Origin of the sequence: Vibrio aquimaris (genome assembly GCF_009363415.1) — a bacterium.
GTDB lineage: Bacteria > Pseudomonadota > Gammaproteobacteria > Enterobacterales > Vibrionaceae > Vibrio > Vibrio aquimaris.
In genome coordinates, this window is sequence record NZ_CP045350.1 from 230687 (window position 1) to 288357 (window position 57671).

A 57671-nucleotide genomic window follows, 5' to 3' on the forward strand; every position below is an offset into this window, starting at 1 on the left:
TCAACTTTTTTTACCGCTTCATAAATGAATGCGAAAAAACCTTTCATGTCAGCGGTGCCGAGCCCATAAAAGCGATTGTCAGCTTGGGTCAGTTTATGTGGATCGAAATTCCAACGCCCTTGGTCAAAAGGAACCGTATCGCTATGACCAGCAAGTAGCAGTCCGCCCTCGCCCGTTCCCTTTTTAGCCAGTAGGTTGAATTTCCCTGTCGAGACTTTGATTACGTCAGTTTCAAAGCCGAGTGATTGCATCCACGAGTCTAGTTTTTCAATCACATGTGCGTTGCCCTCATCCCAGCTTGGGTCAGTCGAACTGATTGATGAGGTGGATATCAGGCCTTGATAGACCTCGATAAAACTGGGTAGTTGCATAATTAGTTTCGCTTTGCCTGTTGACATAAATGATTAATGAAGGTAAAACACATAATAAATCAATTTATATGAATAAAAAACCGATATTGATGGTTATTTTAAGATTTATAATCATTAGTAACTGTAATTTTTAAAGGTTAGTCGGATGTTAGATATGCTCAAAACCACAATTATTGGTGCCAGCGGTTATACAGGGGCTGAGCTCGCCCTAATGGTGCATAAACACCCACAGCTTACATTATCGGGTTTATATGTCTCAGCCAAGAGTGTAGACGCAGGTAAATGTATTTCCCAATTGCATGGCAAGTTATCAGGCGTAGTGAACCACACAGTAGAAGCTTTGCACGATCCTGAGCTCGTGGCTGCTCAAAGTGATGTGGTATTTCTGGCAACCGATCACCAAGTCAGTCATGACTTAGCACCTATTTTCCTCGCTAAAGGTTGCCAAGTTTTTGATTTATCGGGTGCATTTAGAGTTAAGCAAGAAGGTTTTTATGAGCAGTTTTATGGCTTTGAGCATCAGCATGAAAATTGGTTAGATACTGCGGCTTACGGTCTGGCTGAGTGGAACAGCAATAGCATTAAGCAAGCTCAGTTGATTGCTGTGCCTGGGTGCTATCCCACAGCTTCACAGCTTGCGATAAAACCGCTGGTTGATGTGAAGCTTTTAGATGTTAGACAGTGGCCAGTAATTAACGCAACTAGCGGTGTATCGGGGGCTGGTCGTAAAGCATCCATGACCAACAGCTATTGTGAAGTTAGTTTGAAGCCTTACGGCGTATTTTCTCATCGTCACCAACCTGAGATTGCGACCCACCTTGGTACTGACGTTATATTCACTCCTCATCTTGGTAACTTTAAACGCGGTATTTTAGCAACAATCACCATGAAGTTGGCTCAAAGTGTGACTCAAGAATGCGTCGAAAAGGCATTTCAAATCGCCTACCAAGATAAACCTGCGGTTCGCTTACTATCTGCAGAATTACCCAGTATTCAGAATGTGGAGAATTCGCCATTTTGCGATATCGGCTGGAAGGTTCAGGGTGAACACATCATTGTTGTTTCTGCGATAGATAACTTACTTAAGGGTGCTTCGAGTCAGGCGATGCAATGCCTCAATATCCACTATGGATTTGCAGAATTAACTGCCCTTGTATAAACAAGCAGGCAAAAGGAAAAGTAATGACAGAGAACAAACAAACTCCATTGGTTATAAAGCTCGGCGGCGCTGCATTGTCATGCTCTAAGACATTGAGTCAGGTTTTTGGTGCGATTGCAGATTATCAAAGTTCGGCTCAGCGACCGATAGTCATTGTCCACGGAGGTGGCTACTTGGTGGATGAACTTATGGACAAGTTACAGCTGGAAACGGTCAAAAAAGACGGCTTGCGCGTAACACCCTATGAACAAATCCCTTTGATTACAGGCGCTTTGGCTGGGACCGCGAACAAGATGTTGCAAGGCCAAGCGATTAAGGATGGCTTGAATGCGATTGGCTTAAGCCTTGCCGATGGTGGTTTGTGTCAGGTTGAAGAGTTGGATCCCGAGCTTGGTGCAGTTGGTACAGCGACTCCGGGAAGCTCAATCCTATTACAAGCGGTTCTCGATAGTGGCGCTTTACCCATTATTAGTTCGATTGGCATCACGGCTAATGGACAGATGATGAATGTCAATGCCGATCAAGCAGCAGTCGCGGTGGCTGGAGCCTTGAACGCTGATCTTGTATTGCTATCGGATGTGAGCGGTGTACTTGATGGTAAAGGGCATCTTATAAATAGCCTTGATGATAAAGAAGCCCAAAGCCTTATCAATGGCCATGTGATCACCGATGGCATGATTGTCAAAGTTCAGGCGGCATTGGAAGCTGCCAATACGCTCGGACGCTCTATTGAGGTAGCAACTTGGCGCTATCCAGAGAAGCTCGCACAGCTATTTGCTGGGGACAGTATTGGCACCCAGTTTTTACCGAATAATTAAAGAATGATCGACAGCACTGACCGCCATGTGCAGGGCTGAAATTTTGGAGAGAAGTAGAAATGAATAAAGTAAAAGTCAGTAAAGTTGTTGTCGCATACTCTGGCGGTCTTGATACCTCGGTAATTATCCCGTGGCTGAAAGAAAACTATGATTGTGAAGTGGTAGCTTTTGTTGCTGATGTGGGACAAGGTGCTGAAGAGTTAGAGGGTATTGAAGCAAAAGCCAAAGCATCTGGGGCCTCTGAATGTTATGTTGCTGATCTTAAAGAAGCTATGGTTGCGGATTACATCTATCCGACCTTAAAAACAGGGGCTTGTTATGAAGGTAAATACTTACTCGGTACTTCAATGGCTCGTCCTATTATTGCAAAAGCGCAGGTAGAGGTTGCACGCAAAGTAGGTGCGGATGCTTTGTGTCATGGATGCACTGGCAAGGGTAACGATCAAGTGCGTTTTGAGGGTGCATTTGCAGCCTTAGCTCCTGATCTGCATGTTATTGCTCCGTGGCGCGAATGGGATCTTGTTAGTCGTGAAGAGTGTCTTGATTACCTTGCGGAGCGTAATATCCCCTGTACTGCTTCTCTAACTAAAATATATTCAAGAGATGCGAATGCTTGGCATATTTCAACGGAAGGCGGCGTACTTGAAGATACTTGGAATCACCCTAATGAGGATTGCTGGGTTTGGACTGTTGACCCTGAACAAGCGCCAAATGAAGCAGAGTATGTCACTTTAAAAGTAGAGAAGGGTGAGGTGGTAAGTGTCGATGGTGAAAATATGACGCCATACAATACCCTTGTTTACCTGAATCAAAAAGGCGCCAAGCATGGTATTGGCCGCATTGATATCGTTGAAAACCGTTTGGTTGGAATGAAGTCTCGCGGCTGCTATGAGACCCCTGGGGGCACTATAATGATGGAAGCTCTGCGTGCGGTGGAGCAATTGGTGCTTGATAAAACCGCTTTTGAATTTCGTGAAGAGCTTGGTGTAAAAGCTTCGCACCTAGTATACGACGGCCGTTGGTTTACGCCTTTATGCAAATCAATTTTGGCCGCATCAGAAGAATTGGCTCAGGATGTTAATGGAGAAGTAGTGATCAAACTGTATAAAGGCCAAGCCACTGTAACGCAGAAACGTTCTGAAAACAGCTTATACTGTGAAGAGTTTGCAACTTTTGGTGAGGATGAAGTGTATGATCAGAGTCATGCTGAGGGCTTTATTCGCCTTTATTCTTTGTCCAGCCGTATTCGCACACTTAAACATCAGAATAATTAATAGCAGATAATTAACACAAGCCCATTTGCTTTGCGAATGGGCTTTTTTGTTTACTTTATCTCGGTTCAAAATAAATTTATTTGAATAAATATGTATAAATAATGAATTTATACTTTATTTTTTGCTCGAATTGCCGTAACTTTGCAGAATATGATTAAAACTGGGTAGAACCCAGGTTGATGTAGAAAACGAAGCTGTTCATCGAGTAAATGAGCACTGGTAATCAGGAGAGACGCAATGGCATTATGGGGCGGAAGATTTACCCAAGCAGCAGACACAAGATTCAAGGAATTTAACGATTCATTGCGCTTTGATTACCGATTGGCAGAGCAAGATATCGTTGGCTCTATTGCTTGGTCTAAAGCATTGTTATCTGTCGGTGTTTTATCTGAGCAAGAGCAACAAAAGCTAGAGTTAGCCTTGAATGAGCTAAAACTGGCGGTTATGGAAGATCCGCATCAGATCCTAAGCTCTGATGCAGAAGATATCCACTCTTGGGTTGAGCAGCAGTTAATTGGCAAGGTTGGCGATCTCGGTAAAAAACTTCATACCGGCCGGTCTCGTAATGATCAGGTGGCGACTGACCTCAAATTATGGTGTCGTCAACAAGGCCAGCAGCTACTTATGGCTTTGGACCGTTTGCAATCACAAATGGTTTCTGTGGCTAAGGAGCACCAAGCGACTGTGTTGCCTGGTTACACGCATCTGCAACGTGCTCAGCCTGTCACTTTTGCACACTGGTGCCTAGCTTATGTCGAAATGTTTGAAAGAGACTATTCACGCCTGCAAGATGCGATTAAACGTTTAGATACCTGCCCCCTAGGTTCTGGCGCGTTAGCTGGAACCGCGTATCCGATTGACAGGGAAAAGCTGGCTCATAACTTAGGTTTTCATCGTGCAACTCGTAATTCACTTGATTCAGTATCTGATCGCGATCACGTGATGGAGCTGATGTCAGTGGCCTCCATTTCTATGCTGCACTTATCTCGTCTGGCCGAAGATATGATCTTTTATAATTCTGGTGAGTCCAACTTTATTGAGCTTGCAGATACAGTAACCTCAGGCTCATCTTTGATGCCACAAAAGAAGAACCCAGATGCATTGGAATTGATCCGTGGTAAGACTGGCCGCGTTTACGGTTCACTTGCTGGCATGATGATGACAGTAAAAGCGCTTCCGCTTGCCTACAACAAGGACATGCAAGAAGACAAGGAAGGATTGTTTGACGCTTTAGATACTTGGAACGATTGCATGGAGATGGCTGCTCTGTGTTTTGATGGGATAAAAGTTAACGAGCAGCGTACGTTAGAAGCGGCTAAACAAGGGTATGCGAATGCGACTGAGTTGGCGGATTATCTTGTAGCTAAAGGTATTCCGTTTCGTGAGGCTCATCATATTGTTGGTGTTGCGGTTGTCGGCGCAATTGCTAAGGAATGTGCGCTTGAAGAACTATCAATCTCAGAGCTGAAGGAATTTTCCCCTGTCATCGAAGATGACGTTTATGACATCTTAACCATCGACTCATGTTTGGAAAAACGCAGTGCCTTAGGCGGAGTATCACCAAAGCAGGTTGCTCATGCGGTTGAACAAGCCGAAGGTCGTTTGATTGCTCGTGATGCCTACGCTGTGAATGTTCGTCCAGCGCGTTTAACGGATATAGAATCTTTGGAAGGTATGGTGGCGTATTGGGCAAACATGGGAGAAAACTTGCCACGTTCTCGCAGCGAGTTGATTCGTGATATTGGGTCATTTGCGGTAGCCGAGCATCACGGTGAAGTGACAGGATGTGCTTCTCTTTATGTGTATGATTCAGGATTGGCAGAAATACGCTCATTAGGTGTTGAGGCTGGCTGGCAGGGCCAAGGCCAAGGGAGTGCTATTGTACATTACTTGGTTGAGAAAGCCCGCCAAATGGCGATTAAGAAAGTATTTGTCCTGACCCGAACTCCAGAGTTCTTTATGAAGATACAATTTTTGCCAACCTCTAAATCCTTATTGCCTGAAAAAGTCTTGAAAGACTGCGAGCAGTGTCCTCGTCAGCATGCGTGTGATGAAGTCGCACTGGAGATTAACTTGGTTGAGAAATCTATAGCGCGAGCGAATGTTGCATAATAAGTCGCGTAGTTTTTAAAAAGATCAAAAAAGATCGCATTTTTGTGGAACCTTATCCAAAAAGCAGGGTCTATTAAAATACCACTGCTTTTTCTTAGAATTATCTAAGAGAGCCCCAAGACCGAAATTGGTTTTGGGGCTTTTTTTCGCTTGTTGCTTCGAAAAATGAGCTCAAGTTTTGATGTTAAATTTGCTTCTTCGCCAAGGGAGAATAACAAAGCGCATCCAGAGATGAAGAAAGAGTAGGGAGTGAAAAGCAAATCCTGCTACCAGTATCGATATAGATTCGATGGATTTAGGGCTGTGCTTTCCTAGATACCACCAGAGTACCCAAGTTATTATCGAAAGACAGGCTAGCTGGATCATGCAGCGCTGACATCGCCCCACCTTTTTCCAAAACCAAGGTTTCTCACAGTATTTGCATGCCATAAGGTAGATTGCTTACCAGTTTCACTAAAATCATTTGTTAGCTTAGTTGAAAGCGATTTTTGAGTAAATTTTTACCTGTATAAGATAAAAATAAAGCGAGCCATGTGGCTCGCTAACAATGTATTGGTTATACGAGTTCTAACAACCAGGCCCACAGTCAAGGCAGTGCTTGATCATCTCTGGCCCTAGGTGCAGTTTCGCATTGAGATCACGTAACGCAGTCCTAACACCTTCTTCTATCACTGGGTGGTAAAAGGGCATATCCAGCATTTCGGATATCGTCATTTTGTTTTGGTGTGCCCAAGCGAGTAGGTGGGCTAAATGTTCGGCGTTTGGCCCAATCATCTCTGCTCCAAGGAAGCGTCCCGTCCCTTGTTCACCATAAACATGTAATAGACCTTGATTGCGCAGCATGACTCGCGAGCGGCCTTGGTTTTCAAAAGATACCGCACCGGTCGCAAAGCAGCCGCAGTTTCCTAGCCGAGTTTCAAGCTGCTTGAAACTTTCTCCTACCATAGCGATTTGAGGGTCGGAGAACACAGCCGAAATGGATGAACGGCGAAGTCCTGCGCGGATGTCTGGGTAGCGTCCGGCGTTATCGCCTGCTATGCGTCCTTGATCGGCGGCTTCGTGTAACAAAGGGATTTGGTTACTTGCATCACCAGCAATAAATATATTGTCTGCCGAGGTTTGCAGTGTGTAGTGGTCAGCCGTAGGTACACCACGTTCATCTAACTCAATGGATGTATTTTCGAGTCCAAGCTTATCCACATTTGGTCGACGACCTGTTGCGGCAAGAACGTAATCAACGATAAAGGTCTCAAGTTCACCATCATGGTTGATAAATTGGATTTCAACTTTATCTTCTTTCGAACCATCGGAAGCTGCGATACGCTTCATTTGTTCCACTTTGACGTCGGCATCCAAATAAAACTCTTGTTTAAATGCTTTATCAGCATAGCTCATCACTTCTGGGTCAGTCAGTGGACCAACTTGGCCGCCGAGACCAAACAACTTAATCTCAACACCGAGGCGGTGTAAAGCTTGGCCAAGCTCCAATCCAATAACACCAGGACCAAATACAGCAACAGATTTTGGTAAGTCATCCCAGTCAAAAACATCATCGTTAATGACTAGGCGATCTCCCAGCTCATTCCAAACATTTGGGTAAGCAGGTCGAGAACCTGTTGCAATTACAATACGCTTGGCGGTTACTTGAGTGTGTCCATCGATATTTAGCGTGTTGTTATCAACAAACTGAGCATAACCAACAATTTTGTCTTGGGCGGGTATTTCATCGACCCCTTCTAGAACAAAGCCAACGAAACGATCGCGTTCCCTTTTGACCCTGTCCATCACTTCACGGCCATTGATAGTAATATTGCCTTGTGGATGAACACCAAACTGTGGTGCTTTCTCAATTTGGTGCACACTTTCGGCTGCTGCTATCAGAAGTTTCGATGGCATACAACCGACTCTAGCGCAAGTGGTGCCGTATGGGCCACCTTCAATCATAACCACGCTTGAGGTATGCGCTTTGGCCGCGCGATAGGCACCTAAACCAGCAGTTCCACCGCCAATCACTGCAACATCGACATTAAGCTGTTTCATTTTCTATTCCTGTCAGATAAACCACCGAAGCAACTTATTGCTTCGGTGATGATATTGAGTATCGCGCTTGGCACTGGAGCTCAGAGCGCAAAGGTAGTGAGGTATACCCCCAATAGATTGTTAGCCTAGGTAAGACTCGAGCTCTTCACTGCCGCCTATATGTTTTCCACCAATGAAAACTTGTGGTACGGTTGCGCGACCTGAGATAGCACGTAAGCTGACCGTAGTTGCATCTTTGCCCAAGATAACTTCTTCGTATTGAAGATTATGGTCGATCAAACTCTGTTTTGCTTTAGCGCAGAAAGGACAGCCAGGTTTACTGAAAACAGTAATAGATTCTTGAGTCTTGTGATCAGGGGCAATATAGCCAAGCATGGTATCTGCGTCAGAGACTTTGAATGGGTCGCCAGGCTCATTCGGTTCAATGAACATTTTTTCAACCACGCCATTTTTGACTAGCATGCTATAGCGCCATGAGCGTTTGCCAAAGCCGATGTCATTTTTCTCAACAAGCATTCCCATACCATCAGTGAATTCGCCATTACCATCAGGTAAGAAGGTGATATTGGTCGCTTCTTGATCGGCTTTCCAAGCATTCATTACAAAGGTGTCATTGACAGAAACACACAAGATTTCATCTACGCCATGCTCTTTGAACACTGGAAATAATTCATTGTAGCGTGGCAGGTGGCTTGAAGAACAAGTAGGAGTGAAGGCACCTGGTAGACTAAATACAATCACAGTCTTGTCTTTAAAAATATCGTCACTGGTGACGTTTACCCAAGCATCGCCTTGACGAGTTGGGAATGTGACTTGTGGTACTGCATGGCCTTCTTTCGATGTAAACATTACTGATTCCTTTGAAAAGATTAAAAATTGTATCAGCAGCTGATGTGCTTGATGTCGATGGAGCTATTATTTGAAATTTACTTTGATAGCTCCAATCGTTAGATGCTATGGTATCGATAGGTTTTTTCTATTTTTATAGGTAAATGAAAAAATGAATATCCGTGATTTTGAGTATTTGGTGGCTCTGGCAGAACATAATCATTTCCGTAAAGCCGCGGAAGCGTGCTTCGTCAGTCAACCGACCTTGAGCGGCCAAATTCGTAAATTGGAGGATGAGATAGGCACGGCCTTATTAGAGCGAAGCAGTCGGCGCGTTTTATTCACTGACGCCGGTCTTCAGTTGGTTGGGCAAGCCAAGCGAGTTTTATCTGAGGTGAAAACCTTCCGTGATATGGCGAGCGGCCAAGGAAAAGCCATGACAGGCCCTATGCATATCGGCTTTATCCCAACCGTTGGCCCTTACTTACTGCCTAAAATTGTCCCTGTACTAAAAGAGCAATTTCCTGAGCTTGAATTGTTTTTACATGAGGCTCAGACTAATCAACTGGTTAGGCAGTTAGAAGATGGTAAGTTAGATTGTTTAGTTTTGGCTTCTGTAGCTGAAACCGAGCCATTTAAGGAAATTGAAGTTTATGAAGAGCCACTGAGTATTGCCGTTCCTTGTGATCATCCATGGGCAAAGCTAGATAAAGTCGATATGTTGGAGTTGAATGGTAAAACGGTATTAGCTTTAGGTGATGGGCATTGTCTTAGAGATCAAGCACTAGGCTTTTGTTTTGCTGCTGGAGCAAAAGATGATGAGCGTTTTAAAGCGACCAGCCTTGAAACATTGCGTAACATGGTCGCTGCAGGTGCGGGTATTACCTTGTTACCTGAATTATCTTTACCCAAAGAAAAATATAAAGATGGGGTGTGTTATGTGAAAGCGACAAACCCAGTGCCTTCTCGAAGCATTGTCGTCGCTTATCGCCCTGGCTCTCCACTACGAGCTCGTTTTGAACAATTAGCTGAAGCTATAAAGCAGCAGTTAGAGAAGAAATAATCTCTAGGCGTGAAAAGATACTAATCTTTTTAACGCGGCTTGTTGGAATACTCCCGATAGTTTTATATCGGGAGATATCACTTAGAAGAGTTCTTCGTTTTCTGCTGAGGTATAGATACTGTCTGTCACTTCATCGCTGACAAAGTCTTTTGGTTCTGTACCTTCCAGGAAATACTCAAACATCGAACTTGCATCAAACTTATTAGTCAATAAGCCTGAGTTACGATCGATTCTCACCCTGACAATATTGGCAGGAATTTCTTTTTCCTGAGATGGAACGCCAGCCAAAGCGACTTTCATAAAATCGACCCAAGCGGGCTGGGCTGTTCTAGCACCAGCTTCTACGCCCGAATTTTGATCTTTACCAAGATTGCTGTTGGGTACAGTGCGTCCTAGCTTACGAGTATGGTCGTCAAAGCCTACCCAAGAAATTGCCACCATACCGGGACCATAGCCATTATACCAAGTGTCCTTGGAATCGTTGGTTGTACCGGTTTTACCACCAATATCTCGGCGTTTGAGCGCTTGCGCTCTCCATCCAGTTCCGTTCCAGCCGGTACCTTCACTCCAGTTGCCTCCCCCCCAAATGTTGCTGTACATCATCTCTCGGACCAAAAATGCGGTTTGCTCTGAAATGACTTGAGGGGCATATTGGGCACTCTGCTCAACATCAATGGGATCAATGTCCTGCTCTAAAAACTCATTACTTTGCTCATCTGAGCCTTCAGAAAAGCATGAGTCACGACAAATTATTTTAGGCTTCGCCTCAAACTCTAAATCACCAAAAGGGCCTTCGACTTTACTGATGTAATAGGGCTCGACATAGTAGCCACCGTTGGCAAATACCGAGTATCCTTGCGCCATCTTCATCGGAGTTAAGCTGCCTGCGCCGAGCGCTATAGTCTCAGAGCGAGGTAACTGATCAATGTCAAAGCCAAAGCGAGTCAAATATTGGCGTGTTTCATCGAGTCCAACCTCTCGTAGCACTCGAACAGCCATGACATTTTTGGATTGAGCAAGGCCAATTCGTAAGCGGGTCGGTCCTATATATGTTGGCGGGGAGTTTTTCGGACGCCACGCTGTACCTTGGCTTTTATCCCACTGGTTAATCGGGGCATCGTTCACTAAGGTTGCGAGAGTTAACCCTTTATCTATAGCTGCGGAGTAAATAAAAGGTTTAATACTTGAGCCAACTTGTCTTACTGATTGAGTGGCACGATTAAACTTATTGTGGACAAAGTTGAATCCACCAATAAGAGAGAGAACAGCACCATTTTCAGGGTTCATTGCGACAAAGGCAGTATTCGCATTGGGTACTTGGCTTAGATGCCAGGTTGTACTTTGCTCTTGGTTATCAGTAAGTGTCTCAATTGGGCGCACCCAAATCTGTTCTCCTGCCGTAAGCAATTCAGTGGCTGAGCTTGGGGCTGGTCCTTGTCGCTCATCAGTCAAAAACTTACGAGCCCACTTGATACCGTCCCAATCTAGGGTTTGAGCGCCTTGATTTTTTACCCAAACTTTAGCTTGCTGAGCTGTGACACTGGTTACTACCGCAGGAGTTAGCTCACCGTATGTGGGAACTTTGGATAGTATCTTATCCATTTCTTGAGTGTTTAGTGGTGTCTGACCTTCTTGCCAAAGAACTTTTTCTGCACCTCGGTAGCCGTGTCTTTCATCGTAGGCAATTAAGTTGTTGATACTGGCCTCATTCGCGGCTGACTGCAGCTTAGAATCGACGGTAGTATAAACATTCATGCCTGATGTATATGCTTCTTCTCCATATCGAGACACCATCCAAGCACGCGCGAGTTCGGCAACATAAGGTGCATTAAGCTCTATTTCTGCGCCGTGATAACGGGAAATAATGACCTCATTTCGTGCTTGGTCGTATTCGGCTTGAGTGATGTATTCTTCATTCAACATGCGCTGGAGGACAACATTTCTCCGATTGGTTGCACGCTCAATGGAGTAGATCGGGTTCATAGTCGAAGGTGCTTTTGGCATGCCTGCAAGAGTTGCAACTTCGCTCAGGGTGAGATCCTTTAAATCTTTGCCAAAGTACGTTTGTGCTGCTGCGCCAAAACCATAAGAACGGTAACCCAAGAAAATCTTATTGACATACAACTCCATAATCTCTTGCTTGCTGAGTAGTTGTTCAATATGAATAGCAATAAAAATCTCTTTAATTTTACGCATAATCTTCTTCTCGTTTGAGAGGAAAAAATTACGTGCCAGCTGCTGAGTAATAGTACTTGCGCCCTGTTTTGCTGAGCCTGAAACGGCGACGACAAGTGCAGCACGGGTAATACCAATTGGATCAATGCCCGGGTGTTCGTAGAAGCGACTGTCTTCAGTTGCTATCAGTGCTTCGATTAGGTGAGGTGGAGTTTCGTCATAAGTGACAGGTATGCGTCGCTTTTCCCCAAACTGAGAGATGAGTTTGCCGTCTTGACTAAATATCTGCATAGGCGTTTGCAGTTTTACATCTCTTAATGTTGCAACATCGGGCAACTCAGGTTTGACATAAAGATAGAAACCAAAAATGGTTCCAATCCCAAGCAGTGTGCAAACCAATACGAAAATAAACAATCGCTTTATGAACTTCACCGGAGAATCCCTGATTAATTACGCTTACGTTATGCAAACTCTTACAGTTTAAGCTAAAAACGTAGCTCATATGTGTTTATGTTCCCACAAAATCAATGATTTAAATTAGTGGGTGACGCTAACCTGACGGAGCTGAGCTGCATGAGTCAATCATTCATTACGGGCGTTGATATTGGCCACAAGTTTATTAAAGCTGTGGTTTTAAAGCCCGGAAAAAACACTTGCAAACTTGTTGGTTGTTATCAAGTGTCGGTTGACGCGGACATTCTTACTGATAATGACAGGTCAAATTATCAGGAAATTGTAAAGAAACTCAAAGAACTAAGAAAGGCTTTACCATTATTTAGTCGTAAAGTTTGTCTGAGCATTCCAGATAATATGGTAATAACTAAGCAATTACAGTTAGATAGCCGATTAAATCAAGATGAATTTCAATTTGCTATCAAGCAGGCGCTCTCTGAGCATTTAGTGATAGACCCAAACCAACTCTACTTTGATTTTGTAGCTTTGCCCAGTCATAGCGAAACGCATAGCAGGGTTTATCAAGTATGCGCTGCTCATAAACATAATATTGACGACCTGATGTCCGTTTGTTCTCAAGCAAGATTGAAACCTTTATTCATTAACCCATGCTCATTCAATCTGATGCAAATTTGGCGAAATGCGGTTGCTCACTATCAACAAGATAGCTGGTTACTTATTGAGTTAAATAGTTTCCAGTTGGCAGTTTATTTTGAATCTGAGCTGCAAGGTTGTGTGTATCATGAGTTTGAGGCTGGCAGCACGAAAGTCACACTGAGCAATGGGCTTAGAAGCTTATATCTGCATATACAGCTATCGAATATCAAGCCTGAAGGCGTATGGCTGACAGGTGAATCTCGCTTGAGTTCTGAGTTAGTACTAGAGTCGATTCCTGAGTGGAAGCTTACCTGTATCGTTCTGCCTTTGTTGAAATTGGTGGAGTCTAATATCAACAACCAACCCCTATTATTCGGTGAATTTTCTCGAGCTTTGGGACTGGCTCTTAGCGGTAAGCAATGGTTGGAGAGCCTCGATGATACATAACATCAACCTTGTTCCTTGGAGAGAGAGGCATCATAGAGAACAATTGCGCCGGCTGATCCTTGGTTTGTGTTTGGTTACAGCGTTGGGCATTTTTATCAGTTGTGAACTGACATATTACCTTGCATCACAAGTCGCCATTCAGCAGTTAAGGGTGTTGAAGCTGAATGAGCGAATTCAATGGCTTGAGCAAAGAAAAAAGCAAGTCTATTCGCTGCGTCAGGATATAGACACAATTAAAGCTAACATTAATCACTTGGCGAGATTAGATGCTAAGCGCTCTTATCCTCTTATTACTATGCATACTTTAGCGGAGTTGATACCAGAAGACGTTTATTTCAATCATATTAGTTTGAGCGGCGCACGAGTTGATGTTCAAGGGGTTGCTACAACCGTGAAGGGAATTGACACGCTTCTTACCAATCTTAGTGAATCTTCTCAAACGCATTCGGTACGGATGTCAGAGCTGCGTTCTTATCAGCAAGATGCTCGACTCGGCTATCAATCATTTTCGCTGCAATTTTCTTTGGTTGAAGATGCTTATGATTGAGTCAAATTACTTTGCCTCTCTTTCGATTACTAAGCTTAGCCGAGTAGTCCGAGTCTGTTTGCTTGGTGGCTACCTAGCCTTTGTCTTAATGGTTGGTTTTTTGCTTTATATGCGGCCACATATGGTCTTACTCGGCTCTTTGCTAAGTAAAGAGCGTCTATCAAAGCAAACGCTAGACTCAACCAGTAGCACTGTGTTGCCCTATGAAAAACTACAGAGTGAGCTAAGAGCACTGCAAAAAATAGAAAGTCGATTGAAGGAGCAATTATCGTCTCCTGCAAGGCTGCCAGAAGTGGTTAAAGATTTAAGCGCGTTAGCAGAGCAAAATTCTTTGCAGATATCGAGCATTATTCAAACCGGCATAGAAAAAGCCAATGATAGGTTTAATCCAGAACTTGAAATTGAGCTTTATGGTGAGTATCGAGATTTAGTCGCCTTTTTTCATTTTGTCTCTAATGCCCCTTCTTTTATTCAGTTTAAAAGTATTGATTGGACTAGGCGTAAGGGAGAAGGTGATGGCCTGCGTATGAAGGGGACACTTACTCTTTGTATGGGGAGTTTTGAACTTGATAGCAAGAGCTAAAATTGTTGTGTTGTTGTGTGGTTTTTTATTTGGCTGCAAAGCGAGTCAAGAACCTTTGTTATTAGAAGTCAGTGATACACCGATAGATGTATCTGAACCTATTAGTGACGTTGCGCAGCTGCATAGTGGCTTTCCCCGTTATAGTTTGGATGCATCCTTTGAACTAAAACGCGATCCTTTTTCTATTCCAGAGTCGATTAATAAAGCCACCCACTCAAGTAATCAATGCCCGCAGTCTGATAACTTTTCAAATAACAATTCGATCAATTTGCCATTGGATGATTTGAGATTAGCTGGGGTTATCGGGCGAAAAACAGACTATATCGCTTTAATTGAGCTTCCTAGTGGAGGTGTAATAAGAGTAGTTATTGGACAGAGGATTGGTCTTGAACAGAACATAATAACCGACATTAGTTCAAAGGTACTCACGATAAGCCGATGGACTCTGGAGGATGGGCAATGTCAATTGGTAGTAGACACTAGATTAAAAATCTCACGTTAGGATTAACTAAATGGAGAAAAACAGAATTGGTAAAAGTTGGCCCTTATTGATTGGCTTATTTTTCTATTGTCAGTTTGTCCACGCGAAGGAACATTCCCCTTCTTATCAAGATAACATTCAAAAAGTGGATATCAGTGACCGCAGGCTATCGGTTAACTTTGAAGATATTCCTGTACGGAGTGTGTTGCAGCATATAGCTGATTACAGCGACGTTAATATCGTGGTGTCTGATTCTGTATCTGGGTCTGTGACGTTAAGGCTCAACGATGTTTACTGGTCGCAACTGCTCGATATGATTCTGTTGGTTAAGGGCCTTGATAAACGCCAGATTGGTGATGGTTTGTTGGTATTTAAAAAATCAGATGCAAATTTCATTGATAATGCATTAGTGTCTGAACCGCAATCATTGCAGTCTGCAATTATTGCCATGCGGTTTGCCAATGCCACAGAGATCGCCGCAATATTAGGAGGTGATGCGGCAACCTCCATGCTGTCAGAGCACGGCGCTATTTCTGTAGATACAAGAACCAATGCGCTCTTGATTCGCGATCAAGCTACTCATATTGAGGCGATGAAAGTCATTATCTCGGCACTCGATGTACCTGTAAAACAAGTACAAATAGAAGCGCGTATTGTGAGTTTGAGTGAAGGTGATGTTCAAGAGCTGGGTGTTCGTTGGGGAATCAATACGATTAAGGGCAATTATACTCTTGGTGGTTCGATAGAAAATAATTTATCAAACATAAGATTATATTCAGAAGGTGAATCCAGCATTGATGACTTCCTTAATGTTGATCTTTCAGTTGCATCTAACACTGCCTCGACAATTGCTTTTCAAGTCGCTAAATTGAGTAGTGGAGTCTTGCTTGATCTTGAGTTATCGGCGCTGCAAAGAGAGTCAAGAGCTGAGGTTATTTCTAGCCCACGTTTGATTACTACCAACAAGCAAGCTGCGTACATAGAACAAGGTACAGAAATTCCTTATTTGGAAGCAGCTTCGAGTGGTGCTACCAGCGTTAACTTTAAAAAGGCGGTATTAAGCCTCAAGGTAACGCCTCAGATAACCGCTGATAATCGCCTGATCCTTGACCTTAAGGTTACGCAAGATAGGCCGGGCCAAGTTGTGAAAACAGGCACAGGTGAAGCTGTCGCCATAGATACTCAACGCATTGGTACTCAGGTACTGGTTAATGATGGCGAGACGATAGTGTTGGGCGGCATTTATCAACATAGTGTGTCAGATGCCGTTGATAAAGTGCCACTTTTGGGCGATATTCCGTTATTAGGAGGGCTTTTTCGTCGGAGTTATCAGCAAATGGGAAAAAGTGAACTGCTTATTTTTGTCACACCGACTTTGATTACTCCTTAAGACAATAGAGCAAATTAATAGGGTGTTAATTGCATGAAACTTAAGCATAAATAATAATTATCCCCTAACAAATCCAAAATGAGATGAAAATAAATTTGCAATAGTGTCACCTTACCTAGATAATTTCGGGTCTTATCACGAATTATCTGTGAGGAATTGGTGCCACAGGCATATCTTGGGCTGGATTTATCCGGCTTTCTTGTGGCGATGTCATTGAATTAACGTTGTAAATTACTGCTAAACATGGCTGAAAAACGCAATATTTTTCTTGTTGGACCTATGGGTGCTGGCAAAAGTACAATTGGTAGACATCTCGCTCAACAGCTTCATATGGAGTTTGTGGATTCGGATACCGTAATTGAAGAACGAACAGGCGCTGATATCGCTTGGGTATTTGACGTAGAAGGTGAAGACGGCTTTCGTGTGCGCGAAGAAAGGGTGATCAACGATCTGACCGAAGAGCAAGGTATTGTTCTGGCGACAGGTGGAGGTTCAATCAATAGCAAAGAAAACCGTAATCGTCTTTCTGCGCGCGGAATTGTTGTTTATCTGGAAACAACAATAGAAAAGCAACTTGCACGTACTAATCGTGATAAAAAACGTCCTTTATTACAGACGGATAACCCGCGAGATGTGCTAGAGTCGCTAGCTGGTGAACGTAACCCTCTTTATGAGGAAATTGCGGACTACACAGTACGAACTGACGATCAAAGTGCAAAAGTGGTAGCCAACCAGATTGTAAAAATGCTAGAAGAACGTTAATACGTTAAATATTAGCAACTGGAGAATACCCATGGAAAGGATTACGGTCAGCTTAGGTGAGCGTAGCTATCCAATTTCAATTGGCGCCGGATTATTTAGTGATCCGGCCCACCTTTCATTTTTATCTGCCAAACAAAAAGTGGTTGTGATCACTAACGTCACGGTTGCTCCATTATATGCACATAAAATACTAACTCTTCTTGAACACATTGGCTGTGAGGCATCAGTGCTTGAATTACCTGATGGTGAGCAATATAAATCACTGGATACCTTCAATACCGTCATGAGCTATTTGCTCGAAGGTAATTATGCTCGTGACGTGGTGGTAATTGCTCTTGGTGGCGGGGTTATTGGTGATCTTGTTGGGTTTTCGGCAGCCTGTTATCAACGTGGCGTTGATTTTATCCAGATCCCGACGACTCTGCTATCTCAAGTTGATTCATCTGTTGGCGGCAAAACTGCGGTCAATCATAAGTTAGGCAAGAATATGATAGGAGCTTTCTATCAGCCTAAATCTGTTATTATTGATACTGATTGTCTGAAAACCTTACCAGCGAGAGAGTTTGCTGCAGGCATTGCTGAAGTGATTAAATACGGGATTATCTACGACGAGGCATTTTTTGTCTGGTTGGAAGATAACCTTGACGACTTATATGCGTTAGATGAGCAAGCTTTGACCTATGCGATTTCACGTTGTTGCCAAATCAAAGCTGAGGTGGTTGCAAAGGACGAAAAAGAGTCTGGTATTCGCGCCTTGCTTAATCTTGGCCATACATTTGGCCATGCGATTGAGGCTGAGTTGGGTTATGGTAAGTGGCTCCATGGTGAGGCGGTGTCTTCCGGTACCTTGATGGCGGCGAAAACAGCTGAGCTGCAAGGGCTTATTACACCACAGCAAGTGGAGCAAATTCTCTCTATACTAAAAAAAGCACAATTGCCTGTGCATACACCAGACACCATGACTTTTGACGACTTCATGAAACACATGATGCGTGACAAGAAAGTACTTTCTGGTGAGCTGCGTTTAGTGTTACCTACTGGAATTGGTAGCGCCGAAGTTGTGAAAGGTGTGCCTGAATCGATTATTCGACAAGCGATCGATTTTTGTCGCGATATTTGAGTTGTTTGCTTTAGACAGTAGACTGTCATTAGGATGGTTTGAATGAGTTTGACGCATGAATCCCGTGTGTTGGAGTTAGATACTCAGGTAGAACTGCTTGAGCGCATGCAATTGCTAACCAATTTTGGTTCTAATTTAGTCACGGTTGGTGGTGCGCCCGGTGCAGGTAAATCATGGTTAGCCCAACGTTATTTGGAAGCTTGGGCGTCGGATAAAAACCAATCTTTGTTAATGTGTCATCCTAATCAGGATGACCAGCAACGCAGAACCATGGTTTTGACTCAGCTTTTTTCTGAGCCGATGTTTGATCCTACTGACCCTTTAACTGACAGCTTTGCTCGCCAAATAGGTGAAGAGGGCTGTGATGTTGTCATCGTTATCGATGACGCTCAGCAGTTGAAGGAGGCGTTTGTTTCAGAGTTATGGATGTTGGTTCTTGAGGCACAGGACAAACCTAGTTGGACAATCAATGTGGTATTATTTACCCAATCTAATTCGCTTGATGTACTGTTGACGCGTTTGAGTTATGGCCAAGACCACAAGCCCATAGATTTAGAAATAGATCCATTGACTCAGGATGAAGCCGACCGCTTTTTTGAACACCTTGTGATTCGTTTTGTCGAAGATGAAAGAGAAAAGCGTGTACGTAACGCATATCGGACTGTTGCCCTTCGGCCGGGCGACATTATGGCTTTAGGGGATCATAAAGTGGAAAAAAGGATTATTATCCGTTCAATCATTGGCTCACCAATGAATATCGCTCTGTTAGTCATCGCTATACTTCTTCTTATTGGAGGAGGATATTGGTGGCTTATGGTACAGCCTTCGCCCGAAGATAAGATGCATCAAGTTGAGGACACTCAGGATAAGACAGTACTTCCAGCCTCGCCTGTTAATACTGAAGCTGATACATCATTGTCTAATCTTGATACCGACAAGAGTAGTGACATGGACAGCGCAGTAATTTCTGCAGAGGATGACTCTCAGGCACTACCGCCTAAAGTGACAGAGCAAGCCTCTAGTGTCGGTAGTGGTCAAGATGGGCAACAGCGTGTTGTGATCACATCAGATGTGGTTGATGCTCTGATAGAAGGTAAACCTGAAAATGCCAGCACAGCTGAAAATCAAAATGTGGTGAGTAAATCCGGTATTCGTATTTTGCCAGCCAAGACAGAAAATGCTCCTGTTGCTGTCGTATCTGAACCAGAAAAGCCCACTAAACCTGTTGTTTCCTTTTCATTTACTAAGGATGAACTAAAGAATTTTTCTGTGCGCAGCTACACATTGCAACTAGCCGCTATTCAGTCTTTAGAAGAAGTACAAGAATTTCTGGATAAACATAAGCTAGCAGGGAGCGTATATATCTATCCTACAGTGCGAAACGGCGCTGATTGGTACATCATCACTTACCAAAACTACCCAACAATTCAAGTTGCTAGAGATGCCGTGGAGTCCTTGCCTGCCGATATACAGCAGTTGGACCCTTGGGCTAAGTCACTTAGTCAGGTACATAGAGAAATCGATCGAGTGAAATAACGCTGAGCCGAGATGGAAAATATGTTACATTTCGCAGCCTTAATTTTTGTTTGATTGATTTAGAGCATTAGATGAAGAAGCAGCGCGCCTTTCTCAAATGGGCTGGTGGAAAATACGGTTTAGTTGAAGATATCCAGCGGTACTTACCAGAAGGTCGTAAGCTAGTGGAACCTTTTGTTGGAGCAGGGTCAGTGTTTCTTAACACTGACTATGACCACTATTTTCTTGCCGATATCAATCCAGACCTGATTAACCTTTACAATTTGTTGAAAGAGAGGCCACAAGAGTATATCTCTGAAGCTAAGCGCTGGTTTGTGGCTGAAAATAATCGTAAGGACGCTTATCTGTCGATACGAGCCGAGTTTAATGGTACAGATGATGTGATGTATCGTTCCTTGGCTTTTTTATACATGAATCGATTTGGCTTTAATGGTTTGTGCCGCTACAACAAAAAAGGCGGTTTTAATGTCCCGTTTGGCTCGTACAAAAAACCATATTTTCCCGAAGCGGAATTGGAGTTTTTTGCTAGCAAATCGAAAAAAGCTACCTTCGTTTGTGAAAGCTATCCAGAGACATTTAGGCGTGCCCGTAAGGGAAGTGTGGTTTATTGTGACCCACCTTATGCGCCGTTATCGACCACAGCAAACTTCACTTCTTATGCTGGAAATGGATTCACTCTAGATGATCAAGCTGCTTTGGCTGATGTTGCCGAAAAATCAGCCAAAGAGCGCCATATTCCAGTGTTAATTTCCAATCACGATACAACCCTAACTCGTCGTCTCTATCATGGGGCAGAGCTTAATGTGGTCAAAGTAAAGCGCACCATTAGCCGCAATGGCGCAGGACGCAATAAAGTCGATGAGCTACTGGCTTTGTTCAATCCCAGTCATGATGACTAAGCCCACTAACTCTGGCGATATTTCTCTCATCTAAGCTATCTTATCTGTCTTTGCTTGGGTAGAATGTGCTCAAATGGTCTTTTGGGTTTACCTACATTCAAACAGAGGTCTGGTATGAAAGATTTTCTTATTGCTCCATCCATTTTATCTGCTGATATGGCACGTCTTGGTGAGGACGTTGACAAAGTCCTCGCTGCAGGGGCAGATGTGGTTCACTTTGATGTGATGGATAATCATTACGTACCTAACCTAACATTTGGTGCCCCTATTTGCCAAGCTTTGCGTGATTACGGCATTACTGCGCCAATTGATGTGCATTTGATGGTAAAACCTGTTGATCGCATTATTCCAGACTTTGCCAAAGCGGGCGCTTCTATGATTACCTTTCATATCGAAGCTTCTGAGCATGTTGATCGCACCTTACAGCTCATCAAAGAACATGGATGTAAAGCAGGGGTCGTGCTAAACCCAGCCACACCACTTTCTCACCTGGAATATATTATGGATAAGCTGGATATGATTTTGCTTATGTCAGTTAATCCTGGTTTTGGTGGGCAATCATTTATCCCTAAAACGCTTGATAAACTCAAAGCGGTGCGTCGCCTAATCGATCAGTCTGGACGCGATATTCGGTTAGAAATTGATGGTGGGGTTAAGGTCGAAAATATCAAAGAAATTGCTCAAGCAGGCGCGGACATGTTTGTTGCAGGTTCGGCGATTTTTAATCAACCAGATTATAAGCAAGTGATTGATCAAATGCGTGAAGAGTTAGCAAAGGTAAGATAGTTAGATGAGTAATATAAAATTGATCGCGTTTGATCTTGATGGCACTTTACTTGATAGTGTGCCAGATCTCGCTGTAGCAGCTGATCAGACAGTGCAAGCCCTTGGTTTTCCTCGTGTTACCGAAGAGCAAGTGCGTGACTACGTTGGTAATGGTGCCGATGTGCTTATCGCGAGAGCCTTGAGCGCTAGTATTGAAGTTAACCCCGATTTAGATCCTGATCTCCAAGCTAAGGCTCGTCAGCTATTTGATGATTATTATGAGAAAACTGGACATCAACTGAGTCACTTGTACGCAAAAGTTAGCCAAACCCTCGAGCAGCTTCATCAAGCAGGGTTTGTAGTGGCTTTGGTGACCAATAAGCCGTCTAAGTTTGTTCCTGAGGTGCTTAACAAGCATCAAATTGATATGTTTTTTGCTGAGATCATTGGTGGTGACACTTTCCCAGATAAGAAGCCCAATCCCATGGCTCTTAACTGGTTACTTGAGAAATATGAGTTACAGCCGGAGCAGATGTTGATGGTCGGAGATTCAAAAAATGATATTTTAGCTGCAAAAAATGCTGGCTGCTTATCATTTGGACTTACCTATGGTTACAATCATGGTGAGCCAATCTCGGATTCAAAGCCCGACTTTGTATCTGATTGCATTGCTGATTTGCTCGATGTTACTCAGGTTTGTCCGCAGTTGTAACAAAAGATCTTCCAAAATACTCGTTAATGAGTACACTGAGTACGCCGCGTGGTAGACAAGCTATGCGGTTTTTTCATTTTTTAGATTAAGAAGTCAAGGAATCATTCTCATGAGCAAGCCCATTGTATTGAGTGGTGTTCAACCCTCAGGTGAACTAAGTATCGGTAACTACTTGGGTGCTCTACGTCAGTGGCAACAGATGCAAGACGATTATGATTGCCAATACTGTGTGGTTGACCTTCATGCGATTACGGTTCGCCAGGACCCTAAAGCACTGCATGAAGCGACGCTAGATGCATTGGCGATTTGTTTGGCCGTTGGTGTTGATCCACAAAAGAGCACGCTATTTGTTCAATCTCATGTACCAGAGCATGCACAATTGGGCTGGCTTCTTAATTGTTACACCCAGATGGGAGAGCTGAGTCGAATGACTCAGTTTAAAGACAAATCTGCTCGATATGCCAATGATGTTAATGCGGGTTTATTTGGTTATCCTGTTCTGATGGCGGCAGATATTTTACTGTATGGAGCTCACCAAGTACCTGTAGGTAACGATCAGAAGCAGCACCTAGAATTAGCACGCGATATCGCGACTCGCTTTAATAACATTTATGCGCCAGGTGCGCCGATTTTCACTGTACCTGAGCCTTATATTCCCACAGTGAATGCACGAGTTATGAGTTTGCAAGATGCCACCAAGAAAATGTCTAAATCAGACGATAATCGCAAAAATGTCATCACTCTATTAGAAGAGCCTAAATCGATCCTCAAAAAGATAAATAAGGCTCAAACCGACACGGAAACGCCGCCACGTATTGTGCATGACTGGGATAACAAAGCGGGTATCTCTAACCTCATGGGGCTTTACTCAGCGGCAACGGGGATGAGCTTTGAAGAAATTGAAGCGCAATATAAAGGCGTTGAAATGTATGGTCCGTTCAAGAAAGACGTTGGTGAAGCCATTGTCGCTATGCTTGAGCCTATTCAGGCGAAATACCGACGTATTCGTGAAGACCGTGCCTATATGGATAGTGTGATGAAGCAAGGAGCTGAAAAGGCTTCTACTCGTGCGGCGCAAACCTTGAGTAAGGTCTATCAAGCAGTCGGTTTTGTTGCTCGTCCATAATAGGATGAGGTAACGCTTAATTTGAAAACGGACTCTTATGAGTCCGTTATTTATTCTGGTGATGTGAAGCTTACTGGGCGCCTGCAAAGTCCATTTGACGCCAAGCTTCAAAGGCTATGATAGCAACCGCGTTAGATAAGTTTAAGCTACGAGCATCTGGCATCATGGGAATGCGGATCCTTTGTTCCATTGGCATGCTCTCGATGAGTTGTGCAGGTAAGCCCCGAGTCTCAGGGCCAAACAAAAGCACATCGCCTTTGGTAAATTGCGCATCAACATAGTGACCCGTTGTTTTTGTTGTGCAGGCAAAAATACGGTAGCTGCAACGTGTTGTTTCGAGATAATCAACGAACGCTTGATAATCTTTATGCCGAGTCACACGTGCAAGGTCGTGGTAGTCTAAGCCGGCGCGACGTACTTTTTTTTCGTCCAAATCAAAACCAAGCGGCTCAATAAGATGAAGGTTAGCACCACAATTGGCACATAAGCGGATGATGTTACCAGTATTTGGCGCAATTTCTGGTTCATAGAGAGCGATGTCAAACATGTTCTTGGTTTTGCTTTTGGTGACTGAGGCGAGAAATTATAAGGCGGCTTATCATCGCCGCCAAGTGCACAAAGAGAGTTTTACTATTTATTATCGGCAAGAGCTAGGGCGTAATTTTCGCTAACAGCATTCCAATTGACGACATTCCACCATGCATCAATGTACTCTGGTCGGCGGTTTTGGTAACTGATGTAGTAGGCATGTTCCCACACATCGAGGGCTAAAATAGGTTCACCTTGTTCAACGGCTACATCCATTAGAGGATTATCTTGATTGCTCGTTGACGTGATCTTCAGTTGTCCATCTTTTACGATCAACCATGCAAACCCTGACCCAAAAGTATTGATAGCGGCTTGCGCAAACAATTGCCGGAAGTTTTCAAAGCTATCAAAGGTTGAGTTGATGTCATCGGCCAGTTTACCGCTAGGTTTTCCACCGCCGTTTGGCGCCATGCAATTCCAATATAAGATGTGGTTGTAGTAGCCGCCACCATTATTACGAACTGCTGGAGAATGCTGGGAGATATTAGCAAAGATATCATCCAATCTTGTTGATTCCAATTCAGTCCCCGATACTGCGGTAACAAACTTGTCGAAATATGTTCTGTGATGCTTGCTGTAATGCACTTCCATGGTTTTGGCGTCTATGTATGGTTCGAGTGAATCATAAGCATAGGGAAGTTCTGGAAAAATGTGGGACATAGTCAATTCTCCTTAATTGGGAGTATATAGACTAAATGATAATGAGATCTATTATCAACCGTGATTTTGTAAGGTTATTTCCCCTCGAGCGGCAGAATGATTTCCATACACAACCCGCCAAGACTGCTGCGTTTCGCCGTTATACTGCCACTGTGCTGGCGAATAGCACTCTCTGTAATCGCAAGACCAAGTCCGGTCCCGCCACTGTGGCGATCTCGAGCAGTAGAAACACGATAAAAGGGGCGGAATATGGCTTCTAACTCATGTTCAGCAACGCCTTCTCCATTGTCATCAACAATAATCGTCAGCCGGTCATTGTCGAGTTTGAAGGCCACTTTTATTAAGTTCTGACTGTAGTGAATGGCATTTCGCACTATGTTATCGAGCGCACTCATCAAAAGTTTAGGGTTGCCTGAGATATACCTTTCAGGAATGTGAGTATAAGTAAGAGACTTGTTCATTTGCTCTGCTTCAAACTGCGCATCTGATAAGATAGCCTCCCATAAACTGCTAAGAGGCTGGACTTCTCGCGCTACGTGACTGTCTAGCTGCATGCGTGATAGATCCAATAGTTCGCCTATCATTTGTTCGAGCCGCTGAGCTTCCGTATCAATGCGATTAAGCTCAGGGCTATCCCCTTGTTTTCGTGACACTAAAGCGCTTGCCATTCTCAGACGTGTGAGAGGAGAGCGTAATTCATGCGAGATATCAGACAGCAGCCTCTGTTGCCCCGAAACCATTTGATTCACCGCTTCAACCATTTGATTGAAGCTTTTGCCCGCTTGCCTAAATTCAGTTGTACCTTCCTCAAGCTCTGGGTCGACACAAAACTCACCTTTGGCTACGCGTTTTGCTGCTCGTTCAAGCTTTCGCGCAGGTTGACTTAGTGCCCATGCTAACCAAAGTAACAAAGGCGTACTGACGAGCATAACGGCAAACAATAATTGCAAGGGTTTGTCGAACAGCCGCAGCATAAAGGGCGGCGGTTGATTCCATTTGACGCCGACATAAAGTAGGAGATCATTTTTAGCCAGTGTTATGGGCAAAGGCCCTGCGACCATATAATGGCCATATAGACGTTGCTTGGGCTTTGCGGGATCTTCAATACTGGTAATGAAGTTTTGTACTGCTTTGAGCTTAAAATCTTTACGATTTTGAGTGGTTAAAATATTGCCCTCGAGATCGGTGAGCACGAAACGCGGTCTAGGCTCTCTATTAGAGCGACGCGGTCTTTCTAGTTGAAAAATAATTTGCCTAAGATCTCCCTCATTAGCAAAGCGCTGTTCAATTTTTTGTTTCGCTTCGATGAGCTTTGCATAATGCGCTGCTGGGATATCTCTTGAACGCCTAGGATCTAAGTGAGGCAGAGAGAGCACAGCCACGAGCACCAAAAACATGGTGAACCAGAAGATAGCGAAAATACGTCCGTAAAGGCTAGTGATCCTAGGTAAACGCATCAGTCTTCCTCAACAAAGAGATAACCACGTCCTCGCAGCGTTTTGATACGCGGTTTCCCATTTGGCTTTTCGGGAAGCTTTTTACGTAGGTTGGATACATGCATATCGATGGCACGATCAAAAGCTGCGAGACGTTTTCCAAGTACATCTAAACTCAGCGTTTCTTTGGTGAGTGTTTCTCCTGGGTGCTGTACAAAGTGGCTGAGAAGAGCAAATTCGGTGGTGGTGAGCTCAAGGTAGGCTTCCTGACAGTAAGCTTCCTGTTTTCCGGGAAATACTTTGATATCTTGATACTCAATGCAGTCAATATTTTTGCTACTGGATTTTGATTGGGTACGACGCAAAATAGCGCGTATGCGCGCGAGAAGTTCGCGATCACTAAACGGTTTTGGTAAATAGTCGTCGGCGCCAAGTTCAAGACCTATCACTCTGTCTATCTCGTCTCCTTTAGCGGTTAGCATTAACACTGGCGTTTCCCAATGCTCGCGCAGGCGCTTGAGTGTCTCGACGCCATTGAGCTTGGGCATCATCACATCCAAAAGCACCAAATCCACACCTTTGTCGATGGCCTCGAGCCCTGCTTCACCATCATTAGCTTCAGATACGTGATAGCCTTCTAGTGTTAAGACCTCTTTTAGTAAGCCAGTAAGCTCAGTGTCATCATCAATCAACAAAATATGTGCCATGCAACCAGCCTCATTTATCCCCTTTCCTTAATAGTACTGATTAATTGAGTTGAGATTTAGTTTAATCTTGCCTCTTTACGATTTTTTACTTTATCTAGACGTCACTTTACGTTGTGCTTTCTATGCTAGATTTAGCGCTGTCAGACAGCAGAGTTTACTTCTTTAGTCGGAAAGGTTTGAATATGAAAAAAGTAACAAAGATAGTTTTAGCCACGATTGTGCTGCCATTAACGCTCAGCTCGGCCAGTGTTCTTGCCAGCGTCGGTAAAGAGCATGACAAACAAGAGCACAAAGCGTCGCTACTTGATCGAAGCTTGATACGTAAGCTGGATTTAACCCAAGAGCAACAAGCTCAGCTCAAGCAATTGCGCGAAACAATGAAAAAGGACTTAAAAGGCCAATATCAAGAAAGTTTTGCTGAGCACCAAGCTGAAAGACAAGCCAATAGAGAAAAAATGCAAGCTTTGGTACTGGCAGAATCATTTGATAAAGCCGCTGCCAATGAATTGGCCAGAGCCATGATTGAGCAGCAGACTGAGCATAAAGTGAACATGCTGGAAAAACAGCATCAAATGTTAAGTGTTTTGACGCCAGAGCAAAAAGCCAAATATGCAGAGCTGTTAAAAGAGCGTGATGACACGCGTGCTAAAAAGCGTCAGGAGCGCTTAACAAAAAATTGATCCAGATTGTTATTGAGTACTCATGTTGGCGGTCGTTGGCCGTCTTTTTTGTTTCATTTTTATTCAACTCATGAAGCGTTATACTTAAGGTAATGTTTTTTCAAACCTTTACTTTATGAAACACGAATATGCACGTTTAGTAACCCTGGCTGCTTGGACGGCAACAATCGTTGCGACTCTGTTACTTATTGTCAAGCTGGCGGCATGGTGGGTGACGGGCTCGGTAAGTTTACTGGCTTCTTTGATTGATTCCATGCTTGATATAGCGGCTTCTTTAGTTAATTTAGTGGTGGTGAGATACTCACTTCAACCTGCTGACCGAGAACATACTTTTGGCCATGGTAAGGCCGAATCCCTGGCTGCGCTTGCTCAATCCATGTTTATTTCAGGATCTGCAGTGTTTCTTATTCTTAATGGTGTCGATCGCTTTTTCAGGCCTCATGCTCTCCAGTCTCCAGAGTATGGTGTTTATGTGAGTTTGTTTGCGATTGTGGTGACATTTGCACTAGTTCTTTTTCAAAAACATGTGGTTAAGAAAACTGGCAGTCAAGCTATAGCGGCAGACTCGCTCCATTACCAATCCGATTTATACATGAATGCGGCCATCATGCTAGCTTTAACCTTGAGTTGGTTTGGTGTCACTCAGGCAGATGCTGTGTTTGCAATTGGAATCGGTTTATATATTTTATATAGCGCAGTACAGATGGTACGAGAAGCAACTCAAACCTTGTTAGATCGCAAACTACCGGATGATGAGCTTGAAGAGATAAAGCACCAGTGCCTCTCTGTGGAGGGCGTTTTAGGTGTGCATCAACTGCGAACTCGTATGTCTGGTCCCACGAGATTTATCCAGCTTCACCTTGAACTTGAGGACCAAATGCCCTTGATTGAAGCGCATAGAATCTCAGATATGGTTGAACACAAGCTGTTGGAGTGTTTTCCTCATGCCGACGTGTTGATCCATCAAGATCCATATTCTGTGGTGCTGGGGCCTGAGAAAGAGCAAAAAGTACGTGATTGGTAACAGTTGCTTATTGAACTAATGTAGCTAATTTAACATGCTGATTATCTTTTCAGCACAGAGATAAATTGCAGCTATCCTGATATGTATCAAATCTTTGTTCGAGTCAAACTGTAATACTTTTACATAAGTAGAAAACTTACATATTTTAGTGCAAATAAAAGTAGTATTCCTTGGGCTTCAAGGTAACATATTGCACAAATAAACGGGTCTTGTCAGTAATGAGTAATGAAATTTGCTGACGTAAAAGTTGAAATAAGATTCCCAAAAAATTGAGGGTGAGCATGATTAAAAAGATCGGTGTTTTGACAAGCGGCGGTGATGCACCGGGCATGAACGCAGCAGTTCGTGGTGTGGTGCGCACAGCGCTATCGGAAGGTTTAGAGGTCTATGGTGTTCAAGACGGTTATCTTGGTCTGTATGAGAACAGAATTGAGAAACTTGATCGTTCTAGTGTCTCTGATGTGATCAATAAAGGCGGAACTTTCCTCGGCTCTGCACGTTTCCCTGAGTTTAAAGAAGTAGCTGTTCGAGAGAAAGCCATAGAAAACCTGCAAAAACACGGCATAGAAGCTCTAGTAGTTGTTGGTGGTGATGGCTCTTATATGGGCGCCAAAAAGCTTACCGAAATGGGATACCCATGTGTCGGTCTGCCAGGAACAATCGATAATGATATTGCAGGAACGGATTACACTATCGGTTATCTAACCGCACTCAATACTGTTATTGATGCTATTGATCGCCTGCGTGATACATCTTCATCACACCAACGTATTTCCATTGTTGAAATCATGGGACGCCACTGTGGTGATCTGACTCTAATGTCTGCTATTGCTGGTGGGTGCGAATACATAATTACACCAGAAACGGGTTTAGATAAAGAAAAGCTCATCAACAACATTCAAGATGGCATTAAGAAGGGCAAGAAGCACGCAATTATTGCCTTGACTGAGCTTATGATGGACGCAAATGAGCTAGCTAAAGAAATTGAGCAAGCCACGGGACGAGAGACTAGAGCGACAGTGCTTGGTCACATTCAGCGTGGTGGTCGCCCAACAGCCTTTGATCGCGTTTTAGCATCTCGTATGGGTAACTATGCTGTACATCTATTGATGGAAGGACAGGGCGGACGTTGCGTTGGTATCCAAAAAGAGCAGCTTGTTCATCATGATATCATTGACGCAATTGAAAATATGAAGCGCCCAGTTCGTGAAGACCTTTATCAGGTCGCTGAAGAGTTATTCTAAGCTTTCATAAGCGTTTATAAAGGCCAGTGTTAGTCACTGGCCTCTTTTATTGCGCTTAGTTTACAACCATGGTTGAGAGAATATAAGCTACTGTTGTCGCTGTGCTCACACCGATAAAGCCAGGCAAGAGGAAGCTATGGTTTAAAACGTACTTACCTATTCGAGTCGTGCCTGAGCGATCAAAGGTAATTGCGGCTAAATCGCTGGGGTAAAAAGGGAAGAAGAAGTACGCATAACATGCGGGTAAAACACCAATGAGGACAGGGGTCGGAATACCCATAGAAAATCCTAAAGGCAGCATTATGGTTAGTACCGCAGCCTGACTTTTTAAAAATATGGACACCACAAACATGGCAATTGCAAAGGTCCAAGGGTGCGCTGCGACTATTTCACTGACTAGGCTAATCAGATAAGGTTTATGGAAGCTAATTATGGTGTCACTCATCCAAGCGATACCAAAAATTATCACCACAGCCGTCATACCAGCGATAAAGACGTTGCAGTGAACAATTTTTTTTGGCTCAACTTTGGTTGCCAGCAAAATGATAGCGCCAATCGACAGCATTAAAAACTGGATAGCGACTGACATTTTCACGCCTTCAGGCAGCAGGGAAAGGTCATGACCAAACATGGCCACAAAGACAACCACCACAATACCCGCTAAGAAAATAGTTAGGCCTCTTTTCGCTTGTTTACCAATTTCTCTTTGATTGTCTTGTTGATCGCTATCGATAAGTTGTGCTTTAAACTCAGGATCGCTGCAGCGCTGGATAAACTCGCGATCTTGGTCGAGATCTTTACCGCGTTTTAGACTCCAGGTACAACCTGCTAATACACCGATAAGAGTGGCGGGAATCGTGACAGCGAGGACATGACCAAGACTGATTACTAGGTGGTTGTCTGCGGCGGTAGCCATGACAACGGCAGCAGCTGCTGCAATAGGGCTAGCAGTAATGCCCATTTGTGACGCAACGGAAGCCATAGCCATAGGGCGCTCGGGACGAATCCCCTTTTTATATGCGACATCATAGATGACAGGAAGAAGGGGATAAACGGAATGTCCTGTTCCAACCAAAACCGTTAGCGAGTAGGTGCAGAGCGGACCCAAGAAGACAATTTGGTTGGGGTGTTTTCTAAGTAAGCGCTCGGCAAATCTTACAAGCAGTTGTAACCCTCCTGTTGCCTCAAGCGTGGCCGATGCAGCAACGACGGCTAGTATGATTAACATTACGCTAATTGGCGGTGTGCCCGGAGTAATACCAAACACAAATGCGAGTATGGAAACGCCAAGCCCACCGAGTAGACCAAAGGCAATTCCTCCGTGGCGGATACCAATGAAGATAATGGTTAACAACAGGATCATGTGCACGTAAAACATAATCATTCCTAATGGGTTGTTGAAATTTTCTTCAATGCTAATCAAAATTCTCGACTCAAAAAAGTGAATTGACACCTTTGTTAGACTCAGCAAGGTGTCATTACTCTTTTCTTTGTTTCGAATCAAAATAGTGGTTAAAAGCTCACCTTAAGATCATCTATTCAAGGTGGAGGTCAAGAGGTGTTTTACTGGTTCTTCCGCCAATTTCTCTGGTTAATTTCGGCACCAAGTAGCCAGATACTTTTTCAATCACGCCGGACATGATAGCTCTTGCTTTATCATCAGAGATATAGAAGTGCGCAGCCCCTTGAACTTTATCCAGAACATGCATGTAGTATGGAAGTACGCCAGCATCGAAAAGTGTTTCGCTTAATGACACTTGGGTTTCAATCTCATCATTGACTCCTTTGAGCATCACGCCTTGGTTGAGCAAAGTCACCCCAGCACTGCGTAGGTCATTGAGTGCTAATTTTAAATCCTGATTTATTTCATTAGGGTGATTAATATGGGTGACCAAAATAACCTGTAAGCGTGTCGCTGAGAGAGTTTCTCTTAGCGCAAGGGTTATTCGCTCTGGGATCACAACAGGTAAACGAGTATGAATACGTAGTCGTTTGATGTGCGAAATAGCGCTAATATTTTCAATCAGCCAATCTAGTTCTTGGTCTTTTGCCATCAGAGGATCGCCGCCAGATAGGATCACCTCGTTCAGCTCTGGGTGATCTTGGATATAGGCCAGACTTTGCATCCAAACTGATTTACTGCCTTTGTTTTCATCATAGGGAAAATGGCGCCGGAAACAGTAACGACAGTTAATCGCGCAGCCTCCTTTGAGGATCATTAGAACCCGATTGCGATATTTGTGCAACAGCCCGGGTACGGCGTTATCTTGCTCTTCAAGCGGATCATTTGAGTAATCTGAGTGAATTTCAAATTCTTCCTCTAACGGTAAAACTTGGCGCAGCAAAGGATCAAAGGGATTTCCTTTTTCCATTCTATCAACAAAGCTTTGCGGTACCCGCTGCGCAAACAGCTTTCGAGCGGCAAAACCCTTCAGCCACGGAGAGGGATCAATCTCAAGAATCTTTAGCAGCTTTTCGGGATCTGAGATCCCATTCGCTAGTTGTTTGATCCAGTTTTGCTCAACAGAATCAAGTTTTCGGGTTATGATGTGCGACATTAAATTTAACTCGAAGAATGGTAAGAGGAAAAAATGGCTACTGTTAGCACAAATGAATTCAAAGGCGGTCTTAAAATTATGCTTGATAATGAGCCTTGTGTCATTCTCGAAAACGAGTATGTCAAACCAGGTAAAGGTCAAGCATTTAACCGTGTTAAAATCCGTAAACTGCTTTCAGGTAAAGTTCTAGAGAAAACATTTAAATCAGGCGACACGGTTGAAGTCGCTGATGTCATGGATATTGATCTAGATTACTTGTACAACGATGGTGAATTCTACCACTTTATGAACAACGAAACATTCGAACAGCTAGCCGCAGATAAAAAAGCGGTCGGCGATAATGCGAAATGGCTGGTTGAGAATGACACTTGTATGCTAACTCTTTGGGACAGCAACCCGATTGTCGTTACGCCACCAAACTTTGTTGAACTTGAAGTGACAGATACCGATCCTGGTCTAAAGGGCGATACCCAAGGTACTGGCGGTAAACCTGCTACTTTGTCTACAGGCGCTGTAGTTCGAGTTCCTCTGTTTATTTCTATTGGTGAAGTGATCAAGGTAGATACTCGCTCAGGTGAATACGTAGGCCGCGTTAAGTAACCCTATCCGGTTTATTGAACCTATCCAGAGGCCACGGTGAGTGGCCTTTATTGTATTTACTTAAACTTTGATGTATCACAATTGTTGTTATTCAAAATGACGATAAACTAGTGAGCATGAAACAGTCTTTATCTATCTGGCTAGACGCCGCTCGTCCGAAAACGCTCCCACTTGCGTTAGTGTCTATATTAACGGGAAGTGTACTTGCGTATTCTACTCATCAAGCTTCCATTTTGATCACCATACTTGCGTTTATCACAGCTACCTTATTGCAAATATTGTCCAACTTGGCGAATGACTATGGTGATGCCCTTAAAGGAACCGATAATGCCAAGCGCCTTGGTCCTGTTCGCGCTGTTCAATCCGGTACCGTCACACCAGAAAGTATGAAGAAAGCGATTGTTATTAACCTCGTGATGACGATAGTGTCCGGTTTGACTCTGGTTTTATACGCCTTAGACAATTTGCATAATATTCTTCTATTCCTTGGTCTAGGTGTGCTGGCAATGGTTGCCGCAATCGCTTATACGGTCGGTAACAAAGCGTATGGCTACGTGGGTTTGGGTGATATTTCTGTATTTATCTTTTTTGGTTTGCTTGGTGTAATGGGTACTTTCTTTCTGCATACAGGAACTATTACTCCCGCTTTGATATTGCCTGCAGTAGGTTGTGGCCTCATGGCAGTGGCAGTTTTAAATGTCAACAATATGCGTGACATAGAAAATGATCAGCAGTGTGGGAAAAAAACTATTGCGGTGAGGTTAGGTTGTCGAAAAGCCAAGCATTACCATGTCTTACTTTTGTCAGGTGCTTTTCTAGCATTTACCCTCTATCTGGTGCGCCAGCCAGTCTCTATCTGGCTGACACTGCCGTTTTTGTTAAGCGCAATGTTTGTATATAAGCATGGTAAGTTGGTCTGGCTGGCCCGACAGCCGATGCATATTGCACCTATGATGCCCATGATTGTGAAATGTTCACTAATTACTAATTTATTGTTTGCAGGAGTGGTTATAGCTCAAACTCTGGTCAGTTAATTGAGACTTGTCATTGCAATGACTTAATGTCGCTATATACTCGTTTGTGATGACTAACCGTATGGGAAGGAACACTATGGAATACAATACGTCGGCTTTATGTGACATTTACTCAGAACAAGTGGATGTACTTGAGCCCATGTTTAGCAACTTTGGTGGCAGTGCTTCATTTGCAGGCCAGATCACTACAGTTAAGTGTTTTGAGGACAACGGTCTGATTCGAGAAGTGTTAGAGCAAGATGGTTTAGGCCGTATTTTGCTCATTGATGGTGGTGGTTCGCTACGACGCGCACTCATTGACGCAGAGCTTGCCTCGATAGCAGAAGAAAATGAATGGGAAGGTATTCTTGTTTATGGCTGTGTACGCGAAGTTGACGAACTAGAAGATATGAGCCTAGGTATTCAAGCTTTAGCTTCAATCCCTGTTGGAGCAACATCTCAAGGTGTTGGTGAGGTAGACGTCGCGGTCAATTTTGGTGGCGTCACCTTCCTTCCAGAAGACTACCTTTATGCAGATAACACGGGCGTGATTATTTCTCAGGAGAGACTTGATGTTGATCTTGAGGTAGAGGAAGATGATTTACTAGCTAAGTAATCGTTTCTTTTATTACTGCTCTTGTATGGCCAATTGCAGATGCTGTCGCCTTAGCTGTAAGGCGTACAGGTACCCCAGTATTCCACCGATGATATTGCCAAGTGCAATCCCAATAAATATTCCCTCACTCCCCAGCCAATGACTTCCTAACCAAGCACTGGGTAGGACGAACACAAATAAACGCATAAAGCTCCATTGAAACGCTTTCAAGGGCTTGTGTAGAGCGTTGAGTCCGGAAATAAGTATCATGGCTATTCCCTGAAAGCCATAGCTAAATGGTACGACAAGTAAGTAGTGCCAGAGCAGATCTCTGACAGGCTGCTCTTGGGAAAAAAGCGATGACAGAGGAATGCTAAGCGGGATCATGGCGATGAATACGCCCATTTGAAAAACTAATGCAAAACGCATACTAATAAACACCCCAGCAAAGCTACGCTGATGTTTTTCTGCGCCTATATTTTGTGCGATGAAAGGAGTTAGGACGGAAGAAAGTGCCATCAATACGATAATTAAAATAGACTCAAGCCGCTGAGCGGCTCCATAAGCAGCAACGGCAGCCGTGCCCTGACTGGAAATTAAAATCATCAATAGCGCGCCAGAAAGAGGGATCATAGCATTAGAGAGTGCTGCGGGAGTACCAATCTTAAGAATAAGTCTCACATCTTCAACAAGATATCCCATGTTTGGAAGTATGAGCATGCGTTCTCGCATAGTAAGAATATACAAGGACCAAACACAGGCACCTAGCCAACTGAGAGCGCTCGCGATGGCGGCGCCTTGGATACCTAGCTTTGGGAAAGGTCCCCAGCCAAATATCAGTAGCGGATCCAATACACCGTTGATGATGCCGGCTAGTATCATAATTTTGGCAGGTGTTCTTGTGTCTCCTGTTGCGCGGATCACACTGTTACCTGCCATAGGAATGACGAGTAATGGAATGCTCAGATACCAGACAGTCATATATTTGTCTATTAGAGGCAATAGGTTATCAGAAGCACCTAAGAGTGAAAATAGAGGGTGAAGCGTTGCCAGCCCGATAGCGGATACTAGGGTAATTAGCGTGACTGCGAGCAAGAGGCCGTGCGCGGCGAACCGTGCTGCACGAACAGTTTTTCCTTGGCCGAGTAAGTGGGCGATATTGGTTGATAAACCTACACCTATGCCCATGGTGATACAGTTAAGCGCGAATGTAACTGGGAAGGTATAGCTGATTGAAGCGAGTGCCTCGGTGCCTATTAAAGAAATGAAGAAAGTGTCCACAAGATTGAACATGAGAATCGATACCAGACCGAAGACCATCGGAATGGTCATTTGCCTGAGTACTTGGGGAATAGGGGCTGTTAAAAGGCCATACTTATCCTGCATCTCGAACAACGGCTCTAATGGACGAAAAGGCTAGGATACTTGATTGGCGGACAAGACACAAAAAAGGTCAGCAATCGCTGACCTTCATGCTAAAAGTTAAGGCATTATTATGCTTTTGCTGCAGCTGCTGCTTTTGCAATCGCGGCGAAACTTTTGGCGTCAAGAGAGGCTCCACCAACGAGAGCGCCATCAATGTCTGGCTGAGAGAAGTAAGCTTGAGCGTTCTCAGGTTTAACGCTACCACCGTATTGAATGATTACTTGCTTCGCAACGGCGGCACTTTTCTCTGCAATTAAAGCTCGGATTGAAGCATGGATACGCTGGGCATCTTCAGCCGTAGCTGCTTTACCCGTGCCGATAGCCCAGATTGGTTCATATGCGATAATCGCCCCGTTTAGTGCTTCAACGCCATAAGTGTCAATAACCGCATTGATTTGGCGAGCGCAAACCGCTTCTGTTTCACCTGCTTCATTTTGAGCTTCTGACTCGCCAATACAAAATACTGGCTTGAGACCATTTTCTTTCAAGAAGTTAAACTTCTTGGCAATGAATTGATCGGACTCATTGTGATAATCACGTCGCTCAGAGTGACCGATAATGATGTGCGTTGCTCCAAAATCTTTGAGCATTTCAGGAGACATATCGCCTGTAAATGCGCCGCTGTTATTTAGGTCCGTATTTTGAGCACCTAGGATAATTTTGTTACCACCTTCTGCGATGAGCTTTTCCGCAAGGTCGATATAAAGTGCTGGTGGAGCGACGGCTACATCTACGCCTTCAAGACCGTTAAGTTCGGTGTTAAGGCCAGTCAGTAGCTCCTTTACCATAGCTTTGCTACCGTTAAGCTTCCAGTTACCCATGACTACAGGACGACGCATAGGAATATCTCCGTATTTAATCAATTAATGTAAAAAATCTTCGTAAGAATATAACAGATAAACAGAGCGAGATCATGATTAGCGTCATGTCTGTTCGTATTAGCCGAGTGATCTATCAGGCAGTTTGTATGCAACCAGATAGGAGTTTGGAGCATAAGCTGCTAGGTTGGGCTGACCTATGTAACAAGAGACAGCGCCTGTGCTGTTCATCGCGCTGTCTTATGTTTGTATTTTTTGCTAAGGAGCATCATGCCCAATTTAATCATGGAATATTCTCATCCTGTTGAGGATTTGGTTGATGTCAATCGACTTCTTAAAGCACTACATCAAGTGGCGCTTGAGTGTGACTTGTTTGAGACAAACTCTGTAAAGTCACGCTCTCTTTGCTATCAGAATTGGCTTGTTGGGCAGGCAGGAAGTAATGCGAACTTCATTCATATAAATTTTGATTTACTTGATGGTCGAACTCAGGAACAAAAAAAGCGCTTGTCGTTCGAGCTAATGAAGGTTTTGCAGCAAGAGGCAGGGCAGGTTCACAGCCTAACCATTAATATCCGTGATATGGATAAAGAGTGCTTTCTAAAAGTACTTAACTAGGGTTGCATCAAGTTCAACCCCAGTAGTAAAGGAATGAGTTATTTACGCAATAAAATTTCTTCAACGGTGTGGTCTTGGCCTTTCTTAAGGATAAGCTGAGCACGGCCTTTGGTTGGCAGAATATTCTCATCAAGATTAATGCCGTTAATTGAGCGCCAAATTCTATGAGCTTCTTGTTCCGCTTCTTGCACACTTAGTTTGGTGTAATGACTGAAGAAAGAGCCTTGCTCTGTAAAGGCGCCTAAACGGAAATTGAGAAAACGCTCGACATACCACTGCTCAATCACATCACTTTTGGCATCGACATAAAGGGAAAAATCAAGGAAGTCAGAAACAAATACTCTATGCGGAGCATGCGGATAGTCCATTCCACTTTGCAGTACATTCAGGCCTTCAATAATAAGAACATCAGGGCGATCAACGACTTTTACATCTTCGGTAATGTCGTAGGTAATGTGCGAGTAGATAGGAACTTCTAGATTGGGTTTGCCAGCTTTAACGTCAGAAACAAATTCAATCAAGCGTTTAATGTCATAGGACTCTGGAAAACCTTTACGATGTAAAATCCCGTTTTCTTCGAGTACTTTCGTTGGGTATAGGAAGCCATCGGTTGTCACAAGCTCTACTTTTGGGTGATTATCCCAACGCGAAAGTAACTCTTTAAGTAGCCGAGCTGTGGTGCTTTTTCCTACCGCGACACTGCCCGCTACACCAATAATAAAAGGTGGCGCCTTTTCTGAATTATCAAGAAAATTATTCAGAACAGAGTTACGACTTTGCCTTGCTGCAACATAAAGATTCAGTAGGCGAGAAAGTGGTAGGTATATCTCTACCGCCTCTTTCATAGACAACTTTTCGTTCACACCTTGCAGCTCTGTGAGATCGCTCTCGGAAAGCGTCATCGGAACAGAGTTACGCAATTCTGCCCAATGTTGGCGAGTAAAAGAGAGATATGGCGACATAGTCTTCCTAACTGAGATTCGCGATAAAGAGCTGCGAAAATACAACAAGCGAGCCTAATTGCCAAATATCGGGAGTAAAAATAATCCAACAACCGCATTTGATTGTTGGATTTTTAAGCAAACAATCACAAACCCAGTAAAAAACCGTTTTTTTTTGATTTAGCTATTGCAAGCGTGCGTTTCCTTCAATAGAATGCGCACCACTTATGCCGACTTAGCTCAGTAGGTAGAGCAACTGACTTGTAATCAGTAGGTCACCAGTTCGATTCCGGTAGTCGGCACCATTTTAACTTTAATAGTTATTGTGGTTTGAAAATTTGGGGGGGTTCCCGAGTGGCCAAAGGGAGCAGACTGTAAATCTGCCGGCACTGCCTTCGATGGTTCGAATCCGTCCCCCCCCACCATATTCTTTAGGGAATAGCTCACAGAGTTACGTGTTGCGGGCATCGTATAATGGCTATTACCTCAGCCTTCCAAGCTGATGATGCGGGTTCGATTCCCGCTGCCCGCTCCACTCTTTTTTGAGTGCTGATATAGCTCAGGTGGTAGAGCGCATCCTTGGTAAGGATGAGGTCGGCAGTTCGAGTCTGCCTATCAGCACCAGCTCTGAAAGCAAACATTTCCTTTTGATATATACTTTATCACCAATACTTTTTGGTTGCGTGGTCATCAAAGCCACCTAAATCCGTACCTAGAGGGACAACTCATGTCTAAAGAAAAATTTGAACGTACGAAACCGCACGTAAACGTTGGTACTATCGGCCACGTTGACCACGGTAAAACAACTCTAACTGCAGCGATCTGTACTACTCTATCTAAAGTGTACGGCGGTGAAGCGAAAGACTTCGCATCAATCGATAACGCTCCAGAAGAGCGTGAGCGCGGTATCACAATCGCAACATCTCACGTAGAGTACGACACTCCAACTCGCCACTACGCACACGTAGACTGTCCAGGACACGCGGATTATGTTAAGAACATGATCACAGGTGCTGCACAGATGGATGGTGGTATCCTAGTTGTTGCTGCGACAGATGGCCCAATGCCACAGACTCGTGAGCACATCCTACTAGGCCGTCAGGTTGGTATCCCATACATCATCGTATTCATGAACAAATGTGACATGGTTGACGATGAAGAGCTACTAGAACTAGTAGAAATGGAAGTTCGTGAACTTCTATCTGAGTACGACTTCCCAGGTGATGATCTACCAGTAATCCAAGGTTCAGCTCTAGGTGCACTAAACGGTGAAGAGCAATGGGAAGCTAAGATTGTAGAACTAGCAGAAGCGCTAGATTCTTACATTCCAGAGCCAGAGCGTGCAGTAGACATGCCGTTCCTAATGCCGATTGAAGACGTATTCTCAATCCAAGGCCGTGGTACAGTAGTAACAGGTCGTATCGAGCGTGGTATCCTAAACGTAGGTGACGAAGTTGCTATCGTAGGTATCAAAGAGACGACTTCAACGACTTGTACAGGTGTTGAAATGTTCCGTAAGCTTCTAGACGAAGGTCGTGCGGGTGAGAACGTTGGTGCCCTACTACGTGGTACTAAGCGTGATGAAGTAGAGCGTGGTCAAGTACTAGCGGCTCCAGGTTCAATCACTCCACACACTAAGTTTGAGTCAGAAGTCTACGTACTGTCTAAAGATGAAGGTGGTCGTCACACACCATTCTTCAAAGGCTACCGTCCACAGTTCTACTTCCGTACAACTGACGTAACTGGTAACATCGAGCTACCAGAAGGCGTAGAAATGGTAATGCCAGGCGATAACATCAAGATGACTGTAGAGCTAATCGCACCAATCGCAATGGACGAAGGTCTACGTTTCGCGATCCGTGAAGGTGGCCGTACAGTAGGTGCTGGTGTTGTTGCTAAGATCTTCGATTAATTCTCAAGAATTGGCGAAGCTTTCTGAAAATCTTTGAATAAGATTTGACGAAGCAGTAGCAAAAAGGGCATCATTTGATGCCCTTTTTCTGCACTCAATATAATATTTGCCAATTTCTTCTACAGGTGGATATTAAGTAGATTCTTACTTTTAATAGTAAGTTATTGAGTAATAAGAAGAGTACGCCAATCTAATAGGTTGTCGTTTCATGGATTTGCCCTGCAGCAGCGGGGTTGTTGTCGTCTATATTAAGACTTTTGACAGGTTGGTTTTATGAAAGCAAATAATGCTGAAACTCCTGATAGCTCAAATGGCGCAGATATCTTTAAGTGGGTTATCACTTTTACTCTGTTAGCTGCCGCTGTTGTGGGTAATTACCTGTATGGTGAAATGTCTGTAGTGATTCGCGTTGCCGGTGTTGTTGTATTAATTGCAGCAGCGCTAGGTGTGGCAGCTACAACAGTAAAGGGTAAGGCTGCGATTGATTTCGCTAAAGAATCTCGTATGGAAGTTCGTAAAGTAGTTTGGCCTACACGCCAAGAAACTATGCAAACTACCTTTATCGTTTTAGCTGTAAGTATTGTAATGGCTCTAGCACTTTGGGGCATTGACGGCATCATGGTTCGTCTTGTCAACTTTGTGACTGGGGTATAGAGGGTTTTAATTCATGAGTGAAGCTCCCAAAAAACGCTGGTATGTGGTTCAAGCCTTCTCTGGGTTTGAAGGCCGTGTCGCTCAGTCTCTTCGCGAGCATATTAAAATGCACAGCATGGAAGAGCTGTTTGGTGAAGTTCTTGTTCCTACTGAAGAAGTAGTCGAAATGCGTGCAGGTCAACGTCGTAAGTCTGAGCGTAAGTTCTTCCCAGGTTACGTCCTTGTTCAGATGATTATGAACGATGAATCATGGCACCTAGTACGCAGCGTACCTCGTGTCATGGGCTTCATTGGTGGTACTTCTGACCGTCCTGCACCTATCACGGATAAAGAGGCTGATGCTATCCTTAACCGTCTTGAAAAAGCGAGTGAGTCACCTAGACCACGTACTATGTACGAAGCAGGTGAAGTTGTACGTGTCAATGATGGTCCATTTGCAGACTTTAACGGTACTGTTGAAGAAGTGGATTATGAGAAGAGCCGCATGAAGGTGTCTGTTTCTATCTTCGGTCGAGCAACACCTGTTGAACTTGAGTTTGGTCAGGTTGAAAAATTAGACTAAACCCAGAGTTTAAAGAGTACAAAAAAACAGCTTTTAAAGCTTGTATGAGGCGCGAATTATGATTATAATTTCGCGCCTTTTTACTTCGATGAAAGTAGAAAGTTATTTATATGAACGGGGAGCTGATCAGCGGATTAGCGTTAGTACCCAAAATTAGGAAAAATCATGGCTAAGAAAGTTGAAGCTTATATCAAGCTGCAAGTTGCTGCTGGTATGGCAAACCCAAGTCCACCAGTTGGTCCTGCTCTAGGTCAACACGGTGTTAACATCATGGAATTCTGTAAAGCGTTTAACGCAAAAACAGAATCGGTCGAGAAAGGTCTACCAACTCCAGTTGTTATCACTGTATACAATGACCGTTCTTTCACTTTTGTAACTAAGACTCCACCTGCAGCAGTTCTTCTTAAGAAAGCGGCTGGCGTTAAGTCTGGTTCAGGTCGTCCAAACACTGAAAAAGTGGGTACGGTAACTGACGCTCAAATCCAAGAAATCGCAGAAACTAAAGCTGCAGATATGACTGGTGCTGACATCGAAGCAATGAAGCGTTCAATCGCTGGTACTGCTCGTTCAATGGGCCTAGTGGTAGAGGGTTAAGATCATGGCAAAACTAACTAAGCGCATGCGCGTAATCCGCGAAAAAGTTGACGTAACTAAAGAATACGAAATCAACGAAGCTGTTGCTCTTCTTCAAGAACTAGCTACTGCTAAGTTTGTTGAGTCTGTTGATGTTGCTGTTAACCTAGGCATCGATGCTCGTAAATCTGATCAGAACGTACGTGGTGCAACTGTACTACCTCACGGTACTGGCCGCGAAATCCGTGTTGCAGTGTTCACTCAAGGTGCTAACGCTGAAGCAGCTAAAGAAGCTGGCGCAGACATCGTTGGTATGGAAGATCTTGCTGAGCAAGTGAAGAAAGGCGAAATGAACTTTGACGTAGTTGTTGCTTCTCCAGATGCAATGCGCGTTGTAGGTCAGCTAGGTACTATTCTTGGTCCTCGCGGTCTAATGCCAAACCCTAAAGTTGGTACTGTAACTCCTAACGTTGCTGAAGCAGTTAAAAATGCTAAAGCAGGTCAGGTTCGTTACCGTAACGACAAAAACGGCATCATCCACACTACTATCGGTAAAGCAAACTTCTCTGCACAGCAGATCCAAGAGAATCTAGAAGCACTTCTAGTGGCTCTGAAGAAAGCTAAGCCATCTTCTGCTAAAGGTACATTCCTGCAGAAAGTAAGCATCTCTACTACTATGGGTGCTGGTGTTGCTGTTGATCAGGCTAGCCTGAACACTCAAGCATAATTTATTTGCTTAGGCGTGAAATTTATGTATAATTTCGCGCCTAATATTTGTGGTTGGGGCTGAACTTTGGTTCTACAAGAATTAAGATTCAGTCTCCGTCCAAGACCGTAGGTGTCTGATTTTATTAAATGATGACTTAATCTTCCTACGTAGATGGTGCCCGAACTGACAGAAAGCCCTATGTAAATAGTTACCTTTCTTCTGGGAAGCACCTCAATAACTCTCACTGTTGTGATAATAGTGAGTGGTGTAACGACAACCAGGAGTAAATCCAAGATGGCTTTAAACCTTCAAGACAAAAAAGCAATTGTTGCTGAAGTCAACGAAGCTGCCAGTGGTGCACTTTCTGCAGTTGTAGCTGATTCTCGTGGCGTTGAAGTGGGCGCGATGACATCTCTACGTAAACAAGCTCGTGAAGCGGGTGTTTATGTACGAGTTGTTCGTAACACACTAATGCGTCGTGCGGTTGAAGGTACAGACTACGAGTGTCTAACTGACACTTTCACTGGTCCTACTCTAATCGCATTCTCTAATGAGCACCCAGGTGCTGCAGCGCGTCTTTTTAAAGACTTCGCTAAAGAGAATTCAAACTTCGAGATCAGAGCTGCTGCATTTGAAGGTGCGCTAGCTGACGCTGAAGTACTAGCGACACTACCAACTTACGACGAAGCAATTGCACGCCTAATGATGTGCATGAAAGAAGCTTCTGCAGGCAAGCTGGTACGTACTATCGCAGCACTACGCGATCAAAAAGAAGAAGCTGCGGCATAAGCCTTGCTTTTTTCTGGTTGCTTAATAAACTTATTGTTGATTTAAAAGAGAATTGTTATGTCTATTACTAACGAGCAAATCCTAGATGCAGTTGCAGAAATGTCTGTAATGCAAGTTGTTGAACTAATCGAAGCAATGGAAGAGAAATTCGGTGTTTCTGCTGCTGCTGCTGTTGTAGCTGGCGGTGCTGCTGGTGGCGAAGCTGCTGCTGAGCAAACTGAATTCGATGTAATCCTAGAATCTGCTGGCGGCAACAAAGTTGCTGTAATCAAAGCGGTACGTGGCGCGACTGGCCTAGGTCTTAAAGAAGCGAAAGCTCTAGTTGACGGCGCTCCTGCACCTCTTAAAGAAGGCATCGAGAAAGATGAAGCTGAAGCTCTTAAAGCTCAGCTAGAAGAAGCTGGTGCAAGTGTTACTGTTAAGTAATTATTGCATAGTTTCTTAGCCCTAGCGGCTAATGGCTGGTGGTTTTACAACCACCGGCCTTTTTGCGCTGTAGGGGTTGGGTGATTTTTCCGCTGTTTGAGCACCCAAGTTCCTAGCAAAAAGCATTTCATGACAGCTTTATGAAATGTCACTACAGTCAAACAGTTGTTAGTCACTGTCTACGAATGACTCTAGACAGTTTGGGTCACTTATCAGCGAGCTGAGGAACCCCATGGTTTACTCTTATACCGAGAAAAAGCGCATCCGTAAGGACTTTGGTACTCGTCCACAAGTGTTGGACATTCCATACCTGCTATCGATCCAGCTCGATTCGTTCGAGAAATTTATCGAACAGGATCCTGAAGGTCAATACGGTCTTGAAGCTGCTTTCCGTTCTGTATTTCCAATTCAGAGCTATAACGGCAATTCCGAGCTGCAATACGTTAGCTACCGTCTTGGTGAGCCAGTTTTTGATGTTAAAGAATGTCAAATTCGCGGCGTAACTTATTCAAAACCACTACGTGTAAAACTACGCCTAGTCATCTTTGATAAAGACGCGCCAGCAGGTACTGTAAAAGACATTAAAGAACAAGAAGTCTACATGGGCGAAATACCGCTTATGACAGACAATGGTACCTTCGTTATCAATGGTACCGAGAGGGTTATCGTATCCCAGTTGCACAGAAGCCCAGGTGTATTCTTCGACAGCGATAAGGGTAAGACCCACTCTTCAGGTAAAGTTCTCTACAATGCGCGCATCATTCCTTACCGTGGTTCATGGCTTGATTTCGAGTTTGATCCTAAGGATAACTTATATGTACGTATTGACCGTCGTCGTAAACTGCCTGCATCGATCATTCTTCGTGCGCTAGGTAAGACGACAGAAGAAATCCTAGACATCTTCTTTGAGAAGGTGAACTTTGAGGTTAAAGACCAGACTCTTCTTATGGAGCTGGTTCCTGATCGTTTGCGCGGTGAAACGGCATCATTCGATATCGAAGCTAATGGCAAGGTCTACGTAGAAACGGGCCGTCGTGTAACTGCACGCCATATCCGTCAACTTGAAAAAGATGGCGTTGAGCATATCGAAGTGCCCGTTGAGTATATAGTTGGTAGAGTTGCATCAAAAGATTATATCAATGAGGCAACCGGTGAGATTATTATTTCTGCTAACCAAGAGATAAGTCTTGAAGCACTAGCGAACCTATCTCAAGCTGGCCACAAAGCACTAGAAGTTCTATTTACGAACGATCTAGACCACGGCCCATTCATGTCAGATACGCTACGCATCGACAGTACTGTTGATCGTATTTCTGCTTTGGTAGAAATCTACCGCATGATGCGCCCAGGTGAGCCGCCAACAAAAGAAGCCGCTGAAGCCTTATTTGATAGCTTATTCTTCTCTGAAGAGCGTTATGATCTTTCGACTGTTGGTCGTATGAAGTTCAACAGCTCAATTGAGCGCGAAGACGCACAAGAGCAAGGTACGCTTGACGAGCTAGATATCATCGAAGTGATGAAGAAGCTCATTGCTATTCGTAACGGTATTGGAGAAGTCGACGATATTGACCACTTAGGTAACCGTCGTATACGTAGCGTTGGTGAAATGGCTGAAAACCAATTCCGTGTTGGTTTAGTACGTGTTGAACGTGCAGTGAAAGAGCGTCTAAGCTTGGGCGATCTAGATGCTGTAATGCCACAAGATTTGATCAACGCTAAGCCAATTTCTGCGGCAGTGAAAGAGTTCTTTGGCTCTTCTCAGTTGTCTCAGTTTATGGACCAAAACAACCCTCTATCAGAAGTAACGCATAAGCGTCGTATCTCTGCATTGGGTCCAGGCGGTCTAACGCGTGAGCGTGCTGGCTTTGAAGTTCGAGACGTACACGTAACTCACTACGGCCGTCTATGTCCGATCGAAACGCCTGAAGGTCCAAACATCGGTCTTATCAACTCACTATCTGCATTCGCACGTTGTAATGAGTATGGTTTCCTAGAGACACCATATCGCCGTGTTGTAGATGGTGTAGTAACAGACGAAGTTGATTACCTATCTGCTATTCAGGAAGGTCAATACGTTATCGCTCAGGCTAACACAGTACTGACTGAAGCAGGTACATTTGCTGAAGAGTTGATCACAGCTCGTCAGAAAGGTGAATCTGGTCTGCACCCACGTGACCATGTAGATTACATGGACGTTGCGACTAACCAAGTAGTATCTATCGCTGCTTCGCTTATTCCGTTCCTAGAACACGATGATGCGAACCGTGCATTGATGGGTGCGAACATGCAACGTCAGGCTGTTCCGACACTTAAGGCTGATAAGCCTCTTGTTGGTACAGGTATTGAGCGTAATATTGCTGTTGACTCAGGTGTAACAGCGGTTGCCAAGCGTGGTGGTGTTATCCAGTCTGTAGATGCGTCTCGTATCGTTGTGAAAGTGAACGAAGACGAGCTGATCCCAGGTGAAGCGGGTATCGATATCTACAACCTAACTAAATACACTCGTTCAAACCAAAACACGTGTATCAACCAGCGTCCAACTGTGATGCCTGGTGAACCTGTTGCACGTGGCGATGTGCTTGCCGATGGTCCTTCAACAGACTTAGGTGAACTTGCACTTGGTCAGAACATGCGTATCGCATTTATGCCTTGGAATGGTTACAACTTCGAGGACTCTATCCTTGTTTCTGAACGTGTTGTTCAAGAAGACCGTTTCACGACTATTCACATTCAAGAGCTATCTTGTGTTGCACGTGATACTAAGCTTGGTGCTGAAGAAATTACGGCCGATATTCCAAATGTAGGTGAGTCTGCTCTGTCTAAACTGGACGAGTCAGGTATCGTTTACATAGGTGCGGAAGTTAAGGGTGGTGACATCCTTGTTGGTAAAGTCACACCAAAAGGCGAGACTCAGCTGACTCCAGAAGAGAAGCTACTGCGTGCCATTTTTGGTGAAAAAGCATCAGATGTTAAAGATACCTCACTGCGTGTACCAAACTCAGTGTCAGGTACCATCATCGATGTTCAAGTATTCACTCGTGACGGTGTTGAAAAAGACAAACGTGCGCTTGAAATTGAACAGATGCAGCTAAAAGAAGCGAAGAAAGACCTTACTGAAGAATTCCAGATTCTAGAAGGTGGTCTACTCAACCGTGTTAAAGCTGTACTTGTTGAAGGTGGTTATACTGACGCTAAGCTTGACGCTATTGACCGTAAGAAGTGGTTAGAGCTAACGCTAGACGACGATGCTCAGCAGACTAAGCTTGAGCAACTTGCAGAGCAGTACGATGAGCTAAAAGCTGACTTCGATAAGAAGTTTGAAACTAAGCGTCGTAAGATCACTCAAGGTGATGACTTAGCTCCAGGCGTACTGAAGATCGTTAAAGTTTACCTTGCGGTTAAACGTCGTATTCAGCCAGGCGATAAGATGGCCGGTCGTCACGGTAACAAGGGTGTAATCTCTAAGATCAACCCTGTAGAAGACATGCCTTACGATGAGAAAGGTCAGCCGGTTGACATCGTGCTTAACCCGCTGGGTGTACCTTCTCGTATGAACATAGGTCAGATCCTCGAAGTCCACTTAGGTCTCGCGGCTAAAGGTATTGGTGACAAGATCAACCAAATGCTGAAAGAGCAGCAAGAGCTGGCTAAGTTCCGTGACTTCCTACAAAAGGTTTACGACTTAGGCGAAACTCGTCAGACAGTTGATGTTGCATCCTTGACTGACGATGAAGTGCGCACTTTGGTCAACAACTTGCGTGGTGGTCTACCTATCGCAACACCAGTCTTTGATGGCGCCTCTGAGCAGTCAATCAAAGAACTACTTAAGCTGGGTGAACTACCAGAATCTGGTCAGCTTACTCTGTTTGATGGTCGTACTGGTGATGCATTTGAGCGTCCTGTAACCGTTGGTTACATGTATATGCTCAAACTAAACCACCTTGTTGATGACAAGATGCATGCTCGTTCTACTGGTTCATACAGCCTAGTTACTCAGCAACCGCTGGGTGGTAAAGCTCAGTTCGGTGGTCAGCGTTTCGGTGAGATGGAAGTATGGGCACTAGAAGCATACGGTGCTGCTTACACCCTACAAGAAATGCTAACGGTTAAGTCAGATGACGTTAACGGCCGTACCAAGATGTATAAGAACATCGTGGATGGCAACCATAGCATGGAACCTGGCATGCCAGAATCGTTCAACGTACTGTTGAAAGAGATTCGCTCGCTTGGTATCAATATCGAGCTAGAAGACGAAGAGTAATCCCCACGGGGTTATTTGGTTGAAGGTGCTCACTTTTGCGGGTGAGCTCCTTTTAACTCCTTACAGGAGCTGATTGTGAAAGACTTATTAAACTTTCTAAAAGCACAGCATAAGACCGAAGAATTTGATGCAATCAAAATCGGTCTATCTTCACCAGACATGATTCGTTCATGGTCTTTTGGTGAAGTTAAAAAACCTGAAACGATCAACTATCGTACGTTCAAACCTGAACGCGATGGTCTGTTCTGTGCGCGTATTTTTGGTCCAGTTAAAGATTATGAATGTCTTTGTGGCAAATATAAGCGTCTGAAACACCGTGGTGTTATCTGTGAGAAGTGTGGCGTTGAAGTTACACAAACTAAAGTTCGTCGTGACCGTATGGGCCACATTGAACTTGCTTCACCAGTTGCTCACATCTGGTTCCTAAAATCATTGCCGTCTCGTATCGGTCTACTTATGGATATCCCTCTACGTGATATCGAACGTGTTCTTTACTTCGAAATGTACGTGGTAACAGAGCCTGGTATGACTGATCTAGAAAAATCTCAGATGCTTACCGAAGAAGAGTATCTAGATCGTCTAGAAGAGTGGGGTGATGAATTCACGGCTAAGATGGGTGCTGAAGCGATCAAAGACCTACTTGCGTCTATGGATCTTCCGGCCGAAATTGAAGAAATGCGTGAAGAGCTTCAGTCTACTAATTCAGAGACTAAGCGCAAGAAAATCACTAAACGCTTGAAGCTAGTTGAAGCATTCGTTCAATCGGGCAACAACCCAGAGTGGATGATCTTAACTGTACTTCCGGTACTTCCGCCAGATCTACGCCCTCTAGTTCCACTAGATGGTGGTCGTTTTGCGACTTCAGATCTGAACGATCTATACCGTCGCGTGATCAACCGTAACAACCGTTTGAAGCGTCTACTAGAGCTTGCTGCTCCGGACATTATCGTACGTAACGAAAAGCGTATGCTACAAGAGTCTGTTGATGCACTTCTAGATAACGGTCGCCGCGGTCGTGCGATTACAGGTTCGAACAAGCGTCCTCTAAAATCTCTTGCTGATATGATCAAGGGTAAACAAGGTCGTTTCCGTCAGAACCTTTTAGGTAAACGTGTAGACTACTCTGGCCGTTCTGTAATCACAGTAGGTCCATACCTTCGTCTGCATCAGTGTGGTCTTCCTAAGAAGATGGCACTTGAGCTATTCAAACCATTTATCTACAGCAAACTTGAGACTCGTGGTTTAGCGACGACGATCAAAGCTGCGAAGAAGATGGTAGAGCGTGAAGAAGCGGTTGTATGGGATATTCTCGATGAAGTGATTCGTGAACATCCAGTACTACTGAACCGTGCACCGACACTTCACCGTCTAGGTATTCAGGCGTTCGAACCAGTACTTATCGAAGGTAAAGCGATTCAGCTGCACCCACTTGTTTGTGCGGCGTACAACGCGGACTTCGATGGTGACCAAATGGCGGTTCACGTTCCTCTAACTCTAGAGGCGCAGCTTGAAGCTCGTACTTTGATGATGTCGACAAACAACATTCTGTCGCCAGCATCAGGTGATCCTATCATCGTACCTTCACAGGACGTTGTTTTGGGTCTGTACTACATGACGCGTGAGAAGATTAACGTTAAAGGCGAAGGTATGTACCTTGCTAGCCCAGCAGAAGCTGAGAAAGCATACCGTACTAAGTCTGCAGAGCTGCATGCTCGCGTTAAAGTCCGTATCACTGAGACTGTTAAAGATGAAGACGGCAACAGCACTACTGAGACTAAGCTAGTTGATACAACTATTGGTCGCGCAATGCTGTGGCAAATTGTGCCTGCTGGTCTTCCGTTTAGCATCGTTAACCAAAAGTTAGGTAAGAAGCAAATCTCTCACCTATTGAACGAGGCTTACCGTAAACTAGGTCTGAAAGACACAGTTATCTTTGCTGACCAAATCATGTATACCGGTTTTGCATACGCAGCGCTTTCAGGTGTGTCTGTTGGTATCGACGACATGGTTGTACCAGATGCGAAATACACTGAAATCGAAGAAGCGGAAGCAGAAGTTCGCGAAATTCAGGAACAGTACCAATCTGGTCTTGTTACCGCGGGTGAGCGCTACAACAAAGTTATCGATATTTGGGCATCGACCAATGATCGCGTTGCAAAACTGATGATGGAAAACCTGTCATCAGAGACAGTGGTTAACCGTGAAGGTGAAGGCGAACAGCAAGAGTCGTTCAACAGCATCTACATGATGGCTGACTCAGGTGCTCGTGGTTCTGCTGCTCAGATTCGTCAGCTTGCCGGTATGCGTGGTCTGATGGCGCGTCCAGATGGTTCTATCATCGAAACCCCGATCACGGCGAACTTTAAAGAAGGCTTGAACGTACTTCAGTACTTTATCTCAACGCACGGTGCTCGTAAGGGTCTAGCGGATACGGCACTGAAAACAGCTAACTCAGGTTATCTGACACGTCGTCTAGTAGATGTCGCGCAAGATGTTGTTGTCCATGAGCACGATTGTGGCACACATGAAGGTATCGACATGATGCCTCATATTGAAGGTGGTGACGTTAAAGTTGCACTTTCTGAGCTAGCTCTTGGTCGTGTAGTTGCTGAAGATGTTCTTAAGCCAGGCACCGAAGATGTTTTGATTCCACGTAATACTCTGATTGATGAGAAGTGGTGTCAGATCATGGAAGACAACTCAGTAGATAAAATCCGAGTTCGTTCAGTGGTAACTTGTGATGCAGACTTCGGTTGTTGTTCACAGTGTTATGGTCGTGATCTTGCACGTGGTCACCTAGTTAACCAAGGTGAAGCAGTGGGTGTTATTGCTGCTCAGTCTATCGGTGAACCAGGTACACAGTTAACCATGCGTACGTTCCACATCGGTGGTGCAGCATCGACGGCAGCAGCAGAAAACAGCATTCAAGTGAAGACCACTGGTACTGTTAAGCTGCATAACGCTAAGTTCGTAACTAACAAGCAAGGTAAGCTTGTGATCACTTCTCGTGCATCAGAGCTAACCATTATTGACGAATTTGGCCGCACCAAAGAGAAGCACAAACTTCCATACGGTTCACTACTTAGCAAAGGCGACAACGAGGGCGTTGAAGCTGGAGAAACAGTAGCGAACTGGGAAGCTCACACTATGCCAATCATCACTGAAGTGGCAGGTCGTATCCAATTTGTTGATATGATTGATGGTGTAACGGTTTCTCGTCAAACTGATGACCTAACAGGCTTGTCTTCTAGCGAAGTGACCGAAGCGGCTGCTAGACCGGCTGCAGGTAAAGACATGCGCCCTGCTATCAAACTTATTGATGCGGCAGGCAAAGATGTAATGATTCCTGGTACGGATATGCCAGCTCATTACTTCTTACCTGGTAAAGCGATTGTTAACATTGAAGACGGTGCTGAAGTTGGTGTCGGTGATACGCTTGCTCGTATACCTCAGAAATCTGGCGGAAACCGAGACATCACTGGTGGTCTACCACGAGTTGCTGACTTGTTTGAAGCTCGTAAGCCGAAAGAACCTGCGATTCTTGCAGAGCACACAGGTACTGTGAGCTTTGGTAAAGAGACCAAAGGTAAGCGTCGTCTAGTGATCACTCGCGAAGGTGGAGACACTTACGAGGAGATGATTCCTAAGCATCGTCAGCTCAACGTTTTCGAAGGTGAGAAAGTTGAACGTGGTGATGTTATCGCAGATGGCCCAGAGTCTCCACATGACATTCTACGTTTACGTGGTATCCATGCGGTTACTCAGTACATCGCGAACGAAGTTCAGGAAGTATACCGCTTACAGGGCGTTAAGATTAACGATAAGCACATTGAGACTATCGTTCGTCAAATGCTTCGCAAGTGTACAATCACATTCGCTGGTGACTCAGAGTTCCTAGCGGGCGAGCAAGTTGAATATGCGAACGTTAAGATTGCTAATCGTCAGCTTGAAGCCGAGGGTAAAGAACCTGCACGCTTTGAACGCGAATTACTTGGTATCACTAAGGCGTCTCTAGCAACTGAATCCTTCATTTCAGCGGCATCGTTCCAGGAGACAACTCGCGTACTAACAGAAGCAGCAGTTTCTGGTAAGCGTGATGAGCTACGTGGTCTGAAAGAAAATGTGATTGTTGGTCGATTGATTCCAGCAGGTACAGGTTTCGCTTACCACCAAGATCGTCAAGCGAAACGTGTTGAAGAGCAAGAAGGCCCATCTGTTGAACAAGCAACAGATAACTTGGCTGCTTTGCTTAACGCAGGTTTCTCAGTTGATGAGTAATAGCGTGTAAAGCGTTGAAAAAGGCACCTTAGGGTGCCTTTTTTGTTCGTTCTGTTTACAACTTTGAGGGGGGGAAGTTATACATCTTTTATTATGCGCCAGGAGGTACAGCCAGACTGTCCGCAATTAACTGGATTAGCTGGTCCTCTACTTCAAAACGGACTTCCAATATCTCTCCAATTAGCGATAAATCACTATCAAAAGACTCGAGAGGTTCATCATCTTTAACCGCAGCGTATTTGTCGGTAAAGTTGAGCAGTGGATCGGTAGTAAGAACAATGCGCCCGTAGGTTGCATTGATTTCCTCTGTTGCTTCAAAGCCAGTTGAACGCCATTTATCCATCACCATATCATAAATTTTGAAATGCCCTTCAGAGATATAATCGACGAGATGTTGGCAGAAAACTTGTAGCTCATCAGCGGTAGGGAGTGAAGAAAGTGTGGTTTTTACAGAAGTGGGTTGAAGTGATGCAAGCTTACAATATTCTACGATAAGCGATTGCCTAGTTTCTAGCCAGTGATCAATCAGATCACTTGAGCCGCCCCATTGTTCTTGTGTTTGTTTGAATTTATTCAGCATGACCATATCCTCATGATCGAGCCACTTTTGCAGTGACAATTACGCTTTGACTCCCAAAACCGGTGTAGAGCAAAACTTTTCGTTCTTACTAGAGTTTATAGCCAGAAACTCGCTCTACTACAAACTCTGGTATGAATTAAGATTGCCAGTAAAATGAATGAACTGCAAGTATAGAGGGTTGGTAATGTTAAGCAAAAATGATAGAAAGCCAATAGAGACAGCCTACTGGTGTCTTGTGTCGGGAAGTGAAGTATGGTTGATTAACAACAAATTACCTTGTGGCACTGCCATAGAGCTTTCTATACCACAGGGCCTGGGACACAAGATTGGTGAGTATAAAAATCTGCCTGTTATTTGGTTAAATGCAGATGAAGTTGAACAAAATCTGCACCTAACGCCGTTACGTGAGTGTCTAAGCCTACCCGAAAGCGTTTTTTTATTACTCAGTAAAGCGGTTCAGTATGGTCACATGACCCAAACACTGAGATTTTGCTCTCTTTGTGGTGGCAGGAGTCATCTCAACAACAGTCAACTGACAATGCAATGTGGAGACTGTCGGACACTACATTACCCACGTATATTTCCTTGCATCATAGTGGCTGTTCGTAAAGGGAACCAGATCTTATTGGCTCAGCATTCTCGCCACCGAAATGGTATGTATACGGTTATCGCAGGGTTTGCTGAAGTGGGTGAAACTCTTGAGCAATGTGTTGCAAGAGAAGTGAAAGAGGAAACGGGCCTTGATGTTACCAATATTCGCTATTTTTCCAGCCAACCTTGGGCTTTTCCATCCAGTTTAATGGTTGGTTTTCTCGCTGATTACCAACAAGGAGAACTGAAGCCAGATGATTCAGAGATTGATAGTCTTGGTTGGTTTTCAGCCGATACATTACCTGCTATTGCGCCACATGGAACTATTGCAAGAGCGTTAATCGAGGAGACGATTAAGGAATGTGTTAAATAAACATACTCCAGAATTTATCTTCTTGAATCCGTGTAAAATGTAAAAAAAACCCTCCGAGAGGGAGGGGGTAAGTAAGATGTCGTTATGAGATGCTGAGTCACAGGTACTCAGGTTATAGTTATTATTTTTCGCTAGCACGGAGATTTTTAACACTGTTACAGTTTGGGCGCAAACTAAGCGCTGATTTAAACGTTAATAACTTGATCCAGGTTGCAAAGCATGCCGCTTTTGTAGGCTAAACAGTGTTAGAATAACGGCGCTAAACAAAAGCTCAATAGTTGGAAATACGGAATGACTGAACTTAAAAATGATCGTTATCTGCGTGCTCTTTTAAAGCAACCAGTAGACTACACACCAGTATGGATGATGCGTCAGGCAGGACGTTACCTACCAGAATATAAAGCGACTCGAGCTGAGGCTGGTGACTTTATGTCTTTGTGTAAGAATGCTGAGCTGGCCTCAGAAGTCACACTTCAGCCATTACGCCGTTACCCTCTTGATGCTGCAATTTTATTTTCAGATATTCTAACTATTCCAGATGCTATGGGTCTAAAGTTGCGCTTTGCGGCTGGCGAAGGCCCAGTATTTGACAACCCTATTACCTGCAAGGCTGATGTTGAAAAAATTGGCATCCCAGATCCGGAAGGCGAATTGCAATATGTGATGAATGCCGTGCGTCAGATCCGTAAAGATCTAAAAGGAGAAGTACCTTTGATCGGTTTCTCTGGAAGTCCTTGGACGCTGGCAACTTATATGATCGAAGGTGGCAGCTCAAAAGCTTTCACTAAAATCAAGAGGATGATGTATTCAGAGCCACAAACACTGCATATGTTGTTAGATAAACTTGCCGACAGTGTTATTGAATATCTTAACGCTCAGATTAAAGCTGGCGCTCAATCTGTCATGGTGTTTGATACTTGGGGTGGTGTCCTGACTCCAAGAGATTACAATTTATTCTCACTCCAATACATGGAAAAAATTGTTGATGGACTGATTCGAGAAAACGAAGGGCGCCGAGTACCCGTTACCTTGTTTACTAAAAATGGTGGCATGTGGTTAGAAAAAATTGCCGCGACCGGATGTGATGCGGTTGGTTTAGACTGGACAATTAACATCGAAGAAGCTGTGCGCCGCGTTGGAGATAAAGTGGCACTGCAAGGAAATATGGATCCTTCAATCTTGTATGCATCACCAGAGAGGATTCGCCAAGAAGTCGCAGATATTTTAGCAGGCTTTGGGGATAGAGGGACTGGTCATGTATTTAACCTAGGACATGGTATCCACCTTGATGTTCCACCGGAAAACGCTGGGGTATTTGTTGACGCGGTTCACGACCTGTCTAAGTCCTTTCATCAATAAGTTTTTTAAGCGTCTGTTCTAATCAGGCGCTTTTTAGTTTGTGGTTAGTATGTTGAGCATATCTAACTATTAAGATGCTTTATATCACTATTTCTGCTTTGAGCTTTATGTTTTCACACTGTTGATTCATGACTGAATCTAGTAGAGTGGTGATATCAGACAATGATGAGTTTGCGTAAGGAATAAAGTAAAGGTGAGCAAATCAGCTTCGAAAGTTAGGCCGACCGAAATTACACTGACATTATTAATTGCAGAGGATACGTGAAACGTATGAAGACACGTGACAAAATAGTGTTTGCCGCATTGAATCTTTTTAATGAACATGGCGAACGTAATATCACCACCAATCATATCGCCGCACACATTGATATCAGCCCTGGTAACCTCTATTACCATTTTCGTAATAAGCAGGAAATTGTGCGTGAAATTTTCGCCCTTTATTCCAACGAGTTACTAGAGCGTTTCTCACCAATTCACGGACAGCAAGAAAGTTTGGTCTTGCTTAAACACTACCTAGACTCCATCTTCAAGTTAATGTGGAAGTACCGTTTTTTCTATGCCAATCTTCCTGAAATTTTGCAAAGAGACGAACAATTACATGAAGAATATATTCTGGTTCAAGAAAAGTTGCAGACCAACTTAGTCAATATTATGCGTTCTTTTGTTGACCTTGAGTTGCTTGCCGTGGAAGAACATGAAATGAAACCTTTAGTTACCACTTTACACATGATTGCTTCTAGTTGGCTCGGTTACCGCTCTGCAATGTCGCAAAAAACGCACATTACCGAACAGATAATCCATCAAGGCATGCTGCAGATGATTGCGGTAGTAAAACCCAAAGCGACACCTCAAGGTCTAGAGCAACTACAACTGCTTGAGGATGGTGTTAAAGCGATTCATGCTTAACCATAACCAAATGTAATTGTCATAAACCCAGAAAACCTCTTAAAGTGTCATAATGATCGTTAAGGGGTTTTTATGCATTACGACGTGTTTAATGGTGATGCTGATGGCATCATATCACTACTTCAACTTCGCTTAGCTGCACCTAAAAAGGCTGTCTTGGTCACTGGATTGAAGCGAGATATCAAGCTTTTGGATGCCTTGCATTGCCGTTTGGGAGATACTCTAACCGTATTAGACATATCCATGCGAAGCAATATGGCTGGGCTAAAGCAGATATTAGCTAGTGGCGCATCGGTATTTTACGCAGACCACCATCAAGCAGGAGGCATACCTCAAGATCCTAACCTAGACGCGCATATTGATTTGGATGCCAATGTATGTACGGCTTTGATCATAGATAAGTTACTTAGAGGAAGGTATCATCATTGGGCGATTGTCGCTGCGTATGGTGATAATCTATGTGCCAAGGCTGATGAGCTCGCGATCGCAGCAGGATTAGATAAAGCTGAAAGAGCGCAGCTAAGCGAGCTAGGAAAGTTAATTAATTATAATGGTTATGGCGCTTCTTTAGAGGATTTAAACTTCCTACCCGATGAATTGTATCGAAGGCTACTGGCTTATGAAAATCCTTTTGCGGTGATCGGCGATCCCTTGTCTCCTTATCCCGTGCTGCGCGAGTCGTATCAGCAAGATTTTAACCAAGTGACTTCAATACCGCCTTTGTATCAAAGCCATTGCCTTTTGGTCGTTGAGCTGCCCGATAGCTCGGCTTCAAGGCGTATTAGCGGGGTGTATGGAAACTGGCTATCCAATCAATCTCCTGACTTGGCGCATATTGTCCTTACCCATAATCAAGATGGAAGCTTTAAAGTGTCACTGCGCGCTCCCAGTAATAATAGATGTGGTGCTGGAGACTTGTGTGCGCAGTTTATTTCGGGGGGAGGGCGTGCAGGATCTGGTGGTATTAATACCTTGAGCAAAGTGCAACTACCGACACTTATATCTAAAGTGGAAAAATTTTATGGCCAATAGGGTTTTCATTATCGAGCAAGCCAAGCTCTGGGATCTTGAGCCTTACTGTTGCGCCTGATTTCGAAATAAAGTGAGGCTTTTGACTGACCACCAGTGTCTCCTGCAAGCGCAATGGTTTCCCCTGCAGAGATTTTATCGCCTTCTTTCTTGAGCAAACTTTGGTTAAAGCCATATAAAGTCATATCACCCTTACCATGATCGAGCAGGATCACTAAACCATACCCTCTTAAATAGTCTGAAAATACCACGGTTCCAGAGTAAACAGCTTTTATAGCTTGTCCATAAGCTGCGTTAATCACCATGCCTTTCCAATTAATTTGTCCTGTTTGACGAGAGCCGTAATTATGCAGAACTGTCCCTTTAATTGGCCAAGGAAGACGGCCTTTTTGTTTGGCCAAACCATCCATAGGTATTGGCGTATTGCGTTTAGCTGCTTTAGCTATTTCGGCTTTTAGCCTTGTCTCATTACGTTGAAGCTCTGTCAGATAGACTTTGTCACTA

The 57671-nt window shown here is 44.1% G+C and carries 53 protein-coding genes and 4 tRNA genes (2 of these 57 running past the window's edge); 41 read left to right on the forward strand and 16 right to left on the reverse strand.

Going from position 1 to position 57671, the window contains the following annotated elements:
• On the reverse strand, window positions 1-371 hold the 5' portion of the coding sequence (gene argE, locus FIV01_RS01070; protein ID WP_152429362.1) for an acetylornithine deacetylase. Its footprint begins 766 nt before the window's first position; the window shows 371 of its 1137 coding nt (coding positions 1-371); it begins with the start codon at window positions 369-371; the stop codon falls past the left edge of the window.
• A gap of 154 nt (window positions 372-525) precedes the next feature.
• Here argE and argC point away from each other — a divergent pair, with 154 nt between their 5' ends.
• The 4 genes from argC (at window position 526) to argH (ending at window position 5734) form a co-directional block, all read left to right on the forward strand.
• Complete coding sequence (argC, locus tag FIV01_RS01075; protein ID WP_152431621.1) at window positions 526-1530, forward strand: N-acetyl-gamma-glutamyl-phosphate reductase; 1005 nt, start codon at window positions 526-528, stop codon at window positions 1528-1530.
• Between the two features lie 23 nt (window positions 1531-1553).
• Window positions 1554-2348 carry an acetylglutamate kinase gene (gene argB, locus FIV01_RS01080; RefSeq protein WP_152429363.1) on the forward strand — a complete coding sequence of 265 codons (795 nt, stop codon included), beginning with the start codon at window positions 1554-1556 and terminating at the stop codon, window positions 2346-2348.
• A 59-nt stretch (window positions 2349-2407) separates the two neighbouring features.
• Window positions 2408-3622, forward strand: coding sequence for an argininosuccinate synthase (locus tag FIV01_RS01085; RefSeq protein WP_152429364.1), 1215 nt, complete (start codon window positions 2408-2410; stop codon window positions 3620-3622).
• Between the two features lie 237 nt (window positions 3623-3859).
• Window positions 3860-5734, forward strand: a complete 1875-nt coding sequence (argH, locus tag FIV01_RS01090; RefSeq protein ID WP_152429365.1) for an argininosuccinate lyase — start codon at window positions 3860-3862, stop codon at window positions 5732-5734.
• A gap of 171 nt (window positions 5735-5905) precedes the next feature.
• On the opposite strand, the gene FIV01_RS01095 is transcribed toward argH, so the two are convergent.
• The 3 genes from FIV01_RS01095 to FIV01_RS01105 form a co-directional block, all read right to left on the reverse strand.
• Window positions 5906-6163, reverse strand: coding sequence for a DUF3624 domain-containing protein (locus tag FIV01_RS01095; protein ID WP_152429366.1), 258 nt, complete (start codon window positions 6161-6163; stop codon window positions 5906-5908).
• Window positions 6164-6301: 138 nt separating this feature from the next.
• Entirely contained in the window at window positions 6302-7774 is a 1473-nt protein-coding gene (locus tag FIV01_RS01100; protein ID WP_152429367.1) for a dihydrolipoyl dehydrogenase, read from the reverse strand.
• Window positions 7775-7894: 120 nt separating this feature from the next.
• Window positions 7895-8623: a glutathione peroxidase gene (locus FIV01_RS01105; RefSeq protein ID WP_152429368.1), complete on the reverse strand. Its 729-nt coding sequence runs from the start codon at window positions 8621-8623 to the stop codon at window positions 7895-7897.
• A 151-nt stretch (window positions 8624-8774) separates the two neighbouring features.
• Between FIV01_RS01105 and oxyR the strand changes: the two genes are divergently transcribed.
• Window positions 8775-9665, forward strand: coding sequence for a DNA-binding transcriptional regulator OxyR (oxyR, locus tag FIV01_RS01110; RefSeq protein WP_152429369.1), 891 nt, complete (start codon window positions 8775-8777; stop codon window positions 9663-9665).
• A gap of 81 nt (window positions 9666-9746) precedes the next feature.
• On the opposite strand, the gene FIV01_RS01115 is transcribed toward oxyR, so the two are convergent.
• Window positions 9747-12272: a penicillin-binding protein 1A gene (locus FIV01_RS01115; RefSeq protein ID WP_152429370.1), complete on the reverse strand. Its 2526-nt coding sequence runs from the start codon at window positions 12270-12272 to the stop codon at window positions 9747-9749.
• Between the two features lie 141 nt (window positions 12273-12413).
• Here FIV01_RS01115 and pilM point away from each other — a divergent pair, with 141 nt between their 5' ends.
• From pilM to trpS, 12 genes are all read left to right on the forward strand, one after another.
• Window positions 12414-13337 carry a type IV pilus biogenesis protein PilM gene (gene pilM / locus FIV01_RS01120; RefSeq protein WP_152429371.1) on the forward strand — a complete coding sequence of 308 codons (924 nt, stop codon included), beginning with the start codon at window positions 12414-12416 and terminating at the stop codon, window positions 13335-13337.
• Window positions 13327-13884, forward strand: a complete 558-nt coding sequence (locus FIV01_RS01125; protein ID WP_152429372.1) for a PilN domain-containing protein — start codon at window positions 13327-13329, stop codon at window positions 13882-13884. Before pilM ends, FIV01_RS01125 begins: the two co-directional genes overlap by 11 nt.
• On the forward strand, window positions 13877-14467 hold the full coding sequence (pilO, locus tag FIV01_RS01130) for a type 4a pilus biogenesis protein PilO (RefSeq protein WP_172971801.1): 591 nt from the start codon (window positions 13877-13879) through the stop codon (window positions 14465-14467). Before FIV01_RS01125 ends, pilO begins: the two co-directional genes overlap by 8 nt.
• Window positions 14451-14969: a pilus assembly protein PilP gene (locus FIV01_RS01135; protein ID WP_172971802.1), complete on the forward strand. Its 519-nt coding sequence runs from the start codon at window positions 14451-14453 to the stop codon at window positions 14967-14969. The genes pilO and FIV01_RS01135 overlap by 17 nt, the downstream gene beginning before the upstream one ends.
• A 10-nt stretch (window positions 14970-14979) precedes the next feature.
• A complete protein-coding gene (locus FIV01_RS01140) occupies window positions 14980-16338 on the forward strand; it encodes a type IV pilus secretin PilQ (protein ID WP_152429375.1) in 1359 nt (452 codons plus the stop codon).
• Between the two features lie 243 nt (window positions 16339-16581).
• The gene (gene aroK / locus FIV01_RS01145) at window positions 16582-17100 is read left to right on the forward strand and encodes a shikimate kinase AroK (protein ID WP_152429376.1); all 519 of its coding nucleotides are present in this window, start codon (window positions 16582-16584) and stop codon (window positions 17098-17100) included.
• Between the two features lie 31 nt (window positions 17101-17131).
• The gene (gene aroB / locus FIV01_RS01150; protein WP_152429377.1) at window positions 17132-18220 is read left to right on the forward strand and encodes a 3-dehydroquinate synthase; all 1089 of its coding nucleotides are present in this window, start codon (window positions 17132-17134) and stop codon (window positions 18218-18220) included.
• A gap of 42 nt (window positions 18221-18262) precedes the next feature.
• On the forward strand, window positions 18263-19756 hold the full coding sequence (locus FIV01_RS01155; protein WP_152429378.1) for an SPOR domain-containing protein: 1494 nt from the start codon (window positions 18263-18265) through the stop codon (window positions 19754-19756).
• Window positions 19757-19827: 71 nt separating this feature from the next.
• Complete coding sequence (locus tag FIV01_RS01160) at window positions 19828-20655, forward strand: Dam family site-specific DNA-(adenine-N6)-methyltransferase (protein ID WP_152429379.1); 828 nt, start codon at window positions 19828-19830, stop codon at window positions 20653-20655.
• Window positions 20656-20769: 114 nt separating this feature from the next.
• On the forward strand, window positions 20770-21441 hold the full coding sequence (rpe, locus tag FIV01_RS01165) for a ribulose-phosphate 3-epimerase (protein WP_152429380.1): 672 nt from the start codon (window positions 20770-20772) through the stop codon (window positions 21439-21441).
• A gap of 4 nt (window positions 21442-21445) precedes the next feature.
• Window positions 21446-22132 (forward strand): phosphoglycolate phosphatase, encoded by a 687-nt coding sequence (locus tag FIV01_RS01170; protein WP_152429381.1) that lies wholly within the window; start codon window positions 21446-21448, stop codon window positions 22130-22132.
• 109 nt (window positions 22133-22241) lie between these two features.
• The gene (trpS, locus tag FIV01_RS01175) at window positions 22242-23258 is read left to right on the forward strand and encodes a tryptophan--tRNA ligase (protein WP_152429382.1); all 1017 of its coding nucleotides are present in this window, start codon (window positions 22242-22244) and stop codon (window positions 23256-23258) included.
• A gap of 70 nt (window positions 23259-23328) precedes the next feature.
• Here trpS and trmL read toward each other — a convergent pair whose 3' ends face one another.
• The 4 genes from trmL to FIV01_RS01195 form a co-directional block, all read right to left on the reverse strand.
• The gene (gene trmL, locus FIV01_RS01180) at window positions 23329-23805 is read right to left on the reverse strand and encodes a tRNA (uridine(34)/cytosine(34)/5-carboxymethylaminomethyluridine(34)-2'-O)-methyltransferase TrmL (protein WP_152429383.1); all 477 of its coding nucleotides are present in this window, start codon (window positions 23803-23805) and stop codon (window positions 23329-23331) included.
• Window positions 23806-23888: 83 nt separating this feature from the next.
• Entirely contained in the window at window positions 23889-24506 is a 618-nt protein-coding gene (locus tag FIV01_RS01185) for a superoxide dismutase (RefSeq protein ID WP_152429384.1), read from the reverse strand.
• A gap of 74 nt (window positions 24507-24580) precedes the next feature.
• Window positions 24581-25963 carry an envelope stress sensor histidine kinase CpxA gene (cpxA, locus tag FIV01_RS01190; protein WP_152429385.1) on the reverse strand — a complete coding sequence of 461 codons (1383 nt, stop codon included), beginning with the start codon at window positions 25961-25963 and terminating at the stop codon, window positions 24581-24583.
• The gene (locus FIV01_RS01195) at window positions 25963-26649 is read right to left on the reverse strand and encodes a response regulator (protein WP_114786011.1); all 687 of its coding nucleotides are present in this window, start codon (window positions 26647-26649) and stop codon (window positions 25963-25965) included. Before FIV01_RS01195 ends, cpxA begins: the two co-directional genes overlap by 1 nt.
• A 182-nt stretch (window positions 26650-26831) precedes the next feature.
• Here FIV01_RS01195 and FIV01_RS01200 point away from each other — a divergent pair, with 182 nt between their 5' ends.
• The 3 genes from FIV01_RS01200 to pfkA all read left to right on the forward strand — a co-directional run bounded on the left by FIV01_RS01200 (window position 26832) and on the right by pfkA (window position 29597).
• Entirely contained in the window at window positions 26832-27329 is a 498-nt protein-coding gene (locus FIV01_RS01200) for a CpxP family protein (protein WP_152429386.1), read from the forward strand.
• Window positions 27330-27444: 115 nt separating this feature from the next.
• Window positions 27445-28353, forward strand: a complete 909-nt coding sequence (fieF, locus tag FIV01_RS01205; RefSeq protein ID WP_152429387.1) for a CDF family cation-efflux transporter FieF — start codon at window positions 27445-27447, stop codon at window positions 28351-28353.
• A gap of 281 nt (window positions 28354-28634) precedes the next feature.
• Complete coding sequence (gene pfkA / locus FIV01_RS01210; protein WP_152429388.1) at window positions 28635-29597, forward strand: 6-phosphofructokinase; 963 nt, start codon at window positions 28635-28637, stop codon at window positions 29595-29597.
• Window positions 29598-29652: 55 nt separating this feature from the next.
• Here the strand turns inward: pfkA and FIV01_RS01215 are convergent, their stop codons facing one another.
• Window positions 29653-30975, reverse strand: coding sequence for an anaerobic C4-dicarboxylate transporter (locus FIV01_RS01215; protein WP_152429389.1), 1323 nt, complete (start codon window positions 30973-30975; stop codon window positions 29653-29655).
• Window positions 30976-31132: 157 nt separating this feature from the next.
• Window positions 31133-32155 (reverse strand): EF-P beta-lysylation protein EpmB, encoded by a 1023-nt coding sequence (gene epmB / locus FIV01_RS01220; protein WP_152429390.1) that lies wholly within the window; start codon window positions 32153-32155, stop codon window positions 31133-31135.
• A gap of 33 nt (window positions 32156-32188) precedes the next feature.
• Between epmB and efp the strand changes: the two genes are divergently transcribed.
• From efp to rraA, 3 genes are all read left to right on the forward strand, one after another.
• On the forward strand, window positions 32189-32755 hold the full coding sequence (efp, locus tag FIV01_RS01225; protein WP_152429391.1) for an elongation factor P: 567 nt from the start codon (window positions 32189-32191) through the stop codon (window positions 32753-32755).
• A gap of 116 nt (window positions 32756-32871) precedes the next feature.
• The gene (locus FIV01_RS01230; RefSeq protein WP_152429392.1) at window positions 32872-33789 is read left to right on the forward strand and encodes a 1,4-dihydroxy-2-naphthoate polyprenyltransferase; all 918 of its coding nucleotides are present in this window, start codon (window positions 32872-32874) and stop codon (window positions 33787-33789) included.
• A 76-nt stretch (window positions 33790-33865) separates the two neighbouring features.
• Window positions 33866-34384, forward strand: a complete 519-nt coding sequence (gene rraA / locus FIV01_RS01235; protein ID WP_152429393.1) for a ribonuclease E activity regulator RraA — start codon at window positions 33866-33868, stop codon at window positions 34382-34384.
• A 12-nt stretch (window positions 34385-34396) separates the two neighbouring features.
• On the opposite strand, the gene FIV01_RS01240 is transcribed toward rraA, so the two are convergent.
• Both FIV01_RS01240 and tpiA read right to left on the reverse strand, forming a co-directional pair.
• Window positions 34397-35749, reverse strand: a complete 1353-nt coding sequence (locus tag FIV01_RS01240) for an MATE family efflux transporter (protein ID WP_152429394.1) — start codon at window positions 35747-35749, stop codon at window positions 34397-34399.
• A 107-nt stretch (window positions 35750-35856) separates the two neighbouring features.
• Window positions 35857-36627 (reverse strand): triose-phosphate isomerase, encoded by a 771-nt coding sequence (gene tpiA, locus FIV01_RS01245; RefSeq protein ID WP_152429395.1) that lies wholly within the window; start codon window positions 36625-36627, stop codon window positions 35857-35859.
• 249 nt (window positions 36628-36876) lie between these two features.
• Between tpiA and FIV01_RS01250 the strand changes: the two genes are divergently transcribed.
• Window positions 36877-37224, forward strand: coding sequence for a 5-carboxymethyl-2-hydroxymuconate Delta-isomerase (locus FIV01_RS01250; RefSeq protein WP_152429396.1), 348 nt, complete (start codon window positions 36877-36879; stop codon window positions 37222-37224).
• 38 nt (window positions 37225-37262) lie between these two features.
• Here the strand turns inward: FIV01_RS01250 and coaA are convergent, their stop codons facing one another.
• Window positions 37263-38186: a type I pantothenate kinase gene (coaA, locus tag FIV01_RS01255; protein WP_152429397.1), complete on the reverse strand. Its 924-nt coding sequence runs from the start codon at window positions 38184-38186 to the stop codon at window positions 37263-37265.
• A gap of 208 nt (window positions 38187-38394) precedes the next feature.
• Here coaA and FIV01_RS01260 point away from each other — a divergent pair.
• The 13 genes from FIV01_RS01260 (at window position 38395) to rpoC (ending at window position 52329) form a co-directional block, all read left to right on the forward strand.
• Window positions 38395-38470: transfer RNA gene (locus tag FIV01_RS01260), tRNA-Thr, on the forward strand.
• A gap of 35 nt (window positions 38471-38505) precedes the next feature.
• Window positions 38506-38590: transfer RNA gene (locus FIV01_RS01265), tRNA-Tyr, on the forward strand.
• 35 nt (window positions 38591-38625) lie between these two features.
• Window positions 38626-38700 (forward strand) — tRNA-Gly (locus FIV01_RS01270).
• A gap of 13 nt (window positions 38701-38713) precedes the next feature.
• A tRNA-Thr gene (locus FIV01_RS01275) sits at window positions 38714-38789 on the forward strand.
• Window positions 38790-38892: 103 nt separating this feature from the next.
• On the forward strand, window positions 38893-40077 hold the full coding sequence (gene tuf / locus FIV01_RS01280; RefSeq protein ID WP_152429398.1) for an elongation factor Tu: 1185 nt from the start codon (window positions 38893-38895) through the stop codon (window positions 40075-40077).
• Between the two features lie 273 nt (window positions 40078-40350).
• Entirely contained in the window at window positions 40351-40731 is a 381-nt protein-coding gene (gene secE / locus FIV01_RS01285) for a preprotein translocase subunit SecE (RefSeq protein ID WP_152429399.1), read from the forward strand.
• 13 nt (window positions 40732-40744) lie between these two features.
• Window positions 40745-41293 carry a transcription termination/antitermination protein NusG gene (nusG, locus tag FIV01_RS01290; RefSeq protein WP_114788007.1) on the forward strand — a complete coding sequence of 183 codons (549 nt, stop codon included), beginning with the start codon at window positions 40745-40747 and terminating at the stop codon, window positions 41291-41293.
• A gap of 165 nt (window positions 41294-41458) precedes the next feature.
• Window positions 41459-41887 (forward strand): 50S ribosomal protein L11, encoded by a 429-nt coding sequence (gene rplK, locus FIV01_RS01295; RefSeq protein WP_026084318.1) that lies wholly within the window; start codon window positions 41459-41461, stop codon window positions 41885-41887.
• A gap of 4 nt (window positions 41888-41891) precedes the next feature.
• The gene (gene rplA, locus FIV01_RS01300; RefSeq protein ID WP_152429400.1) at window positions 41892-42593 is read left to right on the forward strand and encodes a 50S ribosomal protein L1; all 702 of its coding nucleotides are present in this window, start codon (window positions 41892-41894) and stop codon (window positions 42591-42593) included.
• A gap of 276 nt (window positions 42594-42869) precedes the next feature.
• Entirely contained in the window at window positions 42870-43364 is a 495-nt protein-coding gene (rplJ, locus tag FIV01_RS01305; protein WP_114788009.1) for a 50S ribosomal protein L10, read from the forward strand.
• A 57-nt stretch (window positions 43365-43421) separates the two neighbouring features.
• Window positions 43422-43790 carry a 50S ribosomal protein L7/L12 gene (rplL, locus tag FIV01_RS01310; RefSeq protein WP_006957113.1) on the forward strand — a complete coding sequence of 123 codons (369 nt, stop codon included), beginning with the start codon at window positions 43422-43424 and terminating at the stop codon, window positions 43788-43790.
• Window positions 43791-44022: 232 nt separating this feature from the next.
• Complete coding sequence (gene rpoB, locus FIV01_RS01315; protein WP_152429401.1) at window positions 44023-48051, forward strand: DNA-directed RNA polymerase subunit beta; 4029 nt, start codon at window positions 44023-44025, stop codon at window positions 48049-48051.
• Window positions 48052-48126: 75 nt separating this feature from the next.
• Window positions 48127-52329 (forward strand): DNA-directed RNA polymerase subunit beta', encoded by a 4203-nt coding sequence (rpoC, locus tag FIV01_RS01320; protein ID WP_114788011.1) that lies wholly within the window; start codon window positions 48127-48129, stop codon window positions 52327-52329.
• A gap of 91 nt (window positions 52330-52420) precedes the next feature.
• Here rpoC and rsd read toward each other — a convergent pair whose 3' ends face one another.
• Window positions 52421-52915 carry a sigma D regulator gene (gene rsd, locus FIV01_RS01325; protein ID WP_152431622.1) on the reverse strand — a complete coding sequence of 165 codons (495 nt, stop codon included), beginning with the start codon at window positions 52913-52915 and terminating at the stop codon, window positions 52421-52423.
• Between the two features lie 178 nt (window positions 52916-53093).
• On the opposite strand from rsd, the gene nudC reads away from it, so the two are divergent.
• The 4 genes from nudC (at window position 53094) to FIV01_RS01345 (ending at window position 57170) form a co-directional block, all read left to right on the forward strand.
• Window positions 53094-53873 carry an NAD(+) diphosphatase gene (nudC, locus tag FIV01_RS01330; RefSeq protein ID WP_152429402.1) on the forward strand — a complete coding sequence of 260 codons (780 nt, stop codon included), beginning with the start codon at window positions 53094-53096 and terminating at the stop codon, window positions 53871-53873.
• A gap of 291 nt (window positions 53874-54164) precedes the next feature.
• Entirely contained in the window at window positions 54165-55232 is a 1068-nt protein-coding gene (gene hemE / locus FIV01_RS01335; RefSeq protein ID WP_152429403.1) for a uroporphyrinogen decarboxylase, read from the forward strand.
• Between the two features lie 270 nt (window positions 55233-55502).
• Window positions 55503-56138: a TetR/AcrR family transcriptional regulator gene (locus tag FIV01_RS01340; protein WP_152429404.1), complete on the forward strand. Its 636-nt coding sequence runs from the start codon at window positions 55503-55505 to the stop codon at window positions 56136-56138.
• 72 nt (window positions 56139-56210) lie between these two features.
• On the forward strand, window positions 56211-57170 hold the full coding sequence (locus tag FIV01_RS01345) for a DHH family phosphoesterase (protein ID WP_152429405.1): 960 nt from the start codon (window positions 56211-56213) through the stop codon (window positions 57168-57170).
• Between the two features lie 8 nt (window positions 57171-57178).
• Here the strand turns inward: FIV01_RS01345 and FIV01_RS01350 are convergent, their stop codons facing one another.
• On the reverse strand, window positions 57179-57671 hold the 3' end of the coding sequence (locus FIV01_RS01350; RefSeq protein WP_152429406.1) for a murein hydrolase activator EnvC family protein. 647 nt of this gene lie beyond the right edge of the window; 493 of the gene's 1140 nt are visible here — the last part of the coding sequence; the start codon falls outside the window, past its right edge; the stop codon is at window positions 57179-57181.

Coding starts and splice junctions, on each gene's coding strand:
- argC (WP_152431621.1), top strand. CDS start 526: ATGCTCAAAACCACAATTATTGGTGCCAGCGGTTATACAGGGGCTGAG.
- argB (WP_152429363.1), top strand. CDS start 1,554: ATGACAGAGAACAAACAAACTCCATTGGTTATAAAGCTCGGCGGCGCT.
- FIV01_RS01085 (WP_152429364.1), top strand. CDS start 2,408: ATGAATAAAGTAAAAGTCAGTAAAGTTGTTGTCGCATACTCTGGCGGT.
- argH (WP_152429365.1), top strand. CDS start 3,860: ATGGCATTATGGGGCGGAAGATTTACCCAAGCAGCAGACACAAGATTC.
- FIV01_RS01095 (WP_152429366.1), bottom strand. CDS start 6,163: ATGGCATGCAAATACTGTGAGAAACCTTGGTTTTGGAAAAAGGTGGGG.
- FIV01_RS01100 (WP_152429367.1), bottom strand. CDS start 7,774: ATGAAACAGCTTAATGTCGATGTTGCAGTGATTGGCGGTGGAACTGCT.
- FIV01_RS01105 (WP_152429368.1), bottom strand. CDS start 8,623: ATGTTTACATCGAAAGAAGGCCATGCAGTACCACAAGTCACATTCCCA.
- oxyR (WP_152429369.1), top strand. CDS start 8,775: ATGAATATCCGTGATTTTGAGTATTTGGTGGCTCTGGCAGAACATAAT.
- pilM (WP_152429371.1), top strand. CDS start 12,414: ATGAGTCAATCATTCATTACGGGCGTTGATATTGGCCACAAGTTTATT.
- FIV01_RS01125 (WP_152429372.1), top strand. CDS start 13,327: ATGATACATAACATCAACCTTGTTCCTTGGAGAGAGAGGCATCATAGA.
- pilO (WP_172971801.1), top strand. CDS start 13,877: ATGATTGAGTCAAATTACTTTGCCTCTCTTTCGATTACTAAGCTTAGC.
- FIV01_RS01140 (WP_152429375.1), top strand. CDS start 14,980: ATGGAGAAAAACAGAATTGGTAAAAGTTGGCCCTTATTGATTGGCTTA.
- aroK (WP_152429376.1), top strand. CDS start 16,582: ATGGCTGAAAAACGCAATATTTTTCTTGTTGGACCTATGGGTGCTGGC.
- aroB (WP_152429377.1), top strand. CDS start 17,132: ATGGAAAGGATTACGGTCAGCTTAGGTGAGCGTAGCTATCCAATTTCA.
- FIV01_RS01155 (WP_152429378.1), top strand. CDS start 18,263: ATGAGTTTGACGCATGAATCCCGTGTGTTGGAGTTAGATACTCAGGTA.
- FIV01_RS01160 (WP_152429379.1), top strand. CDS start 19,828: ATGAAGAAGCAGCGCGCCTTTCTCAAATGGGCTGGTGGAAAATACGGT.
- rpe (WP_152429380.1), top strand. CDS start 20,770: ATGAAAGATTTTCTTATTGCTCCATCCATTTTATCTGCTGATATGGCA.
- FIV01_RS01170 (WP_152429381.1), top strand. CDS start 21,446: ATGAGTAATATAAAATTGATCGCGTTTGATCTTGATGGCACTTTACTT.
- trpS (WP_152429382.1), top strand. CDS start 22,242: ATGAGCAAGCCCATTGTATTGAGTGGTGTTCAACCCTCAGGTGAACTA.
- trmL (WP_152429383.1), bottom strand. CDS start 23,805: ATGTTTGACATCGCTCTCTATGAACCAGAAATTGCGCCAAATACTGGT.
- FIV01_RS01185 (WP_152429384.1), bottom strand. CDS start 24,506: ATGTCCCACATTTTTCCAGAACTTCCCTATGCTTATGATTCACTCGAA.
- cpxA (WP_152429385.1), bottom strand. CDS start 25,963: ATGCGTTTACCTAGGATCACTAGCCTTTACGGACGTATTTTCGCTATC.
- FIV01_RS01195 (WP_114786011.1), bottom strand. CDS start 26,649: ATGGCACATATTTTGTTGATTGATGATGACACTGAGCTTACTGGCTTA.
- FIV01_RS01200 (WP_152429386.1), top strand. CDS start 26,832: ATGAAAAAAGTAACAAAGATAGTTTTAGCCACGATTGTGCTGCCATTA.
- fieF (WP_152429387.1), top strand. CDS start 27,445: ATGAAACACGAATATGCACGTTTAGTAACCCTGGCTGCTTGGACGGCA.
- pfkA (WP_152429388.1), top strand. CDS start 28,635: ATGATTAAAAAGATCGGTGTTTTGACAAGCGGCGGTGATGCACCGGGC.
- FIV01_RS01215 (WP_152429389.1), bottom strand. CDS start 30,975: ATGTTTTACGTGCACATGATCCTGTTGTTAACCATTATCTTCATTGGT.
- epmB (WP_152429390.1), bottom strand. CDS start 32,155: ATGTCGCACATCATAACCCGAAAACTTGATTCTGTTGAGCAAAACTGG.
- efp (WP_152429391.1), top strand. CDS start 32,189: ATGGCTACTGTTAGCACAAATGAATTCAAAGGCGGTCTTAAAATTATG.
- FIV01_RS01230 (WP_152429392.1), top strand. CDS start 32,872: ATGAAACAGTCTTTATCTATCTGGCTAGACGCCGCTCGTCCGAAAACG.
- rraA (WP_152429393.1), top strand. CDS start 33,866: ATGGAATACAATACGTCGGCTTTATGTGACATTTACTCAGAACAAGTG.
- FIV01_RS01240 (WP_152429394.1), bottom strand. CDS start 35,749: ATGCAGGATAAGTATGGCCTTTTAACAGCCCCTATTCCCCAAGTACTC.
- tpiA (WP_152429395.1), bottom strand. CDS start 36,627: ATGCGTCGTCCTGTAGTCATGGGTAACTGGAAGCTTAACGGTAGCAAA.
- FIV01_RS01250 (WP_152429396.1), top strand. CDS start 36,877: ATGCCCAATTTAATCATGGAATATTCTCATCCTGTTGAGGATTTGGTT.
- coaA (WP_152429397.1), bottom strand. CDS start 38,186: ATGTCGCCATATCTCTCTTTTACTCGCCAACATTGGGCAGAATTGCGT.
- tuf (WP_152429398.1), top strand. CDS start 38,893: ATGTCTAAAGAAAAATTTGAACGTACGAAACCGCACGTAAACGTTGGT.
- secE (WP_152429399.1), top strand. CDS start 40,351: ATGAAAGCAAATAATGCTGAAACTCCTGATAGCTCAAATGGCGCAGAT.
- nusG (WP_114788007.1), top strand. CDS start 40,745: ATGAGTGAAGCTCCCAAAAAACGCTGGTATGTGGTTCAAGCCTTCTCT.
- rplK (WP_026084318.1), top strand. CDS start 41,459: ATGGCTAAGAAAGTTGAAGCTTATATCAAGCTGCAAGTTGCTGCTGGT.
- rplA (WP_152429400.1), top strand. CDS start 41,892: ATGGCAAAACTAACTAAGCGCATGCGCGTAATCCGCGAAAAAGTTGAC.
- rplJ (WP_114788009.1), top strand. CDS start 42,870: ATGGCTTTAAACCTTCAAGACAAAAAAGCAATTGTTGCTGAAGTCAAC.
- rplL (WP_006957113.1), top strand. CDS start 43,422: ATGTCTATTACTAACGAGCAAATCCTAGATGCAGTTGCAGAAATGTCT.
- rpoB (WP_152429401.1), top strand. CDS start 44,023: ATGGTTTACTCTTATACCGAGAAAAAGCGCATCCGTAAGGACTTTGGT.
- rsd (WP_152431622.1), bottom strand. CDS start 52,915: ATGGTCATGCTGAATAAATTCAAACAAACACAAGAACAATGGGGCGGC.
- nudC (WP_152429402.1), top strand. CDS start 53,094: ATGTTAAGCAAAAATGATAGAAAGCCAATAGAGACAGCCTACTGGTGT.
- hemE (WP_152429403.1), top strand. CDS start 54,165: ATGACTGAACTTAAAAATGATCGTTATCTGCGTGCTCTTTTAAAGCAA.
- FIV01_RS01340 (WP_152429404.1), top strand. CDS start 55,503: ATGAAGACACGTGACAAAATAGTGTTTGCCGCATTGAATCTTTTTAAT.
- FIV01_RS01345 (WP_152429405.1), top strand. CDS start 56,211: ATGCATTACGACGTGTTTAATGGTGATGCTGATGGCATCATATCACTA.